Below are 57,671 nucleotides of genomic sequence, written 5' to 3'. Positions count from 1 at the left end.
GAGCAGCGACGCCATGCGCTAGAGGCGCTGAAGTCCGGCGAACTCCGAGCGGTGTTCTCCGTGGATCTCTTTAACGAAGGCGTAGACGTGCCTTCCGTCGACACTCTCCTGCTGTTGCGGCCGACCGATAGCCCGACTGTTTTCCTGCAGCAACTCGGCCGTGGCCTACGTCGCCAGGAAACAAAGTCCGTTTGCACCGTGCTGGACTTCGTTGGCCAACACCGCAAGGAGTTTCAGTTCCACCGCAGGTTTGGCGCGTTGCTGGGCGGCAGCCGAAAGCAACTGGAGAAGCAAATTGAGAGCGGCTTCCCCTTCTTGCCCAGTGGTTGCCATATGCAACTTGACACCGTTGCCACGCAAACGGTGCTCGAGAATATTCGTCAGAGTCTGCCCTCCACGTGGCCTGCAAAGGCGCGCGAGTTGCAGCGCGTGGCAGAGGCCACACCCGACATCACGCTCAAGAGATTTCTCGAGGAATCCGGACTCGAGCTCGAAGACATCTACTCCAACAGCCACTGCTGGTCGGACTTGCTGGAAGCGGGTGGCGTACCAACTCTGCCGAACGGGCCTGAGGAGAACGCGCTGCGGCGTGCGTTGGGGAGATTGCTCCACCTCGACGACGAACAGCGGATTAAGCAGTACCGCACCTTTGCGCAAGCAACGCTGCCACCAAGCATGGGCTCGCTCGATGTTCGCACCCGCCGGCTGTTCCACATGCTGGCAACGGTGCTTACCGAGAGCGTCCGCTTGGATGGCGAGAGCCTCGATGAAGCCGCATCGCTGATCTGGCAGCACCCACAAGTTTTGGTGGAGCTGGACCAGCTGATGGATCTCCTTACCGAACGTATCGATCACGTCCAGGCTCCGCTTTCCACGCACCCCGAAGTGCCCTTGTATGTCCATGCCCGCTATACACGGAGGGAGATTCTTGCCGCTTTCAGTGATGGGGATCGGCTGAAAGTGCCGGAATGGCGCGAAGGCGTGCGTTGGCTTCCGGATGCGTCGGTGGACTTGCTGGCATTCACTCTCGATAAAGCTAGTGGACACTTTTCGCCCACCACGCGATATCGGGACTACGCGATCAGCCGGGAGCTGATCCACTGGGAAAGTCAGTCCGCTACCCGTGCGGAGAGCGACACCGGTCAGCGGTACCAGCAGCATGAGAGCACCGGAAGCATTGCACTTCCATTCGCCCGCCTGACGACGGATGAGCGGGCGTTCTGGCTATTGGGGCCTGCGTCATATGTCTCGCATACAGGCGAGCGCCCGATGGGGATCAAGTGGCGCCTTGCTCACGAGCTGCCGGGCGATCTCTACACACGATTTGCTGCGGCCGTTTCATAGCCCGGCGGCACGATCTGCGGGTTGGCCGCCATCACCCGCAGCGTCTGCCGGACGAACACCTCCGAGCGCGGGCCCATGTAGATGAGGTTGCGGCGCTCCGAAACATCGGACGTGGACGTGGAAGTTGATCTTAGTCTTAACTGGAATCTCGCATTTAGAGCAGTTATGGTCAACACTTCATCTGTGACGACCAACATGATGCGTCGCAGCAATCGCCAAGGGGGCACCGAATGATTCTTCAGTCTTTCCGCGTGCGGAAGTTCCGAAACGTTGTTGACTCTGGCGACATCAAAGTTGATGACGCAGTTACCTGTCTGGTCGGAAAAAATGAAGCGGGTAAATCTGGCCTACTCGAGGCGCTTTATCTGCTTAATCCTGCCTACGAGCAAACGTTTAAGCTTGAAGATCAATATCCGCGCTGGCTTCTAACGAAGGATCGTAAAGCGGGCGACATTCAAGAAACACAACCTATTAACGCTATTTTTGAGCTTAGTTGCGAAGAGTTCGCCGAACTTGAAAATACTTACGGTGGAGGCATTTTAACGTCTCGCACGTTTACCCTCGGACGACAGTACTCCGACCAGTTGACCGTTGACGTATCGCTAAACGAGGAGGCTTACGTCGATTTACAGAAAGCAGCACTCCCCGGCAGCATTAAAGCTCCTCTCGACAAGGTATCGACCTTGGTTGATCTGCATGATGCGGTCTCTAAGCAAGTACAAGAGGATGATGACTCTGAAAATGCAAAAAAGATACTCGGTGACACTTACAAGTCACGAGGGGAACTTTGGGATGCGATTACCGACGATATCATCGCACTAGTCCCGACGTTTTTCCGATTCTCTAGCTATAGCACGCTGCCTGGTCGAATCGACCTACGAAAGATTGGCACTGCAAAAGAAAAACCCGCCGAATCCGATATGCAGACTGCGCGCGCGCTATTGAGCCTAGCTGGAACCGACCTAAAACAAATACAAAGCGATGACTATGACCTGAGGAAGGCGGAACTAGAGGCGGTACAGATAGATTTAACACAGCAAGTATTCGAATATTGGAAGCAAAACCCAAATCTTCGAGTCCACATTGATGTGGACAAGGTAACTGAGAGCAACAACCAAGGCCACACAGCCGTGGCTCGCTTTCTTGACATCAGACTCGAAGATGGTCGAACCGGATACTCGAATAACTTCTGCCAGAGATCGTCCGGTTTTCAGTGGTTCTTTTCATTCTTAGCCGGTTTTAGCGAATTCGAATCAAAGGGAAACACGATAGTTCTCCTTGACGAACCTGCGCTAACTTTGCATGGCAAGGCCCAAGGCGATTTCCTGCGCTTCATTAACGAGCGATTGGCCCCATCGTCGCCTGTGATCTATACGACGCACTCCCCATTCATGGTAGAGGCGGATCAACTACAGCGCACTCGCATAGTCGAGGATCTTGGACCTCCACGTGGGGTAATCGTCAGCGCCGATGTTCTGGCCATCGACCCCGACAGCTTGTTCCCTCTTCAAGCCGCCCTCGGTTACGACATCGCGCAAAGTTTATTCATCGGACCCAATAACCTCATCGTCGAAGGGACTTCTGATTTCATCTATATCACGATCATGTCTTTGCTATGCAAGAAGAACAACAAGACTGAACTGGACAGTCGTTGGAGAATACTGCCCGCCGGGAGTGCATCGAATATTCCAACGTTTGTAAGCTTGATTGGACGTCACTTGGACATTACGGTGCTTGCCGACTCCGACACTCAAGGCCTTCAGCGGATAACCGCAATGGCATCGCAGAACCTTCTCAAAGATACGAGACTAATCTTGGCAAACAGAATCACAGAAACAAAGAACGCGGACATTGAGGACCTGTTTGACCCCAAGGACTATCTTGGTATTTACAATCTGACCTTCGGGTTGAAGACTCAACTAAAAGAACTCCCGCAGGGAGATCGAATCGTCAAGCGAATCGAGGCCAAGAACGGACAATACAACCACGGCCAGGTTGCAGAGACCTTTCTCCGACGCCACCCAGAGTTGAGCCTTTCAGACGTGACAATTGAAAATTTTGCGAAGCTACATTCCGCCATCAACACGACGATGAGCAGCTAGACCAAACAACTCTGGTTCCGCTTTTTGGGGGGGCCGAGTAATACGTGGCTACAACCGTTTGCGGTTATCTTGTGTTAGCACTTGCGCCCTAGGGCATGTTACCCATAAAACAGCTGATCCCGCTTTATAGGTCAAACTACCAGCCGAGATTCTTCCCCATTTCCGCACGCATAAGCCAAGACGTCTCAGCCAACTCCTTGACGCCCGTTGTCAGTTCGCGATGGTTATCCTTACTCATATAGCTGACGAACTCGACATTCAGAGATTCCGAGTAGACCTTAACTATGGAGTCGTGATAATCCTCTCGCGGCAAGGAAAAGTAGTGCTTCCGGCTAAAAGAATTTCTATATCTATAGTCCTCCAAAAGCGACCTTAGGTCTGGATCCTCCAAACCACACCCTAAGAATAGAAAAGTGTGGGTGCTCAATAAAGAATAGAGCATTTCGTAGAACGCCCTGTATTTGTTTCTAGCCTCCGCGTATTGAGTTCGCGTAAATATTAACGCGTTTGGAGCGTCCACTGAACCATGGCTTTTGATTAATATTCGATCACGACTTCGAATAGATTCCGCAATATCCTCATCTCGGAACGTCTTAATCGAAACCGTCCCGTTTCCACGATCTGCTACCAAGCCATCGTATATGACATCCACGTTTGGCGTTATAGCTATACGGAGATCTAAAGACCATATATGTGCATGGATCTCTGCTGGCCGAAATCCCGGGTCTTGGAATTCGGCTCTCATCAAATCAGTGAACTCCTGCCGACCGAGCTTATCTTTAATTACTTCGCATGCCGTTAGCCAATCGTTTCTTTCGATTAGCCCCGTGACTTCTTTAACGATAGTGGAATTGGACCGCCCTATCGCCTTGGCACCAACCTTTAGGAATTGGGCCCAAGTCTTTGGCCTGGACCTGCCGTCAGTTCCCAACGAGTTCATTGAAACACCAGCCCCGAGAAACACGACAGCACGCCTTGCAGCGATGTCTTTAATCAAGGGGGCAGGCCACCTCATAGCCACACCACGTCTTCCAGATTATTTTGCACGTTGTCTGCGATTTCACCTATAACGAGCTTGAACTCCTTCACTTTGTCGAAGTGCGCCCCTACGATACCGTCAGCAGATTTGAGAGCGAAAATGGGTTTCGCAGAAGTCTGAGACATCGGCACTAGACTTTGAAAGTAGGGAATTTCACCGAGCTTGTAGTTTAGAATCGCGCCCTCGTTCAACGGCTTGATAAGACTTCGTTCGATAGCCGGCCCAATCCTTTTGATGATTCTCTCGAAAGATTTAACTGGTTGCTTCTTGCCGCCGACGGTTTTTGCAGTGTATTGCTGAGTAACGTATCCGAGAAATTTTATCCCCCGCTCACCCAATGCAATATCATCTTCCAATGTAAATGGCTCGTCATTTTCTTCTTCATAAACTTCCAAGCCTCGTGTAATACCCTTCATCCAACCCTGTATTGCGACCTGGATATTTTGCAGCCCTCTGAGACTAAAAATATCGGAAGACATTGGCAAGACGAAATAGTCACACGTCAACAACACAGTTCTGTTGATAGCGCCCAAGGACGGCCCTATATCAAAAAAAACGTAGTCATATTTGCGCTTCTGGGCCCAGGCGATAAGGGCACGCAAGAAGAACGTGGTCTTCAACCCTCTTTCCTGACCATTTGTCGCATCAAACCAGTCCTTCGCCAGGAAGTCCTCAGCAAGTGCAAATTTGGGATCCCCGGGAACGAGATCGACGCCGAAGCCGGCACTTCGAACGATGGGGGTCGAGCCAAAACCTTTCGATTTTTTGAGCGACACGATCAGATCATTAATCGTCCCCTCGTCGCTAGAACTTGAGTAGAGCTTCTCCACTTCCTTTTCCGGAAGCATGTACGCCGTCGCATTGCATTGCGGATCTGCGTCGACTACGAGAACTTTTTTTCCACTCTCCAACGCAAAGTACGCGGCAAGATTGCACAACAGGGTGGTCTTACCGACGCCACCCTTGTTATTGAACACGCATAATGAGTGCATTCTGTTCGTTGCCCTTTATTGTGCTAGCGAATGACGATCCGAACCTCGGCTTTAATCAGGAACTTCACATGTTTCTCCTGTATTCCCCACCCACGTCATACAACGCATGGCTGATCTGCCCCAGGCTGTGCGTCTTCACCGCCTCCATCAGCGCGGCGAAGACGTTCTGGCGGTCGCGGGCGGTTTTCTGGAGGTAGGCGAGGCCGGCGTCGCGGTCGGAGGTTCCGATCGCGACTGACGTCGCTCCTACAGGGGCGGACGGGGTCAGGGCGTTGCGGAGCTGCTGGTAGTTGGCGACGTTGTCGATCTGCTGGCCCTTCTCTTCCTCGGTCGAGCGGATCAGTTCGATCTCGGTGACGATGTCGCCGGCGTGCTCCTTCGGCAGGAAGGTGTTGACGCCGACCAGCGGCAGGCTGCCGTCGTGCTTTTTGTGCTCGTAGTACAGGCTCTCTTCCTGGATCTTGCCGCGCTGGTACATGGTGTCCATGGCGCCGAGCACGCCGCCGCGCTCGCTGATGGCCTCGAACTCCTTGTAGACGGCTTCCTCGACGATGTCGGTGAGCTTGTCGACGATGAAGCTGCCCTGCCAGGGGTTCTCGCAGAAGTTCAGCCCCAGCTCCTTGTTGATGATCATCTGGATGGCGACGGCGCGGCGCACCGACTCTTCGGTCGGGGTGGTGATGGCTTCGTCGTAGGCGTTGGTGTGCAGGCTGTTGCAGTTGTCGAACAGCGCGTACAGGGCCTGCAGCGTGGTGCGGATGTCGTTGAACTGGATCTCCTGCGCGTGCAGGGAGCGGCCGCTGGTCTGGATGTGGTACTTCATCATCTGGCTGCGGGCGCTGGCGCCGTAGCGCTCGCGCATGGCGCGGGCCCAGATGCGGCGGGCGACGCGGCCGATGACGGTGTACTCGGGGTCCATGCCGTTGCTGAAGAAGAACGACAGGTTGGGCGCGAAGTCGTCGATCTTCATCCCGCGCGCGAGGTAGTACTCGACGATGGTGAAGCCGTTGCTCAGCGTGAAGGCGAGCTGGCTGATCGGGTTCGCCCCGGCCTCGGCGATGTGGTAGCCGGAGATCGACACCGAGTAGAAGTTGCGCACCCCAAAGTCGACGAAGTACTGCTGGATGTCGCCCATCATCCGCAGGGCGAACTCGGTGCTGAAGATGCAGGTGTTCTGGGCCTGGTCCTCTTTGAGGATGTCGGCCTGCACGGTGCCGCGCACGGTCTTGAGGGTGTAGGCCTTGATGCGCTCGTAAGTCTCGGCGTCGACCACCTGGTCGCCGGTGACGCCGAGCAGGCCTAGGCCGAGGCCGTCGTTGGTCTCGGGCAGCATGCCGCCGTACTGCGGGCGTTGCTTGCCTTCGAAGAGTTTTTCGATCTTGTCGTGGGCGGCGTCCCAGCGGGCCTGGTCCTCGCGCAGGTACTTCTCGACCTGCTGGTCGATGGCGGTGTTCATGAACATCGCCAGGATCATCGGCGCGGGGCCGTTGATGGTCATCGACACCGAGGTGGTCGGCGCGCACAGGTCGAAGCCGGAGTACAGCTTCTTCATGTCGTCCAGCGTGGGGATGTTGACGCCGGAGTTGCCGATCTTGCCGTAGATGTCCGGGCGCGGCGCCGGGTCCTCGCCATACAGGGTGACGGAGTCGAACGCGGTGGACAGGCGCGCGGCGGGCTGGCCGACGCTGAGGTAGTGGAAGCGGCGGTTGGTGCGCTCCGGGGTGCCCTCGCCGGCGAACATGCGGATCGGGTCCTCGCCGGTGCGGCGGTACGGGTAGACGCCGCCGGTGTAGGGGTAGGCGCCGGGGAGGTTTTCCTTTTGCAGGAAGGTGAGCAGTTCGCCCCAGGATTTGTAGGTGGGGGCGGCGATCTTGGGGATCTGCTGGTGCGACAGGGACTCGCGGTAGTTGTCGACGCGGATGGTCTTGTCGCGGACCTGGTATTCGTTGACGTCGTCGGTGATGGATTTGAGGCGGGATGGCCAGTCGCGGAGGAGCTTCAGCGCCTCGGAGGAGAGCGATTGGACGGCGTCGTTGTAGCGCTGGCGGAGGGTTAGCAGGGTGCGGTCGGGCGTGTGGGCGGGCGAGTGAGCGGCGTCCGATGCAGGGTCGCGGCTTCCCTCCGTTGTAGGAGCGACGTTAGTCGCGATTTCCTCGGGGGTACCGGAATGTGTGGCGTTCGCGACTGACGTCGCTCCTACAGGGGGCGATGTTCGGCCGCTGGAGGTTGCCGGCCGCTGCAGGTCTTCGGCCTGGTAAAGGTCGAGCTGCTTGGGCAGTTTGGGGTCTTCAAGGTCGTGCAGGGACTGCCAGTAGCTTTGCGCGCGGTCGGCGGTCTCGGCCTGCGTCTCGATCTGGCGGTTGATCCCCCTGCCCTGCTCGGCAATCTCGGCCAGGTAACGCACGCGACTGCCGGGGATCAGTACGGTCGCGCGCGGCTCCTTCAGCGTGGTGTCGATGTCGGGCGACCATTTGTCCGCCGGCAGCTCCAGCTTCTCGCGCATCAGGCGGCACAGGTTGGCGAACATCCAGCTGATGCCGGGGTCGTTGAACTGGCTGGCGATGGTCGGGTAAACCGGCACATCCTCGTCCTTGGTCTGGAAGGCGACGCGGTTGCGCTTCCACTGTTTGCGGATGTCGCGCAGCGCATCTTCTGCGCCGCGCTTGTCGTACTTGTTGAGCACCACGAGTTCGGCGAAGTCGAGCATGTCGATCTTCTCCAGCTGGCTCGGGGCGCCGAAGTCGCTGGTCATGACGTACATCGGGAAGTCGACCAGGTCGACGATCTCCGAGTCGCTCTGGCCAATACCCGCGGTCTCGACGATGACGAGGTCGTAGCCCAGTCCCTTGAGGAAGCCGATCGAGTCCTTCAGCACCGCGTTGGTGGCGGCGTGCTGGCGGCGGGTCGCCATCGAGCGCATGTAGACGCGCTCGCTGCGCAGGGAGTTCATGCGGATGCGGTCGCCGAGCAGCGCGCCACCGGTGCGGCGACGGGTCGGGTCGACCGAGATCACCGCGATGCGCATCTCCGGGAAGTTGGCGAGGAAGCGGTTGAGCAGTTCGTCGGTGACGCTCGACTTGCCGGCGCCGCCGGTGCCGGTGATGCCGATGACCGGGGTCTTGCCGCCGGCCAGTTGCCATTCTTTTCGCAGCTTCGACAACTCGTGCTCGTCGAAATGGCCTTCCTCGATCGCGCTGAGCATTTTTCCGATGGCGATCTCGTCGGTGATCGCGGGCGCGGTGTTGTCGGCTTCGCCTTCGATGCGGCCTTCGCTGGCGCGGCGCACCACGTCCTCGATCATCGCCACCAGCCCCATGTGCATGCCGTCGTTGGGGTGGTAGATGCGCTCGACGCCGTAGGCCTGCAGCTCGCGGATCTCCTCGGGGGTGATGGTGCCGCCGCCGCCGGCGAAGACCTTGATGTGGCCGGCGTCGCGCTCCTTGAGCATGTCGACCATGTACTTGAGGTACTCGACGTGGCCGCCCTGGTAGCTCGACAGCGCGATGCCGTCGGCGTCCTCCTGCAGCGCGGCGCGGACGACGTCCTCGACGCTGCGGTTGTGGCCCAGGTGCACGACCTCGACGCCCTGCCCCTGGATCAGCCGCCGCATGATGTTGATCGCGGCGTCGTGGCCGTCGAACAGGCTGGCGGCGGTGACGAAACGCAGCGGGTGGGCGCTGGCGGTGTCGACGCTGGTGGCGGTGTCGGAAAGGTTGCTGGCGGGGGTGCTCATGGCGCACTCGACTGCTGAAAACGGGATTCCGTCGATTGTAGCGCGGGGCGACTTTGCGCCCTTGGCCCGCTTGTCATGGGCGCAACGTTTGTCTACGGGATGATTCCCGTCTACTCCGACCCCCACGGCTCCGGTCCCCGCGTCGACCGCATCGCCACGCTGCGATCCGCGGCGGCCGACGATGCGCCCAGCCCGCTGTTCGAGCTGGCCGGCGCGCTGCTGGCCGAAGGCAAGGTCGAGGAGTCGCTGTTACTGCATGCGCGCTCGGCGCTGGCCGGCCACGACGGCGCGCAGGTCGAGTACGGGCGGATGCTGCTGTTCGGGATCGGCTGTGACCCCGACCCGCAACTGGCGCTGGGCTGGCTGGCCCAGGCCGAGAGCCAGCACCACCCGGTGGCGAGTTACTGGCTGGCGTGGGTGGCGATGGGCAGCGTGCTGCTTCCGCGCGACGAGCGCATGAACCAGCGGCTGCGGGTGGCGGTGAACCACGACTATCCGCCGGCCTTGCGGGCGGCCGCGCTGCATTACGGGCGGCGGCCGGGCGCGGCCGACCAGGCGGCCTGCATCCACCTGCTGGAACGCGCGGCCCGGCGCGGTGACCTGGTGGCGGCGTTGCTGCTGGCCGAGCGCCTGCAACGCGGCGAAGGCTGCGCGGTGCAACCGCAGGCCGCCGCAAGCTGGCGCGCGTGGCTGCGCGAGCGGCAGGTGGAGCCGTTGCCGCAGACGGTGGCGCCGGCACCATGGTTCGACGGGGCGTCGCCGGGGCATGGCGAGCCGGCGCCACTCGCCTTGGAGGACGCCTTGAACACGCCGTCCCCGCGCCTGCTCAGCACGGAGCCGCGGGTGGCGCAGGTCGACGCCGTGCTGTCATCGGACGAATGCCGGCTGCTGATCGCGATGGCGATGTTGAACGCCCCCGGCGGCGGCGCGGTGGTGCCGGCGCTGCGGATCGACCCGGCGCAGGAGGACCTGGCGCTGCGGGTGTTGCAACTGCGGCTGGCGCGGTCGGCGCAGGCCGAGTTGGCGCATGCCGAGGCGATCGAGGTCGAGCGTCGCATCCCCGGCTCGCCCGACTGGCGCCACCGCGACTACCTCGCCCCGGACGACCTGGCGCGCGACCGCCCCGACGCCGGCAACCGTCGCCGCACCCTGTGCGTCTGCCTGCACGCGCCGGAAGCCGGCGGTGGCCACGAATTCCCGTTCGGCCTGGTCGAAACCCGGGCCATCGCCGGCAGCGCGGTGGTGGTCGACAACCTGATGGCCGACGGCCGGCCGGACCCGTACTCGATGCATGCCGGCATCGCGGTCGAACGCGGCGAGCAATGGCAGGCGACGCTGCGCCTGCGCGAACGCCGGTACCGTCCGTTTTGAGACCGGAGTCGCAGGCTTGCGCGCCCCTGACCATACGTAGCCGTACTGGATGATTGCATTAGACTACCGCCCCTGCAGCCACCGCTACGACCCGGCTGCACAGGCGAATCCAACAGATTCAAGTACTTACCAACCACAGTTGGCGTAAAGCGCGATGCGCAATTCCACGCCGACGCGGAGCACCCGATGATTTTCGAGACCCTGGACACCTTCGGCCACGAGCAGGTCGTGTTCTGCCACAACAAGGACGCGGGCCTGAAGGCCATCATCGCGATCCACAACACCGTGCTGGGCCCGGCCCTGGGCGGTACGCGCATGTGGCCGTACAAGACCGAGCAGGACGCGCTGAACGACGTGCTCCGCCTCAGCCGCGGCATGACCTACAAGAACGCCGTGGCCGGCTTGGACATCGGCGGCGGCAAGGCCGTGATCATCGGCGATCCCGCGACCGACAAGTCCGAGGCGCTGTTCCGTGCGTTCGGCCAGTTCGTGCAGTCGCTGGGCGGCCGCTACATCACCGCCGAGGACGTTGGCATCGACGTCAACGACATGGAATACGTGTACCGCGAGACCGAGTTCGTGACCGGCGTGCACCAGGTCCACGGCGGCTCGGGCGACCCGTCGCCGTTCACCGCCTACGGTGCGCTGCAGGGCCTGATGGCCTCGCTCAACAAGCGCTTCGGCGACGAGGAAGTCGGCAAGTACAGCTACGCCGTGCAGGGCCTGGGCCACGTCGGCATGGAGTACGTGAAGCTGCTGAAGGAACGCGGCGCGAAGATCTTCGTGACCGACATCAACCAGGGCCTGGTCGACAAGGCCGTGTCCGAGTACGGCGCCGAGGCCGTGGGCCTGGACGAGATCTACGACGTCGACGCCGACGTGTACTCGCCGTGCGCGCTGGGCGGCACCGTCAACGAGCAGACCCTGCCGCGCCTGAAGTGCAAGGTCATCTGCGGCTCGGCCAACAACCAGCTGGCCAACAACGCGATCGGCGACGAAGTGCAGAAGACCGGCATTCTGTACGCGCCGGACTACGCGGTGAACGCCGGCGGCGTGATGAACGTCGCGCTGGAGATCACCGGCTACAACCGCGAGCGCGCGATGCGCATGATGCGGACCATCTACCACAACCTGACCCGCATCTTCGAAATCGCCGAGCGCGACGGCATCCCGACCTACCGGGCCGCCGACCGCATGGCCGAGGAGCGGATCGACGTGATGGGCAAGCTCAAGCTGCCGCTGGGTCGTACCACCCCGCGCTTCCAGGGCCGTATCCGCGGCGGCGCGTAAGCCGCTGGTGTTGTGACCATGACGACGGGGCCTATGTGCCCCGTCGTTGTTTGTGAAACCCGTTGTGAAGCCGGCCGCCCGGATGGCGGCCATCCAGTGACGAACCAGGAGTAGTCATGCGCCCCTTCCCCCTTGGTGACGAGCTCGACGCCCTGCGCGACGCCGTGCGCCGGTTCGCCGAAGCCGAGATCGCCCCGCGCGCCACCTCGATCGACGAGGACAACGCGTTCCCGCAGGACCTGTGGCCGAAACTCGGCGAGATCGGCCTGCTCGGCCTGACCGTGCCGGGCGAGTACGGCGGCAGCGAGATGGGCTACCTCGCCCACCTGGTGGCGATGGAGGAGATCTCGCGCGCGTCCGGCTCGGTCGGGCTGAGCTACGGCGCGCACTCCAACCTGTGCGTCAACAACCTCTATGCGAACGGCAACGAGGCCCAGCGCAGCAAGTACCTGCCGAAGCTGTGCAGCGGCGAGTGGAAGGGCGCGCTGGCGATGAGCGAGCCGGGTGCGGGCTCGGACGTGGTCGGCTCGATGTCTTGCCGCGCCGAGTTGAAGGGTGACGTGTGGGTCGCCAACGGCAACAAGATGTGGATCACCAACGGCCCCGAGGCCGACGTGCTGATCGTCTACATGCGCACCGCCGGCAAGGACGCGGGCAGCAAGTGCATGACCGCCTTCATCGTCGAGAAGGGCATGAAGGGCTTCAGCACCGCGCAGAAGCTCGACAAGCTGGGCATGCGCGGCTCCAACACCTGCGAGCTGGTATTCCAGGACTGCGAGATCCCGGCGGAGAACGTGCTCGGCGAGGTCAACCACGGCGTCAAGGTGCTGATGTCCGGCCTCAACACCGAGCGGCTGGTGCTGACCGGTGGACCGCTGGGGCTGATGCAGGCGGCGCTCGACATCACCCTGCCCTACGTGCGTGAGCGCAGGCAGTTCGACCAGGCGATCGGCACGTTCGGGATCATGCAGGCCAAGATCGCCGACATGTATACCGCGCTGCAGTCGTCGCGGGCGTTCGCCTACCAGGTGGCGCGCGACTATGACGCCGGCCACAAGAGCCGGGTCGATGCGGCGTCGTGCCTGCTGCATGCGTCGGAAGCGGCGGTGCAGGTCGCGCTGGAAGCGATCCAGAGCCTGGGCGGCAACGGCTATATCAACGAGTTCCCGACCGGGCGGATCCTGCGCGACGCGAAGTTGTATGCGATTGGTGCAGGGACCAACGAGATCCGCCGGATGCTGATCGGGCGGGAGCTGTTTGACGGGCGTAGCTGAGGCTGGCGGCCCGTGCATAGGCACCGGGGCATCGCGCGTATGTAGGAGCGACGTAAGTCGCGAACGCGCTGTACTCCGGAATCGCCGTGCAATCGCGACTTACGTCGCTCCTACGGCGGAACGGCGACGAGTCGGCGCACGGTGCAGGACGAGTCGGCACATGGTGCAGAGCAAGTCGGCACACGATGCAAAAAAAAACGCCGCGGATATCCGCGGCGTTTTTCTTTTTCATCGGTTGTCGCTGTTTCAGCCGCCAGGCTTAGAACCCCACAGACCAGTTCGCGAACGCCCTGGTATAACTGCGGCCGTTCTCATGGCGGCTGTCCAGCTCGAAGCCCAGCTTCCCACCGACCGGCAGCCACGCGTGCACGCCGAAGCCGAACACCGTGGCCTCCTCGCCCAGCCCAGCGCCGGTGATCGGTGACCACGCATCCAGCCCGGTGAAGCGCGCATCGATCGAAGCACCCGACTGCGACAGCGTGCGTTGCCACTCCAAACGCCCCTGCAAGGACAGCGGCACACTCCCGACGCTCCAGTCGTGCCTCAGGCGGGCACCGACCAGCGCTTGCGTTGCCTCCAGCACTGAACCATCTGTCGTCAATCCAAAGCCGGCCGCTCCTTGCTCGGCGAAGGCACCGCGCTCCAGACGCAGGGCTTGGGTGCCCAGGTACGGAGTCAGCGTGCCGCGGCCGACATCGAAGCGGTGGCCCGCCTGCACTCCCAGCGTGGTGTAGCGGTTTTCGTAGTCGGACTGCACGTCGAAGCGCTGATTGCCCAGCAGTACGTCACGCTGCATCCAGCGGTCCATCTGCCCCCGAGCCACCCGACCCATCACGTAGTGGGCGTCGCGCTTCCAAGCGCCATACAGCTGACCCTCGACCTGGCGGTTGCGCTCGCGGTCGCCACGCACTGCATGGCTGGCGTAACCGTTGGTCTGGCCGAACGCCGCGCCCAGGGTCACGTCCGGGCTGAGGCGGTAGTCCTGGCCGATCATCCAGCCTTGGGTGTCCAGGCGTGTGGTCGACCACATCGACTGCTGCCCGCCGAGACGATCGGCCCATGTGCCCTGTGGCCGGCCATGGTCGAGCGAATCCAGCCGCGCCTCCAGCGAATGCCGGCTGTCATCCAGCGCCATCATCGTGAACGCCGCGTCAGCCGCGTGCTGCTCGCCGGAGAGACTGGCCAAAGTTGCATCAAGCGCTTCATTCGAGCTGGTCCGCTGCAGCGTTCCGGCGGCGGACAGGAAGCCGTCCAGCGATTCCGTCGCTCTTGCTTTCGAAGGCCCAGCGAGCAGTTCGTCAAGGTAACGGAAAGTTTCTTCCACCCGGCGCGCAGCGCCCAAACTGCTGGACGTGTAGGACATTCCCTCGACAGACCCTGCGTCGACCGGTTCCAAGTCCACCCAAACACGATCTGGACCATAGCCAATTCTTGCTTCGAGCAAGGCTGAGGATGAGACAACAAATGATGAAAAGTTACCGAAGACACCTCCATCCGCGATTAACACTTCAGTGTGGAGTCGCGGCGTATAACCCTCAGCAGTACCGTACAAATACAATTGCCCATCCAGATGTGCTTCTCCACGGACATGAAGAGGCTCAGTTCCGAGAAGTGTCATGAAGCTTCCCTGACTACTTTGGCGATAACCCCCTTCAAAAGCAGTGTTTTCAGCCGCACGACTGTAAAGAATACCGTCGTTTATTACATTCCCCTTGAATATCGCAGGATACTCAGCATCATCCGCGGTGTTTATTGCCATCAAACCCTGTATTTCCACATCACCTAGAAAAGTCACTTCCCATGCATACAGATACGACGTACTGTCTATGTGGACGTCGGCAACAAAGCTGCCATTGAGTGTCATGGTCATTCCGCGGACTATGTTCAACCCTCCGGTAAAGGTGTTCTCCCCTCTTATCCAAAGGACCGGGTCATCTATCAAATCGATGACATTGCCGCTTCCATCTACGGTCAAACCGCCTTCGCCGCTGATTCCGTTGAGCCAGCTGCTGTTGTATTGCGGCAACGGATTGACGGTCACGTCCCCCCAGTCAAGGCGTGAAAGTCCGCGTAATGCGCGGTCGACATTCAACAGCCCGTGGCCAAATACGGGATCAACACCCGGGGCTCCAAGGTCGGTAGCACTTCCAAACAACGCCTGCCTAACGAGGTCGTTGTCAAAGTAAGGATAGCGCTCCCAGATTGCTGCCGCGGTACCCGATACGAGCGGAGCGGCATACCCCGTGCCGCTGACCGCATGGAAAGTGGGATTGAACGTTCCGTCATCCTGTCCAGTCACCACCACATCCCCCGGGGCGACGAGGCAATAGGCCATCGCAATACCGCACGCGTTGGAATAGTCAGCTAGTTCAGTAGGGTTGAACGTATCCAGAGCCGCGACGACCACCCAGCCATGCTCGAGCGCCGAACCCTCCGTGCTGATGCTCGGAAGCGAGGCAATACGAGAAGGCTGATTCGAAGCATCGTCTCCCGCTGCAAATACCACCAACCCACCGTGCGCTCCCACGAAAGGGTGGTATGCATTTAATAGAGAGATGGACTCGTCTTCACTCCACTCGAGACCGCCCCACGAATTGTTGAGTATCTTTGCACCTGCAGCCGCCAAATCATGATTCGCGGTCGCGATTGCATTGACGCTAACCCCGCTAGCTTGTCCTGCCACGCCGGCATCCGGAAGCAATCTGGCAGAAAGAATTTCTGCACCCCGGGCGATGCCGCCTAGCCATCGGCGAGGCCATTCACCAAGCGAACTACCGGCCGCCAACTGCGCGACTGACGTGCCGTGTCCAGCCCGATCGTCCACGCTGAGATCATTCGAAGCGCCGTCAACGTAACTCAGATTAGCGGTGACGCGGTCGGAGAACGCCGGGTGATCACTCCGCACTCCCGTGTCGACAATACCTATTTTTATACCGCTACCATTGTCAATCGATAATACGCCATCCCTTGCATTCGTGAGGACCAAATGACTTTCCATATTTGCCGGTAGTGGCTCCGGCTCCGGTTCCGGCTCCGGTTCCGGTTCCGGTTCCGGCTCCGGTTCCGGCTCCGGTTCCGGCTCCGGTTCGGGCTCCGGTTCGGGCTCCGGTTCGGGCTCCGGCTCCGGCTCCGGCTCCGGCTCGGGCTCGGGCTCCGGTTCGGGTTCGGGAGAGCCGGAGTCCGGCGGCACTTCGGCCGGTGGAGGATCCGCCTGAACACCGCCACCACTTCCACCACCACCACAAGCGACCAGCAGTTGCAAGAGCGCCGCACTCAGTAGTCCCGCATACGTCAGACGCATGCGCCTCCCGTTTTCCGCATTCATTCCCTTTCCCCCGAAAGTTCCTGCTGATCCCGCAGGCGATCAGTCCACACTAGAACCCGATCGACCAATTCGCGAACGCCCCGGTATAGCTGCGACCATTCTCATGGCGGCTGTCCAGCTCGAAGCCCAGCTGTCCGCCGACCGGCAGCCATGCGTGCACGCCAAACCCGAACACCGTGGCCTGCTCGCCCAGCCCGGCACCCGTGATCGGCGACCACGCATCCAGCCCGGTGAAGCGCGCATCGATCGAAGCACCCGACTGCGACAGCGTGCGTTGCCATTCCATCCGGCCCTGCAGGCTGATGCGGGTCGCGCCGACCGACCACTGCCGCTCCAGTCGTGCGCCGGCCAGGGCCTGGGTCGCGTCGAGGCGGGAGTCGTGGGTGCTCAGGCCGAAGCCGGCCGCGCCCTGTTCCGAGAACCCGTCGCGATCGAGCTGCAGCGACTGCGTGCCGACATACGGCGTCAACGTGGCATCAGCGATCTTGAAACGGTGCCCGGCCTGCAGGCCGACCGTGGCGTAACGGTTGTCGTATTGCGCGTCGACCCCGAAACGCTCGCTGCCGAGAAGGATGTCGCGCTGCATCCAGCGGTCCATCCGGCCCATCGCGACGCGGCCCATCAGGTAGTTGCCGCCATTGCTCCAGGCCGCGTAGCCCTGTGCCTCCAGCTGGCGGTTGCGCTCGCGGTCGCCACGCAGGTCATGCGCCGCGATGCCGTCGGTCTGGCCGAACGCCGCGCCGACCGTCAGTTGCGGGCCGAAACGATAGTCCTGCCCGAGCATCCAGCCGTTGGCGTCGAGTCGGGTGTTCGACCACATGGAGCGCTGACCATCCAGCCGGTCGGCCCACGCACCCGCGAGCGCGCCCGTGCCGAGATCGTCCAGTCGCGACTCCAGTGCGTGCCGGCTGCCCTCGATCGCCATCATCGCGAACGCGGTGTCGGCGCCGTGCAGTTCGCCCGACAGGCTGGCAAGCGAACGTTCGGCCGCTGCCGCGGTCGGCGTGCCTTGCAGCGCGCCGGCGCCACGGACGAAGGCATCGCCCGCGCCCGTGCCGGCGAACGCGGTGCCGGTGTCGATCCGGCGGAACGCGTTCTCCACCCGCACCGCACTGCCGACCGCCGCGCTGCTGAGCGCCATCGACTGCGCCGCGGCGCTGACGTCGAGCCGGGTGATATCGAGCCAGACCTGCGAAGGCTGGTAGTCGATCGATCCTTCAAGGAACACGCCATCGGCCGCCGCGAGTTCGTCGAACACACCGCTGACGCCGCCATCGGCATTGATGATCAGCTCGCGCGACTCGTACACGTAACCCGGCGCGACGCCGGTGATGGTCAACCAGCCGTCGAGACTGGCCTGGCCGTCCACCTGCAGGTGCGAGCCGAGTTCGACGTCGAAGAAGGACGTGGTACCGAGGGTGAGGTCGCCGCCGATCTGGTGCTCGACACCCGAGGCGTCGCCACCACCAATCGCGAAGATGCCCTCGTTCTGCAGGTTGCCTGCGACCGAGGTCGCGTCCAGGTACAAGCCGCCATTCACTCCGACAACCGCGTTTCCGGGCAGGCCGTGATTGGATACGAGCAGCGACCCGCCATCGACCTGGGTATGGCCGCGATAGCTGTTCTCGCCCGTCAGGTGCAGCAGGCCATCGTCGCCGCGCAGGGTGATGCCGCCGTCGCCGGAAATGTCGTTCGACCAGACCGAGACGCCACTGTCGAAATCGGCGAACACCTGGCCCCAGTCGAGCCGTCCCGGCCCCTGCACCGCCTTGCCGACATTGAGCAAGCCGTGGCCGAAGACGGCGTCGACACCCGCATCGCCGAGGTCGGTCGCGGTGCCCAGCAGTGTCTGCCGGACCAGATCGTTGTTGAAATACGGGAACGCCTCCCACACCAGCGCCGCGGCGCCAGAGACCTGTGGCGCGGCGAACGAGGTGCCGCCCCAACTCCAGTAGGTGGGATCGCTCGGCGCGTCATCGGTGCCGGTCACCACAACGTCGCCGGGCGCGACCAGGCAGTAATCCATCGCGATGCCGCAGGCGTTGGAGTACTCGGCCAGTTGCGACGGGTTGGCGGTGTCGAGCGCAGCCACTGACAGCCAGCCGACCGCGAGGTCGGAGGCGGGCGTCGCCCCCAGCGGACCGGGCTGGCTCGGCAGCGCCGCCATGTCGGTCGGGTCGGCCGACGACTCGTTGCCGGTGGCGAACACCACCAGCCCATCGTTGTCATGGATGAAAGCGCGGTATTCCTCGGCGATCGCGTCGGTCGCGTTGGCGTCGGTCCAGTACAGGCCGCCCCACGAGTTGTTCATGATGCGCGCGCCGCTGTCGATCAGGTCCTGGTGGATCGGCTCCAGCCCGAGTGCGCCATCGACCTCGTTGCCCTCGCCGGAACCGTCGTCTTCCGGGGGCTCGTCGGCGATGATCCGCGCCGAGACGATCTCCGCGCCCGGTGCTACGCCCCCCGGCCATGCGCCGAATGCGGTGCCCGCGGCAACCTGCGCGACGGCGGTGCCATGGCCGACCACGTCATCCACGTCGAGGTTGTTGGTATTGGGGTCCAGGTACACGAAGCTGGCCGTAACGCGCGGCGACAGCGCCGGATGGCTGCGATTGACGCCGCTATCGATCACGCCGATGCGCACGCCCTCGCCGGTGAATCCGGCGTCATGCGCGGCGCCGGTATTGGTCAGCTCGAAATGTTCGCTGAAGGCCGGATCCGGGTCGTACACCACCGGAGGCTCGGGCGCACTCGGCGGCGGGTCGACCGGCCGGATGTTCGAGCTGCTCCCACCGCCTCCGCCACAGGCCGCCAGCATTACCAGCCCCGCGCTTCCCATGGCGAGACGACACGCGCTTGCCAGCGCATTGCGATGCAATTTCATGAAGTGCCCCTGATGTCGTTGGCTGGCGCACCGCTCGCCTCTTGCGAACTCCATGCATCCCAGCCATCACAGTTTTAGCCGATCACACCGCTTGCCACAATCGACGGACTGCCCTGTCCGCACCCATGCGGGACCCATTTTTGTGAACGGGGGCGTGGCCTGCGCGGTTTGCGGCACTGCAACAAGCCGCCGCATAATCGGGGTATCCCGGCTGCGGCCGGTTCCCCACAAGGAGTCCGCCATGAGCGACGTCGTCATCGTCGGTGCCAAGCGCACCGCCATCGGTTCATTCCTCGGCCAGTTCACCGGCGTTCCCACGCCGGCGCTGGGCACCGCCGCGATCACCGGCGCGCTCGGGCACGCCGGGCTCGCCGCCGACCAGGTCGAGGAGGTCATCCTGGGCTGCGTGCTTCCCGCCGGCCTCGGCCAGGCGCCCGCGCGCCAAGCCGCGCTTGGCGCGGGACTGCCGGCCTCGGCCGGCTGCACCACCATCAACAAGGTCTGCGGTTCGGGCATGAAGGCGATCATGCTCGGCCACGACCTGATCAAGGCCGGTTCGGCCAGGGTCGTCGTCGCCGGTGGCATGGAATCGATGACCAACGCGCCGCACCTGCTCAACGGCTCGCGCACCGGCGTGCGTTTCGGCAGCGCCGAGTTCCTCGACCACATGGCCCACGACGGCCTGACCAATCCGTACGACGGCAAGGCGATGGGCGTGTTCGGCGACATGGCGTGCGACAAGTACGCGTTCGACCGCGCCGCGCTCGATGCGTTTTCCGAGGAGAGCGTCAAGCGCGCGCAGAAGGCGCAGGCCGACGGCTTGTTCAAGGACGAGATCGCGCCGGTCACGGTCAAGACCCGCAAGGGCGAGGTCGTGGTCGATACCGATGAAGAGCCGGGCAAGATCGATACCGCGAAGATCCCGAACCTGCGCCCCGCATTCGGCAAGGAAGGCGTGCTGACCGCCGCCTCTTCATCGAAGATTTCCGACGGCGCCGCCGCGGCCGTGTTGATGTCGGCCGACGACGCGAAGGCGCGCGGCCTGACGCCGCTGGCGCGCATCGTCGCCCACGCCAGCCACGCGCAGGCGCCGGAATGGTTCACCACCGCGCCGGTGCAGGCGGTTTCAAACGTGCTGGAGAAGGCGGGCTGGAAGGTCGAGGACGTCGATCTGTTCGAAATCAACGAGGCGTTCGCCTGCGTGGCGATGGCGCCGATCAAGGACCTCGGCATTCCGCATGAAAAAATCAACGTGCATGGCGGTGCCGTCGCGTTGGGCCATCCGATCGGCGCGAGTGGGGCACGCTTGCTGGTGACGTTGCTCCACGCCTTGCGTGCGCGGGGCGCAAAGCGTGGTGTCGCATCGCTTTGCATCGGCGGCGGCGAAGCCACCGCAATCGCCGTGGAATTGCTTTGACGGGCGCTTTTATCACAGCCCCCGGCAAAATGATGTGCATGCCGGATTTAGCCGCAGGGGTTAACGCGTCGTTAACCAAAAAAATACGCGCGGCCGCTTGACAGGCGTCACCGGCTTGTCATCATGTTATCGGCGCGCAATTGCGCGTTGTCCAACTAATCGACGAGGAATGAACCATGACTTTCAACAAGGCGCTGCTCGCCCTGGCTATGGGCTTTGCCCTGGTTGCCTGCTCGAACCAGCAGCAGGCTGAAGACGCCGCCGCCGAAGCCTCCGAGGCTGCTGGCGAGGCTTCCGAAGCCGCTGCCAACGCTGCCGCCACCGGCGACGCGATGGCCACCGACGCGGCCCAGGCTGCTGCCGACACCGCCGCTGCCGCTGCTGACGCCGCTGCGACCTCGGCTGACGCCGCTGCCGGTGCGACCGACATGACCGCCGCCGACGACGCTGCCGACGCTGCCGAGAATGCAGCCGACGCCGCCGAGCAGGCGCAGGACGCGGCTGAAGAAGCCGCTGCCGGTTCGGACGCGGAGACCAACAACGACGGCCAGTAATCCGGCCCGAGTTACTGGTATGAAAGCCGCCGGCATTTTGCCGGCGGCTTTTTTGTTGCGTCTTCACATTGCTTTACGGGCAAGGCGTTAATAGTTTCGCCGCCGGCAGCACCGGCGCCTTTAACGCAGTTCCACTGCCGACATCAGGAGTAAGCCATGAACAACAAGCTTTCGATCCTTCTCGCCGCCAGCGCCTTCGCCCTGGCCGCCTGCAACTCCCCGACCGCCGACCAGGAAGCCAGCGAAGCCGCCACCCAGGCCGAGATCGCCGGCGACCAGGCCGCCGCCGCCGCGGAATCCGCCGGTGACGCCGCCGCCGCCGGCACCGAAGCCGCTGCAGCTGCAACCGCCGCTGCTGCCGGATCGGCCGCCGCCGCCGTCGACGCCGCCGCCGATCCGGTCCAGGAAGCGTACGAGGAAGGCAAGGCGAACGCGGCCGGCGCGATCGGCGAGGCAGCCGACGACGTGTCGGCGTCGATGGCCGACGAGCAGGCCGAAGCCGAGGCCACTGCCGAAGCCGAGGTCCAGGACTGATCATTCGATCAATCCGGTAGTTCGACGGGGCCCGCGCAATGCGGGCCCCGTTTTTTTCCGGTCACCTCCGGTCGCGTAGCGGGCCACGTTACCGCTGCGGTTATCCTGTGTCGTCCCCACATGGCCGTGACCGCATGCCCGCACTGAGTTCAGCCCTCGATCCGCGCTCGCAGGATTTCCAGGACACCGTCGCCTACCACCGCGCACTGGTCGACGAGCTGGACGCGCGGCTGGCGCGTGCCGTTGCCGGCGGCGGTGACAAGGCGCGCGACAAGCACGTCGCGCGCGGCAAGCTGCTGGTGCGCGACCGCATCACCGCCCTGCTCGACGCCGGTTCGCCGTTCCTCGAAATCGCGCCGCTGGCCGCCGAAGGGATGTACGACGATGCGGCTCCGGCGGCCGGCATGGTCTGCGGCATCGGCCGGGTCCAGGGCCAGGAAGTCGTGGTGGTCGCCAACGATGCGACGGTCAAGGGCGGCACCTACTTCCCGATGACGGTCAAGAAGCATCTGCGCGCGCAGGAGATCGCCCGCGAGAACCACCTGCCCTGCGTCTACCTGGTCGACTCCGGCGGCGCGTTCCTGCCGCTGCAGGACGAGGTGTTCCCGGACAAGGAGCACTTCGGCCGGATCTTCTACAACCAGGCGCGGATGTCGGCCGAGAACATCCCGCAGATCGCCGTGGTCATGGGCAGCTGCACCGCCGGCGGCGCCTACGTGCCGGCAATGAGCGACGAGAGCATCATCGTCAAGGAACAGGGCACGATCTTTCTCGGTGGCCCGCCACTGGTGAAGGCCGCGACCGGCGAGGTGGTCGACGCCGAGACCCTCGGTGGCGCCGATGTGCACACCTCGATCTCCGGCGTCGCCGACCATTTCGCCGAGGACGACCGCCACGCATTGCAGATCGCCCGCGGCATCGTCGGCACGCTCAACCGCAAGAAGACCCTGCCGGTCGCGACACAGCCGGCGCGCGAGCCGCTGTTCGGCGCCGAGGAGCTGTACGGCATCGTGCCGAAGGACACCCGTCGCCCGTTCGACATCCGCGAAGTCATCGCCCGCATCGTCGACGGCAGCGAGTTCCAGGAGTTCAAGGCGCGCTACGGCAAGACCCTGGTCACCGGCTTCGCCCACCTGCACGGCTACCCGGTCGGGATCATCGCCAACAACGGCATCCTGTTCGCCGAGTCCGCGCTCAAGGGCGCGCATTTCATCGAGCTGTGCAACCAGCGCGGCATCCCGCTGGTGTTCCTGCAGAACATCACCGGCTTCATGGTCGGCAAGAAGTACGAGCAGGCCGGCATCGCCAAGGACGGGGCCAAGATGGTGACCGCGGTGGCGTGCTCGCACGTACCGAAGTTCACCGTGGTCATCGGCGGCAGCTTCGGCGCCGGCAACTACGCGATGTGCGGCCGCGCGTACGGCGCGCGCTTCCTGTGGATGTGGCCGAACGCGCGGATCAGCGTGATGGGCGGCGAGCAGGCGGCCAGCGTGCTGGCGACGGTCAAGCGCGACGGCATCGAGGCGCGTGGCGGCGTGTGGACGCCGGACGATGAGGACGCCTTCAAGGCGCCGATCCGCGAGCAGTACGAGAGCCAGGGCAACCCGTACTACGCCACCGCACGGCTGTGGGACGACGGCATCATCGACCCGGCCGACACACGCCGTGTGCTCGGATTGGGATTGTCGGCCAGCCTCAACGCTCCGATCGAAGACCGCACGCGCTTCGGAGTGTTCCGGATGTAGCCGGGCCCGGGGCAACGCACACGGGAGACCGCGCATGAGGAAACTGCTCGACCGGGTTACTCCGGTCACCTTCTTCGGTTCGGCGATCATCGCCATCTGCCTGATCCTGTATGCGAGCCTGTCGCCGGACAGGGCGGCCGCAACCTTCAGCGCAGCCAACGCCTGGATCATCACCGAGGCCGGCTGGTTCTACCTGCTCGCGGTCGGCATCTTCGTGGTGTTCCTGCTCGCGCTGGCGCTGAGTCCGTTGGGGCGGATCAGGCTCGGCCCCGACGAATCGACCCCCGACTACGGCTACGGCACCTGGATCGCGATGCTGTTCAGTGCCGGCATGGGCATCGGCATCGTGTTCTACGGCGTGGCCGAGCCGATCACCCACTTCTCGTTCCCGCCCGACGCCGCGCCCCTCTCGGCGCAGGCCGCGCGCGACGCGATGGAAGTGACCTTTTTCCACTGGGGCGTGCACGCCTGGGCGATCTACGCGGTGGTGGGGCTGGCGCTGGCCTACTTCGGCTACCGTCGCAACCAGCCGCTGCTGCTGCGCTCGGCGTTCCATCCGATCCTCGGCGAACGCATCCACGGCTGGATCGGCGACGTGATCGACATCTTCGCGGTGGTCGGCACGCTCGCCGGCCTTGCCACGTCGCTCGGCCTTGGCGTGTCGCAACTCAACGCCAGCATGAACTACCTGTTCGGCCTGCCGCAGAACCTGGCGACCGAGCTGTTGCTGATCGGCATCGTGACCATCCTCGCCACCATCACCGTCGCCACCGGCGTCGACAACGGCATCCGCCGGCTCAGCGAGATGATCATCCTGGTGTCGTGCCTGCTGATGCTGCTGATCCTCGCGCTGGGGCCGACCACCTTCCTGCTGCAGGCGCTGGTGGAGAACATCGGCCTCTACCTCGACGCGTTCGTATCGCGCACGTTCCATATCTACGCCTACGAGCCGACCGACTGGGTCGGCACCTGGACGCTGTTCTACTGGGGCTGGTGGATCTCGTGGTCGCCGTTCGTGGGCATGTTCATCGCGCGCATCTCGCGCGGCCGGAGCATCCGCGAGTTCCTGTTCGGCGTGCTGTTCGCGCCGGCCGGCTTCAGCTTCATCTGGTTCACGATCTTCGGCAACACCGCGATCTGGCTGGACCTCAACGTCGCCGACGGAGCAATCGCCACCACCGTGGCCGACAACATGCCGATCGCGCTGTTCACCGTGTTCGATTACCTGCCCTGGGCGACGGCGCTGTCGTGGATCACCGGGCTGCTGGTGGCGGTGTATTTCATCACCGCATCCGACGCCGGCGCACTGGTCATCGCCATGATCACCTCGCGTGGTGACGAGGAACCGGCCCTGTGGCTGCGGATAGGCTGGGCGCTGACCTGCGGTGCCGTCGCGGGGGGCCTGCTACTGGCCGGCGGGCTGGCAGCGGTACAGATGGCCGCGGTGATCGCGGCGCTGCCACTGGCGGTGATCATGCTGCTGATGTGCTACTGCATCACCAAGGCACTGCGTGAGGAACACGGCATGAGCCTCAGCCAGCAACTGCCGTCGGCGCCGCCGGTGCCGGGCGCGGGCGGTTCATGGCGCCGCCGGCTGGCCGCGATCGTCAGCCATCCCGGCAAGCAGCAGGTACAGGCATTCCTCCAGGGCACGGTCGCCCCTGCTTTCGCGACGGTGGTGAAGGAGCTGGGCGAGCGCGACATCTCCGCGGAATTCCAACAGGTCGACCAGGGCGTGGTGCTGACCGTCCACCATGGCGGCACCGCCGCGGACTTCGTCTATTCGGTGCAGCCGGTCGCCCACCCCATCCCGGCGTTCGCCCTGGCTGATGTAGCGCGACGCGAGGGCGAGCGAAACCGCTACTGTCGCGCCGAGGTCTTCCTCAACCAGGGTGGCCGGGGCTACGACATCTACGGGTACGAGGCGGAGCAGGTGATCGCCGACGTGATCACCCACTACAACCGGTTCCGCCATTACCTCTACGCTTCCGCGCCCACGTGATCGCGGCACCGCGCAGCTGTGACCGTCCTCACCGATGAATGCGGGTTTGCTGTCGGCAGGCTGAAGCGATCGCCGCAATGTGGGACGGCGCAATGAAGGGCGCGTGAAGCGGGTGTAAGTTCGGGGTTCCCCCGAACCCCGGACCCATCAATGGCCATCTGGAAAGAAACCACCCCGTCCAAGTCCTCCCCCGCCCCGTCTCCGGCGTCGACACCCGAGCCCGCCCAGTTCGACCCGTCGCCGGTCCGCGACATCAGCCCGGCCACGCCGGCCTCGACTCCAAGCCCCACCCCCGCGCCGGCATCGACTCCGCAGCGCGCGGGCGACACGCAGTTGAAGGAGTCGCTGATCGCGGCCGACCTGACCATCGAGGGCAAGATCGAGGGCACCGGCCACGTCCGCATCGCCGGCAAGTTCAATGGCGACGTCAACGTGCAGGGCAACCTGACCATCGAGACCGGCGCCAAGCTGACCGGCGGCGTGCGCGCGCAGACGGTCATCATCGCCGGCGAGCTGGAAGGCAACATCGAATCGGCCCAGAAGGTCGAGGTGCTGGCCTCGGGCGCGCTGATCGGCGACGTCAAGGCGGGTTCGCTGACGGTCGCCGCGGGTTCGCGGATGCGTGGCCAAGTCGAGTTCGGCTGGGGCGACAAGCATTCCGGCGGCAAGTCCGGCGGCGGCAAGACGGGCACCGACGACGCCGCATGAGCGCCGCCCCGCGTCCCGGCACGCCGGGTGCGACCCGGACCTGTCCGCACTGCAAGACGACGATCCTGGAAAGCTCCAGCGTCTGCCCGCAGTGTCGCGGCCATCTGCGCTTCGACAGCGACGCCAACGCGGTTGCGGCGGTGAAGTTCTCGCCGCTGCAGGTCGAGGGCACCATCCCGGCCCCGGCCGACGGTGCCTGCGAGTATTCGATGGTGTTGTCGATCCGCGACGGTCGCGGTCGCGAGATCAACCGCCAGGTGGTCGGCGTGGGTGCGATGCACCCCGGCGACGAACGCACCTTCAGCCTGGTGGTGGAGGCGACCGAGGTGCCGGGCCATAAGGCCCGGCGCAAACACTAGTCGGTCGGTCCGCAACCGTTGCAGGCACCGCAATCGCCGCCGGCACTCTGTGTCGGTGGCGCAATCGTGCGACCCAGCCGTTGCATCCAGCGCGGCTTGCCTTCACGCACCATCGGTATCGCAAACATCAGCCGCAGCTTCCGTACCGCCGCCGGGAACTGCCGACGCGCGACGTACGCCGCGCTGAGCACCACTGCCAGCGCGATCACCGTGTACTGGACGAGCAGGCTGGCGTCCATGCTCATCCCGCTCCCAGCAACACCGCGACCTGGTAGGTCACCAGCGACGCGAGGTAAGCCAGTCCGAACAGATAGCCGGTGGCGATGCCGACCTGCTTCCACGAGTTGGTCTCGCGCTTGATCGTGGCCAGGGTCGAGATGCACATCGGCGCGTAGATGAACCACACCAGCAGCGACAGCGCAGTCGCCAGCGACCAGGTGTCGGAGATGACCGGCGTCAGCGCCGCGGTCGCCGCATCGTCATTGGCCGCCGACAGCGCGTACACCGTCGCCAGCGACGACACCGCCACCTCGCGCGCGGCCAGGCCCGGGATCAGGGCGATGCAGATCTGCCAGTTGAAGCCCAGCGGCGCGAAGATCGCGGTCATCGCGTGGCCGATCCGGCCGGCGAAGCTGTAGTCGATCGCCGGCTGCACCGCATCGGCCGGCGCGGCCGGGAACGACAGCAGGAACCACAGCAGGATGGTCAGCGCGAGGATGATGCCACCGACCCGGCGCAGGAAGATCCAGGCGCGTTCCCACAGGCCGATCAGCACGTCGCGCGGGTGCGGGATGCGGTACGACGGCAGCTCCAGCATCAACGGGTGCTCGCTCTTGTCGCGGCGCCACTTCTTCATCACCCACGACACGCCGAGCGCGCTGAGGATGCCGGCGACGTACAGCCCGAACAGCACCAGCCCCTGCAGGTTGAAGATGCCGACCTGCTGCTGCGGGATGAACGCGCCGATCAGCAACGCATACACCGGCAGGCGCGCCGAGCAGGTCATCAGCGGCGCGACCAGGATCGTCGCGAGGCGGTCGCGCGGGTCCTGGATCGAGCGGGTCGCCATGATCCCGGGGATCGCGCAGGCGAAGCTCGACAGCAGCGGGATGAACGAGCGGCCCGACAGGCCGGCCTTCGACATCATCCGGTCGAGCAGGAACGCCGCGCGCGGCAGGTAGCCGGACTCCTCCAGCGCGATGATGAAGGCGAACAGGATCAGGATCTGCGGCAGGAAGATGATCACCCCGCCGAGGCCGGCGATGATGCCGTCGACCAGCAGGCTGTTGAGCGGGCCTTCGGGCAGGGTCGCGCCGACGAACTCGCCGAGCGCCACGGTGCCGGCGTCGATCGCGTCCATGATCGGCGTCGCCCAGGCGTAGACCGCCTGGAAGATCAGGAACATCACCACCGCCAGCGACAGCAGGCCGATCGCGGGGTTCAGCAGCCAGCGGTCGAGGGTGTCGTCGATCGCTGCGGTGCGGCGTGGCATCGTCACCGCCAGCGACAGCAGGCGGCGGGTCTCGGCGTGCAATGCGTCGGGGTCGACCATGGCCGCGGCGGACATGTGCTCGCGCGGCTCGTGGATGGCGCCGGCAACGCCGTCGAGCTTCGCCACCAGCGCCTCGGCGCCGTCGCGACGGATCGCCACCGTCGGCACCACCGGCACGCCCAGTTCGCGCTCCAGCGCGGCCAGGTCGACGTCGATGCCGCGGCGCTTGGCCGCGTCCATCATGTTGACCGCCAGCACCATCGGCTTGCCGAGCTCGCGCACTTCCAGCGCGAAGCGCAGGTGCAGGCGCAGGTTGGTGGCATCGACCACGCAGACGATCACGTCCGGCGCCGGCTCGCCCGGGTAGAAGCCGCGGCACAGGTCGCGGGTCACCGCCTCGTCGAGACTGGCGGCATCGAGGCTGTAGGCACCCGGCAGGTCCAGCACCGCGTAGTTGCGGCCGGACGGTGCGTTGAACCGCCCCTCCTTGCGCTCGACGGTGACACCGGCGTAGTTGGCGACCTTCTGGCGGCTGCCGGTCAGCAGGTTGAACAACGCGGTCTTGCCGCAGTTCGGGCTGCCGACGAGGGCCAGGCGAAGACTGTCGGCGGCGCTCATGCGGCCTGCTCCACTTCGCGACTTACGCGAACGCGCGCGGCCTCGGCCCGGCGCAGCGCGAACCGGGTGAATCCGATCTGCACCAGCAGCGGTTCGGCCGAGAACGGACCGGCCGCCATCACTTCGACCCGCTCGCCGGCGACGAAGCCCAGCTCGCGCAGGCGGCGTGCGATGGCGTCGTTCGGCGACAGGTCCTCGACCGTCTCGACCGTGGCCGCGGTGCGCCGCGGCAATTCCGTCAGCTTCAAGGCAACGTCCGTACAAATGGGAATTGTTCTCATTCTACCATCGCCAATGGCCGCGGGCGTATGCCGGAAATGGCCAATGCGCCAGCGTCTATCATTGGGGCAGCCAAGGAACCGGACGCCACCATGAGCCATCCATTGCTGAACCTGCGCGAGGGCCCGGTCGCCCGCCTGCGCATGAACCGACCCGAGGTGCACAACGCCTTCGACGCCGAACTGATCGCGGCCCTGACCGGCGCGCTGGAGGCGGTCGGTCGCGACCCCGAAGTCCGGGTGGTCGTGCTCGAGGGCGAAGGCGCCTCGTTCTCGGCCGGCGCCGACCTCAACTGGATGCGCGGCATGGCCGCCGCCACCGAGGACGAAAATCGCATCGACTCGCTCGCCCTCGCCCGCCTGATGCGTGCACTGAACGAATTGCCGAAGCCGACCATCGCCAAGGTCCACGGTGCCGCCTTCGGTGGTGGCGTCGGACTGGTGGCCTGCTGCGACATCGCGATCGGCTCGCAGGACGCCAGGTTCGGCCTGACCGAGAGCAAACTCGGCCTGCTGCCGGCGGTGATCTCGCCGTACGTGATCGAGGCGATCGGCGCCCGCCAGGCGCGCCGCTGGTTCGCCTCGGCGGAGATCTTCGATGCCGGACAGGCCTGCGCGATGGGCCTGCTGCACGACGCGGTCCACCCGACCACGCTCGACACCGCGGTGCAGCGCCAGGTCGACCTGCTGCTCAAGGCCGGTCCGCTGGCCTCGGCGCAGGCCAAGTCGCTGGTCCGCCAGGTCGCGTCGCACAGCGACGGCGCCCGCCACGATGCCGACAACGCCGCCCTGATCGCGCGCCTGCGGGTGTCGCCGGAGGGCCAGGAAGGCCTGTCGGCGTTCCTCGACAAGCGCAAGCCCGCCTGGTGCGGTTGAACAATAAGGAAGTGACCACGTGTTCGAAAAGATCCTGATTGCCAACCGCGGCGAAATCGCCTGCCGGGTCATCCGCACCTGCCGCGAGCTCGGCATCCGCACCGTCGCGGTCTACTCCGAGGCCGACGCCGACGCCCAGCACGTGCGCCAGGCCGACGAGGCGCACTGCATCGGCGGCCCGCAGCCGGCCGACAGCTACCTGCGCGGCGACGCGATCATCGAGGTCGCGCGCCAGACCGGCGCGCAGGCGATCCACCCGGGCTACGGCTTCCTGTCGGAAAACGCCGACTTCGCCGATGCAGTCGAAGCCGCGGGCATCGCCTTCATCGGCCCGAAAGCGGCGTCGATGCGCAAGATGGGCTCGAAGGCCGGCGCCAAGGAACTGATGCAGGCCGCCGGCGTGCCGGTGGTGCCGGGCTACACCGGCGCGGAGCAGGATCCCACGCACCTGCACGCCGAAGCCGACAAGGTCGGCTATCCGCTGATGATCAAGGCCGCGCACGGCGGCGGCGGCAAGGGCATGCGGATCGTGCGCGACAGCGGCGGGTTCCTCGCCAACCTGGAATCGTGCCAGCGCGAGGCGAAGAACGCGTTCGGCCGCGACCGGGTGTTGCTGGAGCGCTACGTCGAGAAGCCCCGCCACATCGAGATCCAGGTGTTCGGCGACAGCCACGGCAACGCGATCCACCTCAACGAGCGCGAGTGCTCGGCGCAGCGCCGTTACCAGAAGGTGCTGGAGGAATCGCCCTCGCAGTTCCTGACCCCGCAGATGCGCGAGGCGATGGGCGCCGCGGCGGTGCAGGCCGCGCGCGCGATCGACTACGTCAACGCCGGCACGGTCGAGTTCATCGTCGGCCAGGACGGCCAGTTCTACTTCATGGAGATCAACACCCGCCTGCAGGTCGAACACCCGGTGACCGAGTGCGTGACCGGGCTCGACCTGGTCGCGTGGCAGTTGCAGGTTGCCGCGGGCGATGCGTTGCCACTGGCGCAGGAGCAGGTCCGCAGCCACGGCCACGCGATCGAGGTGCGGCTGTACGCGGAAGACCCCGAGGCCGGCTTCCTGCCCGGCTCCGGCAAGCTCGAGCGCCTGCGCCTGCCGACCGCGGACGAGCATGTGCGGATCGATTCGGGCGTAGTCGAAGGCGACACCGTGACGATCTTCTACGACCCGATGATCGCCAAACTCATCGTCCACGACATCGACCGGCCGCGCGCCCTCGCCCGCCTGCGCGCGGCGCTGGCGCAGTGCGAGGTCAGCGGACCGAAGTCGAACATCGAATTCCTCGAACGGCTGGCCCGGCACCCGGCCGTGGTCGACGCCAGCATCGACACCGGCTACCTCGACCGCCACCTCGACGAATTCGTGCCGGCGGCCGAAGCCAACATCGACACCGACCTGCTGCTGGCCGCCACCGTGACCCGGTTGCTGGCGCAGGAACACGACACCCGCGCGCGCGCCGCCAACTCGGGCGACCCTACTTCGCCGTGGGCGATCGCCGACGGCTGGCGGCTCGGCCACGGCAGCCGCCGCAGCCTCGCCTTCGGCCATCGCGACCAGCGCATCGAAGTGCATGCGCGCGGCAGCAATGGCGACTATCAGGTGGAACTGGGCGACACCAGCCACGACGGCGGCACGTACCAGATCAGCGGCGCGCGCCTGCACGACGGCCACCTGAGCCTGCGGATCGGTGCCCGCGCCCGCGGCTTCACCGTGCTCGACCGCGACCGCAACCTGCTGGTCCACGACGGTGAACGCCGCCTGCGCCTGCAACCGCTGGCGATGTACCGTCACGAGGAAGGCGCGTCCGGCACCGGCGCCGACAACGTGGTCGCACCGATGCCGGGCCGGGTGGTGGTGGTCCGCGCCACCGCCGGCGACACCGTCGAGGCCGGCCAGGAGGTCATGGTGATCGAGGCGATGAAGATGGAGCTCAGCCTCAAGGCGCCGCGCGCCGGCACCGTCGCCGAGGTTCGCGCGGCCGCCGGCGACTTCGTCGAGGCCGATGCCGTGCTGGTGGCGCTGGAGGACCAGGCATGAAGCTGCTTGCACGATTCGTTTCCGCCCTGGCCACCGGACTGTTGCTGGCCGGATGCACGCCCGGCGTGGAGGCGGAAATCGACGACGCCTGCGGAGAAATCCCGTTCGCTGCCGCGCTGCCTTCGCTGGAAGCAATCGGAAGCCGGCCACTGCTGTGGAAACAGTGCGGAGTCGTCGAGGTGAGCGCGCGCTACGGCCAGGAAGACCCCGAAACCGGCGACGGCGACCATTGCACCATCAATATCAACGACACGCGATTCCAGACGCCCGACGGCGCCGCCTCCGTTGGCGCGGATGACGCTTTTGAACACGGAAAGTCATTGATGCTGGGTTTCTCGAAGATGAACGTCGAGATGCTGGTGGGAGCGCGGAAGGGCTATCTCGAAGAACCCGTGCTGCTCAACGCGCGTGGCGGCCCCTCCACGCTGCCCGTGGTCGGACAACTCTCCAACGGCGATACATACGCGATACCGGTGCCGGCCAAACAGGAAGAGCCGGGCAGCGAAAGCCTGCTGGCCGTCATCAACGACCGCTACGCACTGACCATCCAGTGCACCGAGCCGGTCCTCGACCATGACCAGGCCGATGCGATGTACCGTCCGTACATCAACGCGCTCCAGCTGGGCAACCTGCCATGAAATCCGGTGTCCGCATCGTCGAGGTCGGCCCCCGCGACGGCCTGCAGAACGAGAAGGCCCTCGTCGCCACCGCCGACAAGATCGAACTGATCGACCGGCTCTCGGCCACGGGCCTGCAGAGCATCGAGGCGACCAGCTTCGTCAGTCCGAAGTGGGTGCCGCAACTGGCCGATGCCGCCGAAGTGTTCGCCGGCATCACCCGGAAACCCGGCATCCACTACCCCGTCCTTGTGCCCAACGAGAAGGGCTACGAGCGCGCGCGCGAAGTCGGTGTCGAGGAGATCGCGGTGTTCACCGCCGCCTCCGAAGCATTCAACCAGAAGAACATCAACGCCTCGATCGACGAGTCGCTGGCCCGCTTCGCGCCGGTGCTGGCGCGTGCGCAGTCGGACGGCGTGCGGGTCCGTGGCTACGTCTCCACCGTGCTCGGTTGCCCGTACCAGGGCGAGGTGCCGCTGGCCGATGTGGTCCGGGTTGCACGTGAACTGCATGCAATGGGCTGTTACGAGATTTCACTGGGCGACACCATCGGCGTCGGCACGCCCGGCAAGGCGCGCGCGATGCTGAAGGCGGTCGCCGCCGAGGTGCCCATGCCGGCGCTGGCGGTGCACTTCCACGACACCTACGGCCAGGCGCTGTCGAACATCCTCGCCTGCCTGGAGGAAGGCGTGGCGGTGGTCGACTCGGCCGTCTCCGGCGTCGGCGGTTGCCCGTATGCAAAGGGCGCCAGCGGCAACGGCGCCAGCGAGGATGTTGTCTACATGCTGCACGGGCTCGGCATCGAGACCGGCATCGACCTCGATCGCCTCGCCGACACCGGCCGCTGGCTTGCGTCGCTGCTGGGACGCGAGACCGGCAGCAAGGTCGGCAAGGCGCTGGCCGTGTAGATGAACGCCGAGCCGCCCGACCAGCGCCCGCCCCCGCCCCTCGACGAGGTGGATGCGGCGGCGACGCTGGCGGCGCTCGACCGGGCGTGCGACGCCGCCGCCCTGCCACCACACCAGGCCACCCTGCTGCACCAGGCGCGCGACGCGCTGCGCCGGGCGCTGCGCGACGAAGCCTCCGCACGCCAGCGCTACCAGACACTGTTCGACGCCGTGCCCGACCCGGTCAGCATCATCGCTTGGGACGGCACCGTGCTCGACCTCAACAAGGCCGGCATCGCCGCCTACCACCGGCCACGCGGGGAGATCGTCGGCCGGCCGATCGAGGTGCTGAATCCCGACCTGCCCTCCGGCCACATGGGGCCGGTGCGCGACGCCCTGGCGCGCGGCGAGAGCTACGTGATCCAGGTCACCAACATGCGCGCCGACGGCAGTCGGTTCCCGGTCGAGGTGCATTCGGCCAATTTCGAGTACGGCGGCCAGCGCAGCCTGGTCGCGGTCGCGCGCGACCTCAGCGCGCGTACCGATGCCGAAGCCCGGTTCCGGGTGCTGACCGAAATGGTCGACAAGGGCGTCGTGGTCCGTGATGCCGATGGCCGCACCACCTACGCCAACGCCGCCGCGATGCGGCTGATGGATTCGCCACGGCGCCAGGGCTTCGAAGACCTGATCCGGGATGGCCACTGGCTGCTGGTCGGCGAGGACGGCCGCATCCTCACCGAAGAGGCGCTGCCGTCAAGCGAGGCGCTGCGCACCGGCAAGCCGGTCGGCCCACGGGTGATCGGCTTCTTCAACCAGCGCCTGCGGCAGTTGAGCTGGCTGTCGGTGAGTTCGGTGCCGCAGTTCGCCGCCGGCGCCGACCGCGCGCACCAGGTACTGTCGATGTTCAGCGACATCACCGACCTCAAGCGCGACAGCGCGATGTTCGAGCGGGCCCAGGCCCTGGCCCATATCGGCGGATGGCAGTGGGATACCGGCCAGGACCAGGTCTACCTGACCGCCGAGGCCCGCCGCATCATCGGCCGCACGCGACCGCCCGATACCATCGACGGGCTGCTGGACTGCTTCGTCGACAACGACCGCGACCGCTTCCGGCTTGCCCTCGACCACGCGATGGCGACCGGGAAGGCGATCGAGCTGGAGTTGCGCGGCGTCCGCGGCGACGGCCGGCCGTTCTGGGCTCGGGTGATCGGCGAGGCCGAGGCCGGCGGTCCGCTCAATGCGCGCCTGACCGGCACCCTGCAGGACGTCACCGAGCGCATGCAGGCCGAGGAAACCCTGCGCACCCAGGCGCGTACCGATCCGCTGACCGGCCTGCTGAACCGCGACGCGTTGCGCTTCGAGATCGAGCGCCGCCTCGCCGACCCGGCGCAGGCCCGGCTGGCGGTGCTGTACATCGACCTGGACCGGTTCAAGATCGTCAACGACGTGCTTGGTCACGCGGCCGGCGACCGCCTGCTGGCCTCGGCGTCGCGGCGGATCCAGCACGCGGTCGGCATCGAGGGCGCGATCGGCCGGTTCGGTGGCGACGAGTTCCTGGTGGTGTGCGCGACGGCGGATGATCCCGCCCGCCCGGCGCGGCTGGCCGAAGCCATCCTCGCCATCTTCGGCGACAGCTTCCGGCTCGACGGCGAGGAGTTCTCGATCACCGCCAGCATCGGCATCGCCCGGGCGCCCGACGACAGCACGCGCTCGCAGCAGCTGATCCAGAGCGCCGATGTCGCGATGTACGACAGCAAGCGCCGCGGCCGCAACAGCTGGCAGGGATTCACCGCGGAACTGGCGGCCCAGCAGAACGAGCGGCTGCAGTTGGAGACACAACTGCGCCGCGCCGTCAGCAACGAGGAACTGCACCTGGTCTACCAGCCGCAGGTCGACCTCGCCAGCGGCCGGCTGGTCGCCGCCGAGGCGCTGGTGCGCTGGCACAACCGTACGCTCGGCGACATGGCGCCGGGGCAGTTCATCGGCCATGCCGAAACCACCGGCGACATCGTCGGGATCGGCGACTGGGTGCTCACCGAGGCCTGCCACCAGCTGCGCGACTGGCGCGAATCCGGGCTGCCGCTGGAACGCGTCGCGGTCAACGTCTCCTATCGCCAGTTCCTTGGCGAGAACCTGGCCGGGCACGTACGCGCCGCGCTCGCCGAGTCCGGCCTGCCCGGCAGCGCGCTGGAACTGGAGTTCACCGAGCGGGTGCTGATCGAGGACGAACCCGACACGCTGCGCACGTTCGCCGAGCTGCGCGAACTCGGCGTGGTGCTGTCGATCGACGATTTCGGCGAAGGCTACAGCGCGCTCAACTACCTGCGCCGGCTGCCGATCCACGGGCTCAAGCTGAGCCAGCTGTTCGTGCAGGGCGTGCCGGGCAACGCGTCGGATGTCGCGGTCTGCCAGGCCGTCACCGGGATCGCCCGCAGCCTGGGCCTGGGGCTGGTCGCGGAAGGCATTGAAACCGTCGCCCAGCGGGATTTCCTGATGGGGCTCGGGGTCGGCATCGGCCAGGGGTTCCTGTTCGCGCCCGGGCTGACGCCGGTCGAGATGCAGCACAGGTACCTGCCGTCCGCGGTGATCCGTGGCCGCGCGACATAGCCTGCGGCGACCGCAAGCCCACGCCGATCCGGCCGGTCGCTTAGAATCGCGGGTTTCCGCCCGCAGGACTCCCTCATGCAGCTTTCCGATACCCGCGCCATCATCACCGGCGGCGTTTCCGGCCTCGGCCTCGCGGTCGCGCGGCACCTGGTCAAGCACGGCGGCAAGGTCGCGCTGTTCGATGTCAACGACGACAAGGGCGCTGCCGCGGTCGCCGAGCTGGGCGATGGCAACGCGCGTTTCTACAAGACCGATGTGTCCGACGAGGCAGCAGTCGCGGCCAACGTCGCCGCTGCGCGCGAGTTCCTCGGCGGGCTCAACGTCGCGGTCAACTGCGCCGGCATCCTCGGCGCCGGTCGCGTGCTCGGCCGCGAAGGCTCGATGCCGTTGTCGCAGTTCCAGACCACGGTGATGGTCAACCTGGTCGGCAGCTTCAACGTCGCCAAGGCCGCCGCCGAGGTGATGCAGCACAACGAGGCCGGCGTCGACGGCGAGCGCGGCGTGATCGTCAGCACCGCGTCGGTCGCCGCCTACGAAGGCCAGATCGGCCAGGCCGCGTACTCGGCATCGAAGGGCGGCGTGGTTGGCATGACCCTGCCGATGGCGCGCGAACTGGCGCGCTTCGGCATCCGCGTGATGACGATCGCGCCGGGCGTGTTCTGGACCCCGATGGTCGACGGCATGCCCGAGAACGTGCAGCAGTCGCTGGCGGCGACCATCCCGTTCCCGTCGCGGCTCGGCCAGCCGGAGGAGTTCGCCGACCTGGTCGCCTACATCCTTGGCAATACCTATCTCAATGGCGAGACGATCCGCCTGGATGGTGCGACGCGGCTGGCACCCAAGTAACCCGTCGCCCCGTGTAGGAGCGACGTAAGTCGCGATCTCGAGGACAACCGGTTTCGCCGTGCGGTCGCGACTTACGTCGCTCCTACAGGGAACCGGGGTGTCCACCAGCTTCCCCAACGCATCCGGAAATCGCATGAAAGCTTTCGACGTCAAGAAAGGCAACGTGGTCGAGCACAACAACACCGTCTACCAGGTGCGTGGCATCGAGCGCAGCTCGCCGCAGGGCCGCGGTGGCAACGTCAAGTTCCGCTTCACCCTGTACTCGGTGCCGGGCGGCAACAAGTTCGACCTCAGCCTCGGTGGCGATGACGAACTGAAGGAAGTCGAGTTGAGCCGCCGCCAGGCGACCTACTCCTACAAGGACGGCGATTCCTTCGTGTTCCTCGACGACGAGGACTACACCCCGTACACGCTCGATGCCGACGTGGTTGGCGACGACGCTGGCTACATCGTCGACGAGCTGACCGGCTGCTACGTGCAGATCATCGACGACCAGCCGGTGGCGCTGCAGCTGCCGGCAAGCGTCGCGATCGAGGTGGTCGAGACCCCGCCGGAGCTCAAGGGCGGCACCGCGACCAAGCGGCCGAAGCCGGCACGCTTGTCGACCGGGCTGGAGATCATGGTCCCGGAGTACATCGGCAATGGCGAGCGGGTGCTGGTGAGCACGCTCACCGGCGAGTTCGCCGGCCGCGCCGACTGACGGTCACGGCAGGCGCAATCCGTCGCCTGCTTCGTGCAGGTTGCGCAGGCGGTCGCCCAGCAACGTGACGTTGGCCTGGGCACCGTCGAGCCGTGCGCGCATGGCCGGATCCAGCAGTTCGCGCACCTCGGCGGTGAGTTGTTCACCGAGGCGCTGCAGGCCCGCGCGCCGGCGCGCGCCTTCGGCGGCCAGCCACCGCAGCTCTTCGTCCTGCGGCAGGCCGTAACCGGCCTGCCCGTCCAGCAATTCGGCCGGGCGACTCAGGAAGCCGCTCTGTTCCAGCACCTGCTGCAATTGTTCGTCGGCATCGGCGAATCGCGGGTCGCGCGCATCCCTGTCGAGGTAGCGTCGCTTCAGGTCCTCGCGTGCCAGCAGGACTTCGCGCCGGTAGGCGGCCTGTTCCAGCAGCAAAAGCGCGGCGCTGGTCCGCAGGCCGGCCTTGCCCAGCCAGGGTCCCCGGGCATCGGGAGACGCGTCCAACCAGCCCTCGACGGTGGTCGGTGGCAACGCCAGCTCGCCGCGGGCCACGTCGTACATCGCCTGGAACCGCTCGCGCAGCGAATCGAATCGGTAGCCCAGCCGCAGCGCCTCGCGCCGGTCGTCGAGCACCGAGGTGTCGGCGATGCCCTGCTCGCGCAACCGCCGCATCAAACCGGTCGGGGTGATGCTGTCGAGCCGCGCACCGGCCAGCCGCGGCACGCCGTCATGCAGCAGCTTGAAGGTCTCCACCGCGCAATTGTTGGTCAGGAAGTAGTAGCGGCCGTCGTAGCTCCAGTGCAGTTTCGCGGCGCGCTCCAGCAGGCCGGCGACCTCGTCGCGCTCCAGCCGCAGCGGCACCGAGCGCAGGCCGCGCAACTGGTCCTTGGTGTACTCCTCGACCACCTGCGACAGCGGCAGCACGAACAGGCGCGACGGGTACGAACCGGTCAGTCCACGCCAACTGGACAGCTGCACATCGTCGACGAACGCGCGGAACGACAGCACCAGGTGGTGTTGCAGGTCGAGCCGGCAGTCCGGCCCGCGCGGGCGCCCGGGTGCACACACGACCAGTCGCAGCATCCCGTGGCCCCAGCGGCTCATCAGCTGGTCGTTGCCTTCGGCCAGCAGGTAGTCGACCTGGTAGACCCGCCCGGGATCGAGGATGCCGACGACATCAGCGCCGGGATCGTCCGAGGTATCGAGGAAGGGGTAGCCGGCGACGCACTCATCCTGCGGCGGCGACCAGTCGAAGTACGCGCTGAACCAGCGATGCAACGCGGGCCGGCGGCAGGCGTAGGCCGGGTCGAGCAGGAAGTACTCCATGTTGACCGCGACGAACTCCTCCGGGTCGGTGAGCTCATAGGGGTCGGGGCTGCGGTCGACGAAGCGGTTGTCCATGAGCCGCGAGCGGCGATGCACCTTGACCTGCCAGCCGGCGAGGTCAAGCAGCCGCGGGTCGTCCGACAGCCGCCGGTCGCGATCAAGATAATGGGTCAGCTCGTGCAGCACCGTCGCCAGCAGTTCGCGGCGCTGGCTGCGGTGCGGGCGGTCGCTGCGCAACGTGGCGGCGCTGCCGTCGGCCAGCGCCGGCAGCAGCCGGCGGTTGAGCAACAGGTCGGTGCGCTCGGCGCGCCCGTAGGATTCATGCGGAAGCGCGTCGCTCCAGCGGACCGGCACCGCGCGGCCCAGGCGGGTCATGAATTGCGGCGGAAGCCGCGTCAGCGCGTCGTCGAGCAGGCGCTGGCTGGCGTCGACCTGGGCGGTATCCAATCCCCGCGTGTCGAGCCGGAGCCGCAGCCCCGGCGGAGGCTCAGACGGCGGGCTGCTGGCACCTGACGGCGTGTCCCGCTGGGGCGAGGCGTGGGCCGGCAACCCGGCAACCACCAGCGCACCGGACAACGCCAGTACGACTCCCGGCCAGCCAGGGCCCACGTACCGGCGGCCGGGTTTCACGACGCCACGGGATCAGATGGCGAGGATCGCCTGCGCCAGTTCGTCATCGCTGGCCTGGCGGGCGGCGGGCAGCAACTCGCGGATATGCATGAAGGCGGCCTCCAGGTGCACCCCGCGGATCGCGCCGGCGCTTGCGACGTAGCTGGCGGCGTCGTCGCGCGCGGCCAGCACGATCTTGTCGCTGCTGAACGAGCCGCTGGTGCCGGAGGTGCCATCGGAAATGGCCTTGACCGAGCCGCTCAGCGAATCGGAGATCGTGTAGAAGGTCGACGCCGAAGCGGTCATCGAGAGGCCGAGCAGCAGCGTGGCGGTGAGCAGGCGGATCGCGGGCTGGCGGGGGTGTTTCATCGGAAGGGTCCTGTCACGGGTGGAAGCACGGGTCGCGCGCCGGGATGGAACGGCCGGCACAGCCTACCGTCGCCGGGCGTCAATCGCATGTCCGGACCGTGCAAATGCGACGCGCTGACGGAAACGGTTCAGTCGCGCCGGCTCAGCGATCCAGCAATTTGCCCGGATTCATGATGCCGTTGGGATCGAGTACGCGGGCGATCCCGCGCATGATCGCGATCTCCGCCGCGCTGCGGGTGCCCTCGAGGCAGGCCTTCTTGACCAGCCCGATGCCATGCTCGGCGGAAATGCTGCCGCCGTGGCGCGCCAGCGTGTCCGACAGCAGCCGGGTGACCGATTCGCACTGGTCGACGAAGTCGGCAGCGTCGTACCCCTCCGGCTTGAGCACGTTGATGTGCAGGTTGCCGTCGCCGACGTGGCCGAACCACACCACCTCGAACTGCGGGTACTCGCGGGCAAGCAGCGCCTGGGCCTCGGCCAGGAACGCCGGCATCGCCGACACTCGCACCGAGACATCGTTCTTGTAGGGCGTATGCCGCGCCAGGCTCTCGGTGATGCCTTCGCGCAGGCGCCACAGTTGCGCGGCCTGCGCGTCGCTCTGGCTGATCACGCCGTCGCTGACCAGCCCGGCGTCCAGGCAGTGTTCGAACGCCTCCAATGCGGCCGCATCCCCGCCCGGGTCGCCCGCGGCGAACTCGGCCACCACGTAATACGGATGGACCTCGTCGAACGGCGCCTGCGCCCCGTGCGCGAGCACGTGCCGCAGCGCACAGTCGGTGAAGAACTCGAACGCCTGCAGCTGCAGCCGCTCGCGGAAGGCTGCGAACACCTGCATCAACACCTCGAACGACGGCAGCGCGAGCAGCATCACGTTGGTCGGCGGCGCGGGGTCGGTCAGCCGCAGGATCGCCTCGACCACGATGCCGAGGGTGCCCTCCGAACCGATCATCAGGTGGCGCAGGTCGTAGCCGCTGGAGTTCTTCAGCAGGCCGCGGTTGAGCTCCAGCAGGTCGCCGGCACCGGTGACGACGGTCAGTCCGGCGATCCACTCGCGGGTGTTGCCATGGCGGATCACCCGGATGCCGCCGGCGTTGGTCGCGATGTTGCCGCCGATCGTGCAGGAGCCGCGCGCGGCGAAGTCGACCGGGTACTGCAACCCATGCTCGCGCGCCGCGTCCTGCACCGCCTGCAGCGCGATGCCGGCCTGCACCGTGAGGCTGCGGTCGACCGGGTCGAAATCGAGCACGCGATTCATGCGTTCCAGGCTCACCACCAGTTCGCCGTTGGCCGCGACCGCACCACCGGACAGGCCGGTGCGCCCACCGGACGGCACGATCGCGATTCCATGCTCGTTGGCCCAGCGCACCAGCGCCTGCACCTCGCCGATGCTGGCCGGCAAGGCGATCGCCAGCGGCGCCGGGGTCCAGCGCCGGGTCCAGTCGCGGCCGTAGTGCTCCAGCTCGGCGGGCTCGGTGGTGAGCCGCAGTCCCGGGGCGGTAGCAAGCAGGGCATCGAAGCGCGGGTCGGTCATCGGCGGAGTGTCGCGAGGGGAAGCGCGAGCGTGCCAGCCGCGCAGGCCGCGCGTCCAGTGGTGCGGCGCAGCAAACCGCTCGGATTTCTGCGATATTCGTCGTTCCCGATTGCCTCGCCGACCACCACCTGCCGTGACCAAGAAGACGTCCTACCCCAAGAGCGACATCCGCGTGCTGCTGCTGGAAGGCGTCAGCCAGAACGCGGTCGACACCTTCCGCGAGGCCGGCTATTCGCAGATCGAGATCCACGACAAGTCGCTGCCGGAGGACGAACTCCGCGAGAGGATCGCCGCCGCCCACATCGTCGGCATCCGCTCGCGCACGCAACTCACCGCGGACGTGCTCGCCGACGCGCGGCGGCTGATCGCGATCGGCTGCTTCTGCATCGGCACCAGCCAGGTCGACCTCGACGCCGCCGAACGGCTCGGCATCCCGGTGTTCAACGCGCCCTATTCCAACACCCGCAGCGTCGCCGAGCTGGTGGTCGCCGAGGCGATCATGCTGATGCGCGGCATCCCGCAGAAGAGCGCGCAATGCCATCGCGGCGGCTGGTCCAAGTCCGCCGCGGGCAGCCACGAGGTCCGTGGCAAGACCATCGGCATCGTCGGCTACGGCCACATCGGCACCCAGGTCGGGCTGATCGCCGAGGCCCTCGGCATGCAGGTGCTGTTCCACGACATCGAGGCCAAGCTGTCGCTCGGCAACGCGCGCGCCGCCGCGGGGCTGGACGACCTGCTGGCGCGCAGCGACGTGGTGACCCTGCACGTGCCGGAAACCCCGGCCACGCGCGACATGATCGGCACCGCGCAGATCACGGCGATGCGTCGCGGCGCGCACCTGATCAACGCCTCGCGCGGCAAGGTGGTCGACATCGACGCGCTCGCCGGGGCATTGCGGTCAGGGCAGCTCGGCGGCTCGGCGGTGGACGTGTTCCCGGTCGAACCGAAGGCCAACGGCGACCGGTTCGAGTCGCCGCTGGTCGGCCTCGACAACGTGATCCTGACCCCGCACATCGGCGGCAGCACGCTGGAGGCGCAGGACAACATCGGGCTGGAAGTCGCGGCCAAGCTGGTGCGATACAGCGACAACGGCTCGACCCTGTCGGCGGTCAACTTCCCCGAAGTCACCCTGCCCGGGCACGAGGGCAGCCTGCGGTTACTGCACATCCATCGCAACGTGCCGGGTGTGCTGTCGCGGGTCAACGAGATCTTCTCGCAGGCCGGGGTCAACATCGACGGCCAGTTCCTGCGCACCCACCCCGAGGTGGGTTACGTGGTGATCGACGTCGCCGCGACCGACGCACAGGCGGCGCAGTTGAAGGAGCAGCTCGCGGCGATCCCTGGCACGCTGCGGACGCGAACCCTGGTCTGAGCCGCTACGCCCGCTGCAGCCACTTGCGCGCCATCCGGCGCAATGACGGGTCGGCATCGGCGTCCGCGGCGATCGCATCGATGTCGCGCCAGGCCAGGTCGAGGGACTCGGCGCTGACCACGAAATCCTCGTTGGCGCCGGTCCGCACCACGTAGCGCGCGTCGTAGTGCCAGTGGCCGGGCACGTCGCCACGCTCGGGGATCCAGTGGCGGTCGAGGTCGAACAGGCCGCCTTCCAGCGTGAGTCCATCGAGCCCCGACTCCTCTTCCGCTTCGCGCAGTGCGACCCGCGCGAGGTCGACGTCGCCATCGGCATGGCCACCCAGTTGCAGCCAGCGGTCGAGCTTGCGGTGGTGGGTCAGCAGCACCCGACGTCCCGAGCGATCGACCAGCCAGCTCGAACCGGTCAGGTGCCCAGCGAGACGCTCGCGCATGAACGGGTTGCCGGCCGGAGTCCCGTCCCGCGCGGCGAGCAACTGCTCGAACACGGCGACGACCCCGGCCTCATCGGGCCAGCGGTGTCGATAGTCGACCAAGGCGGCTTCCACGGCTTGGCCGGCGGAATTCGGATCTGCGTACATACGTAAAGGTACGTTCGATTTCTGGCGGAAGGGCACGATTATCCGCGTGTCATCGCGCGATTGTGATCCCCGTTGTGGCGCTTGCCGCTCGTTTCTCCGCTGGGGTATTGTCGGGCGTTGCTTCACGCACCGTACACGGCCAGCTGCCGCTCGCCGCCAACTCAATTGGGGATCCGGATGCTCAAGAACCTGTTAGCCACCAAGCCGATCGCACCGGCGGGACACGTCGATGCGGGCGAGCCGTTCGAGGGCAGCCTGGAGGGCGAACCCACACTCCAGCGCACCCTCACCGGAACCCAGCTGATCATGCTCGGCATCGGCGCGGTGATCGGCGCCGGCATCTTCGTGCTGACCGGCCAGGCCGCGGCGGAATACGCCGGCCCGGCGGTGATGCTCAGCTTCATCCTCGCCGGAATCGCCTGCGCCTTCGCCGGCCTGTGCTACGCCGAGTTCGCGGCGATGCTGCCGGTCTCGGGCAGCGCCTATTCGTACTCCTACGCAACCCTCGGCGAGGGCGTCGCCTGGTTCATCGGCTGGTGCCTGGTGCTCGAGTACCTGTTCGCATCCTCGACGGTCGCGGTCGGCTGGTCGGGCTACCTCAACGCGTTCCTGAGCAATTTCGACCTGGCCCTGCCTACGGCATTGGCCAGCGCGCCGTTCGCCTACGACAACGGCACGTTCACCCACACCGGCGGCATCGTGAACCTGCCGGCGGTGCTGATCATCGCCGCGGTCAGCGCGGTCGGCTACGTCGGCATCACCCAGTCGGCGTTCGTCAACTCGATCATCGTCGCGATCAAGGTCTCGGTGATCGTGCTGTTCATCGCCTTCGGCATCCAGTACATCGATCCGGGCAACTGGCAGCCGTTCATCCCGGAGAACGAGGGTGGCAACACCTACGGCGTGGCCGGCGTGCTGCGCGCGGCATCGGTGGTGTTCTTCGCCTACATCGGCTTCGACGCGGTCTCCACCGCGGCCGGCGAGGCGAAGAATCCGCAGAAGGACATGCCGGTCGGCATCCTCGGTTCGCTGGCGGTCTGCACCGTGCTGTACATCGTCATGTGCGCGGTGCTGACCGGCATGATGGACTTCCGCCTGCTCGGCACGCCCGAGCCGGTATCGACCGCGCTCAACAACTACCCGGCACTGGGCTGGCTGCAGACGCTGGTCGAGCTGGCCGCGATCGCCGGCCTGTCGTCGGTGATCCTGGTGATGCTGATGGCGCAGCCGCGCATCTTCTACAGCATGTCGCGCGACGGCCTGATGCCGAAGCTGTTCGGCAAGGTGCACCGCAAGTACCACACCCCGTACATCGGTACCGTCATCGTCGGCATCATCGCCGCGGCGCTGGCCGGCCTGATGCCGCTGGGGCTGCTGGGCGACATCGTGTCGATGGGCACCCTGCTCGCCTTCGCCACGGTCTGCGCCGGCGTGCTGGTCCTGCGCTTCACCAAGCCCGACCTGCCGCGCCCGTTCCGGGTGCCGCTGGCGATCGTGATCTGCCCGCTCGGATTCGTCGCCTGCCTGTACCTGTTCTCGCTGCCGTTCGCCGAGCACTGGCACCTGCTGGTGGGCTGGATCGTCATCGGCGCGCTGATCTACGGGCTCTACGGCTACCGCCACAGCAAGCTGCGCAACGGGTAACCCGCCCCGATGAGTTCACGCAAGATCGGCCCGGTGCTGGCCACCTTCGTGGTGGCCAACAACATGATCGGCTCGGGGTTCTTCCTGCTGCCGGCCAGCCTCGCCACTTCCGGCGCGGTCACGGTCTTCAGCTGGGTGATCGGTACCGCGCTGGCGCTGATGCTGGGCGGGGCGTTCGCGCGGCTGGCGCGCGACTATCCCAACCTGCAGTCGGCCGATGACTACGTGCGGCCGTCGCTGGGTCGCGATGCGAGCTTCCTGGCCTCGTCGCTGTACTGGTTCTCGTCCTGGATCGGCAACAACGCGATCGCGGTGGCGGCCTTCGGCTACCTGGTCATGCTGCTGCCGCTGGATGGCGGCAACCCGATGGTGCAGGTCGGCGGCCAGATCGCACTGATCTGGCTGATGTTCGCGATCAACCTGCTGGGCCCGAAACCGGTCGCGAAGTTCCAGTCGTTCTGCGTGGTATTCGGGTTGTTGCCGGTGGCGGTGGTGTTGCTGTTCGGCTGGGGGCACTTCGACCCCGATATCTACGACGCGGCCTGGAACGTCTCGGGCGAGTCCGACGGCTCGGTGGTCTTCGGCTCGCTCGGCGCGATTTTCTGGGCGTTCGTCGGGCTGGAAACCGGCGCGATGATTGCCGGGCTGGTGCGCGACCCGGATCGTGACGTGCCGATCGCAACCCTCGGCGGCGTGCTCATCGCGGGCATCGTCTACGTCGTCTCCTCGGTGCTGGTGATGGGCATCGTGCCCGCGCGCGAGCTGGCCGAATCCAGCGCGCCGTTCGCGCTGGTCGCGGCCGAGATCTTCGGCCCGTGGGCCGCCATCGCGATTGCCGCCGCCGCGGCGCTCAAGGCCACCGGCACCCTCGGCGGCTGGATGCTGGTGACCGGCGAAACCGGCGCACAGGCGGCGCAGCGCGGCTTCCTGCCGGCGGTGTTCGGTCGCCTCAACCGGCGCGGTGCGGCCGGCTGGGGCCTGCTGATCGTGGCGTCGGCGATGAGCGTCATCGCGGTCCTGACCCTGTCGCCCAACGTGTCCGGACAGTTCGGGACGATCATCGGCATCGTGGTCAACCTGGTCGTTCTCGCCTATGCCGCCGCCGGCCTGAGCCTGGTGGTCGGTACCCGCGAACGCCGTGCGAGCACCAGCGACCGCCTGCTCGGGATCGGCGCCCTGGTCGCCTGCGCCCTGCTGCTGGGGTCGACCTCCGTCGACATGCTGCTCGGCCTGGTCGCGGCGATGCTGGTGGCGTGGGTGCTGTTCCGCCTGCTCGGCCGCAGGGACACTGCCCGGGCAGCCTGAACGGGCTCGCCCCGCATTGGCGGGGCGCGATCCCGTTCCAGAGACCCGCCGCGTTGCTAAACTCGCGGCATGAGCCCGTCCCTGCCCTACGACCCGCAACAGCTGAAGCAACGCGCCGGCGAGATCATCGTCAACGTGCGCGAACTGGCCGCCGCCGGCTGGACCCCCGCGACCAGCAGCAATTTCTCGCTGCGGCTGGATGACCGCCATGTCGCGATCACCGTGTCCGGCGGCGACAAGGGCCGCCTGACCGAAGCCGACATCATGGTGGTCGACCTCGACGGCCAGCCGGTCGCCACCGAACAACGTCCTTCAGCCGAGACACTGCTGCACACCCAGCTCTACAAGCGCTTCGCCGAGACCGGTTGCGTGCTGCACACGCACTCGATGAACCAGACCGTGGCCTCGCGGCTGTATTCCGGCACCGGCCACGTGCACCTGGAAGGGTACGAACTGCTCAAGGCCTTCGCCGGCAACACCACCCACGAGACCATGATCGAGCTGCCGGTGCTGCCCAACAGCCAGGACATGCACACGCTCGCCGCCCAGGTCGATGCGCTGCTCGACCGGCAATGCATGTGGGGCTACCTGATCGACGGCCACGGCCTCTACGCCTGGGGCCGCGACATGGCCGAGGCGCGACGCCACCTGGAAGCATTCGAGTTCCTGCTCGGTTGCGAACTGGAACTGAGGAGGTTGCACCAGTGAGTCGCCTGCGGATCTTTGCCGACAACGAGCCGGGGGCCGCGCTGCTGTCGACCCGCGACCATGCCGCGATGGCGGCGGAACTGGCGACGATCGGCGTCGGTTTCGAGCAGTGGCAAGCCAGCGCGCCCGTTGCGCCGGGCGACAGTCCCGAAACGATCCTCGCCGCGTACCGCGACGACATCGACCGGCTGGTGACCGAACGCGGCTTCAAGAGCGTCGACGTGGTCAGCATCGCACCGGACAACCCCGACCGCGAGGCGATGCGCGCGAAGTTCCTCGACGAGCATTTCCACAAGGAAGACGAGGTCCGCTTCTTCGTCGCCGGCTCGGGGCTGTTCACCCTGCACGTGGGCGACCGGGTCTACGAGATCCTGTGCGAACAGGGCGACCTGGTCGCGGTGCCCGACGGCACCACCCACTGGTTCGACATGGGTCCGGAACCGAGCTTCGTCGCGATCCGCTTCTTCACCGAGCCCGACGGCTGGGTCGGCCATTTCACCGGTACCGATATCGCCGGGCGGTTCCCGCGCTACGAAAAGACGCCAGCGCATTGATTTTGCCTGTGCAGGAGCGACGTAAGTCCGATTGCACGGCGACTCCGCATATCGACGCGACCCGCACATCGGTGCAATCGCGACTTACGTCGCTCCTACAGAAGCTTCCAGCAATGCCCCAGGCCATCCTCACCGACATCGAAGGCACCACCAGCAGCATCTCGTTCGTCAAGGACGTGCTGTTCCCGTATGCGCGCCGCGCCCTGCCCGGCTTTGTCCGCGCGCACGCCAACGACCCGGCGGTACGCAAGTGGCTGGATGCGGTCGCGGCCGAGAACGGCGCCATGTGCCGCGACGAGATGGTCGTCGAGGTGCTGCAGGGCTGGATCGACCAGGACCGCAAGCACACCGCGCTGAAGGCGCTGCAGGGGATGATCTGGGCGGCCGGCTACGACAGCGCGGACTTCACCGCCCACATCTACCCGGACGCCGCGCCCGCGTTGCAGGGTTGGCACGACGCCGGGTTGCCGCTGTACGTGTACTCCTCCGGCAGCGTGCCGGCGCAACGGCTGTTCTTCGGGCACAGCGATGCCGGCGACCTGACGGCGCTGTTCAGTGGCTGGTTCGATACCGAGGTGGGCGGCAAGCGCGAGGCCGAAAGCTACCGCCGGATCGCGGCGTCGGTCGACGTGCCGCCGGGAGAAATCCTGTTCCTGTCCGACGTGGTCGAGGAACTCGACGCCGCGCGCGAGGCCGGGCTCGATACCGTGCTGGTCGACCGTTTGGACGACTATCCGCAGCCACGCAGCGGTGACGACGCCAACGGCCACCGCCGGGTCGAATCGTTCGCGGATATCCCGGTCACGGCCTGAGCCTGCCGGAACCGCGTAGCCGCGCCTACTCTGGAGCTTCGGCGAGCCGATAGGCCGTCGAAGCGCGCTGCTCGCCCTGCCAGCGATCGAACGCGCGCACCTCGATCCGGTGCTCGCCCACCTCGAGGTCGGTCGGCAGGGCGCCGCGCCACAGGTGTGTCGAAGGCTCCGCTTCAGGGGCGCGGTCGTAACCGCGCAGGGTCGTGGCCGCATCATCGCGGACGTTTTCGGTGAGCAGCCGCGGATCGGGACGCGACGTGCGACGCATTGGTTGCCATTCGCCGTCGTCGATGCGGTATTCGACGCGGGTGTCGTCCATGCCCATGAACACGTTGGCGTACACGCCGGCCGCCGGATACGCGCCGCGGCGCAACACGTTGGGCGCATGCAGGGCCATCGCCTGGGTGACCGAAGGATCATCGCCCTGTCGCGATGGCGCTGGCCGGGTCCCGTCGTCGTCGGGCAGTCCCGCCGGATGCCAGGCGAGCTGGTACTCACCCTGGCCGGCCACCGTCAGCGTGGCGTAGCCATTCGGGGTGCCGTCGGCCATGGTCGTGTCGGGAATGCCGTCGGCGCCCTTCACACCCGACCAGAATGCACCGCACGCCGCACCGACGTTGTATTCGTGCAACGGTTGCGCGCCGTGCCAGCCGGTCGCGGTGTCGTGGAATACATGCTGCTGGGTGTGATTGTGGGCGCTGAGCAGCAGGACGTGGGGGAAGTCGTCGAGCAACGCGAACAGGCGCTCGCGGTCGGCATCCCGGAAGGTGTCGCGGCCGTCCGGCTCGAACAGCGGGATATGCACCGCGACCACCAGCAGCCGGTCTTTCGGCAGCGTCGGCAGGTAGGCTTCGAGGAAGCCGAACTGGTCGTCGCGCAGGCCGCCGGTGTAGGCCGGTTTCTGGCCCGGCCGGTAGACCACGTCGTCGAGCACGATGAACGTGGCCTGCCGCTCTTCCCAGGCGAACGTGTCGGGACCGAAGGTGTTGCGGAAGGTCAGCAGCGAATCGGCATCGCTGCCGGCATCGAAGTCCAGGTCATGGTTGCCCGGCGCATGCAACCACGACGTCCCCAGACTCGCGGTGATCTCGTTCAGCGCTGGATACAGCGAGAGATCGTCGTTGACGACGTCGCCCAGGGTCAGCCCGAGGTCCGCCGGTGCGCCTTCCGAGATGTAGCGGTCCACCGTACCGTCGGCCGACACGACGCCTTCCCGCGACAGCTGGTCGGCCAACACCGAGTCGACGATGTCGCGCTTGTAATAGCCCACGTCGACCATCGACTTGACCTGCGGATCGGCGAACACCGCGACCCGCAGCCGGCTCCCGTCACGGAGGATATTCGCCCGGTCGATCCGGGCCAGCGGGAAGTCCTTGCACACTGCCGGCTGCACCGGAATGCCGCCGTACTCCAGGTCCGGCCCTGGCATCGTGCGGATGTTGCGCCAGTAGTCCGGAAGCCCGTTGCTCCTGCGTCCGGCCTCGTAGCCGGGCGGCTTGATCATGAAGATGCTGCGGCCATCGACGACCGGCAACTCGTAGCGTCCTTCGGCATCGGTGGCGACGATGCGGACGCCATCGGAAACCTTGACGTCCGCGATGCCGTGCTCGCCGGGATCGCGCACGCCGTCGTAATCATGGTCCTCGAACACGATACCGCCGTTGCAGGGCGACGCGGCGACTGCCGGCCCCACGGCCAGGAAAACGAGCAGCACGGCTGCGGGCAACAGGCGCGAACACCGCATGGAAACGACTCCGTTGACTGGAGCATCAAGCGTAACAGCGCAGGTCAGGTACCGGCCTGGCGATCGCGCTGCCGCAGCACCTCCGTCGCATCGCTCAGCGACAGCCCGCGGGCACGCAGCAATACCAGCAGGTGGTACAGCAGGTCGGCTGCCTCTCCGGCCAGCGCGTCGTCGTCCTGCGCCACCGCCGCGAGTGCCGTCTCGACACCCTCTTCGCCGACCTTCTGCGCGATGGCGCGTATGCCCGCGTCGAACAGCCGGGTGGTGTAGCTGTCTGGCGGCCGGCAGCGCTCACGATTGGCAACCAGTCCATCCAGTTCGACGAGCACGTCCGCTGGCGACAGCGCGAAGCAACTGGTCCGGCCCAGGTGGCAGGTCGGGCCGCGGGGGCGCGCGGTGACCAGCAGGCTGTCGGCATCGCAGTCGGGCTCGACTGCGACCAAAGCCAGCGTGTTGCCGGAGGTCTCGCCCTTGACCCAGAGCCGCTGGCGGCTGCGGCTGTGGAAGGTCACCAGGCCGGTCGCCAGTGTGGCATCCAGCGCCGCGCGGTCCATGTAGCCGAGCATCAGCACACGCAGGGTGTCGGCATCCTGCACGATCGCCGGCAACAGCCCGGCCTGCTTGTCCCAGGCCAGCGACTCGACCCATGCCGGCGCCGTGCGGATTTCATGCGGCATCACGCACCTCGATGTCTCGCGCTCGCAGGTGGCGCTTCAATGCCGGGATCGCGATGCGTCCCGAGTGGAACACGCTGGCCGCCAATGCGCCATCGACGCCGGCCTCGCGAAACACGCAGGCGAAATGATCGACCGTGCCAGCGCCGCCGGAAGCGACCAGCGGCACATCGCAGACTTCGCGGACCGCGCGCAGCTGTTCGATGTCGTAGCCCTCGCGCACGCCGTCACTGCCCATGCAGTTGAGGACGACCTCCCCCGTGCCGAGCCGTTGCACCTCGGCCACCCAGTCGAGCGTGCGGCGGGGCAAGGCGCGGGAGCGATCCGGATCGCCGGTGAACTGGTGCACGCGCCATTCGCCATCGGCACCGCGCAGGCTGTCGATGCCCACCACCACGCACTGGCTGCCGAATGCTTCCGCCAGCTCGGAGACCAGTGCCGGCCGCTGCAATGCCGGGGTGTTGACCGATATCTTGTCGGCGCCCGCATGCAGCACCGTGCGCGCCTGGTCGACCGTGCGGATGCCGCCGGCGACACAGAATGGAATGTCGATGACACGCGCGACCTGCTCGACCCAGCCGCGGTCGACGCTGCGGTCCTGCGGACTGGCGGTGATGTCGTAGAACACCAGTTCGTCCGCCCCTTCGTCGCGGTAGCGCAGCGCCAGCGCGACGATGTCGCCCATGTCGACGTGGTCGCGGAAGCGCACGCCCTTGACCACGCGGCCGTCGCGCACGTCGAGGCAGGGAATGATCCGGCGGCTCAGCATCGGCGTTCCTCCGCCAGCGCCGCCGCCAGCGGGAATCGGCCATCCAGCAGGCCCTTGCCGAGGACCGCGCCTGCACAACCCATCGCGCGGGCCGCCGTGATATCCGCAACGTCGCGGATTCCGCCGGATGCCTGCAATTGCACGCCGGGCGCAACGGCACGGACTTGCCTGTAGAGATCGAGGTTCGGCCCCGACAGCATGCCGTCGCGCCCGATGTCGGTGCACAGCAGGTGCGCCAGTCCGGCTTCGGCATAGCGCGCAAGCAGCGACGCGAGATCGACATCGTTGTCCTTCGTCCACCCCACCGTCGGCAGGCACCAGCGGCCGCCATCGGCCTGGCGCGCGTCCAGCGCCACGGTGATCGACTCGACGCCGAAGCGCTCCAGCCAGCCGGTCACGATGTCCGGATCACGGACCGCCAGCGAGCCGACGACGACCCGGTCGGCGCCGCTTTCGAGCAACGCGGCCACGTCCGCCGCGCTGCGCACGCCACCACCGGTCTGGACCCGCAGTCCGGTTTCGGCCCTGATCGCGGCAAGCAGCGGCCCGAGCGTGTAGCCACCCGACCGCGCCGCATCCAGATCGACGAGGTGCAGCCAGCGTGCACCCGCGGCAGCGTATCGGCGCGCGATCGCCAGCGGCGTATCCGGATAGCGGGTCTCCTGCGCGTAGTCGCCCTGCCGCAACCGCACCACCCGGCCGTCGCGCACGTCGATCGCCGGATACACCCGGAACGCCGCCGGGCCGATTGAAGATGCGAACACGGTATTCATGCGATCGATTCCGACAGGAAGTTTTCGAGCAGGCGTGCCCCGACCGCCGCGGAGCGTTCCGGATGGAACTGGGCGCCGGCGTAGTTGCCGCGGCGCACCACGGCCGAGAACACGCCACCGTGGTCGCAACTGGCACGCGTCGCGTCGTTCACGGGTGCCGCATAGCTGTGGACGAAGTACGCCGGCGAGCCCTCCGCGATGCCGCGCAACAACGGCTCGGGCGGTTCCGTTCCGGGCGGTTCCAGCCGCAAGCGGTTCCACCCCATGTGTGGCACCCGCACCGGCGGCGCAGCGGCAACCAGCCTGGATATCCGCCCCGGCAACACCCCCAGGCACTCGACATCGCCCTCGTCGGAGGCGTCATACAACAGCTGCATGCCAAGGCAGATGCCGAGCATCGGCTGGCGCAAATCGCGCAGCAACGCCACCAGGCCCAGCTCGCGGAGCCGCGCCATGGCCGGACCGGCCGCGCCGACGCCGGGCAGGATGACGCGATCGGCCGCTGCGATCTCCGCGGTGTCGCCACTGACCCGCACCCGCGCACCAAGCCGTTCCAGCGCGTAGCGGACCGAGCCCAGGTTCGCACCGCCCGCGTCGACCAGCACCACGGCGGTCATGCCACCACCCCGCTCACAGCCGGCCCTTGGTGCTTGGCAGCTCGCGGCCCTCGCGACGCAGCGCCTGCCGCAGCGCACGCGCGACGACCTTGAAGCAGGCTTCGACCTTGTGGTGGTCGTTGTCGCCGTGCACCCGCAGGTTGAGATTGAGGCCGGCGCCGTCGCAGAGCGACTGGAAGAAATGCCGCACCAGTTCGGTCGGCAGGTCGCCGACACGCTCGCGCCGGAACTCCCCTTCGAACACCAGGCACGGCCGCCCGGAGAAATCCAGCGCGGCGCTTGCGAGTGCCTCGTCCATCGGCAGGGTGAAGCCGTAGCGACCGATGCCGCGCTTGTCACCGAGCGCCTCGCGCAGGGCCTGGCCCAGCGCCAGTGCGCTGTCCTCGACGGTGTGGTGCTCGTCGACGTGCAGGTCGCCGTCGCAGCGCAGCACCAGCGCGAAACCACCGTGCTTGCCGAGCTGCTCGAGCATGTGGTCGAAGAAACCAAGCCCGGTCGACACCACCGGTTCGGCGACACGGTCCAGGTCGACCTCGGCCACGATCCGGGTCTCGCGCGTGTCCCGCACGACCCGGGCAATGCGCGGTGCATCGACCAGCGCATGGGCGATCCCGCTCCAGTCCCATTCCCCACCGAACTCCGCCGTCCGCAACTGGAATGCGCGGATGCCGAGGTTGGCGGCAAAACCGGTGTCGGTCTCGCGGTCGCCGACCATCGCCGAGCGCGACCAGTCGATGTCGCGGTCCTTCAGGTAATCGAGCGCCATCCCGATGCCGGGCTTGCGCGTGGGCGCGTTGTCGGCCGGCAGGCTGGTGTCGATCAGCACGTCCCGGAACGCGATGCCCTGGCTTTCCAGCACCTGCATCATCAACCGGTGCGGGCCATCGAAAGCGGCCTGCGGAAACGCGTCGCTGCCCAGTCCGTCCTGGTTGGTCACCATCACGAACTGGTAGCCGGCGTCGCGCAATCGCAGCATCGCCGGTATCACCCCGGCCACGAAGCGCAGTTTTTCGTAACGGTCGAGCTGGAAGTCTTCGGGCTCTTCGACCAGCGTCCCGTCACGGTCGACGAACAGGATCGGCGTGCTCATGCCGCACCCGCGCCGACAGTGGCAGGCAGCCTCGCGAGCGCCCGGATCACGTCCGCGTTCTGCACCGGACTGCCCACGGTGATGCGCAACGCATCCTCCAGGCCCGGCACGGCGGCCAGTGCGCGAACGACGATGCCGGCCGCGAGCAGGCGGGCAAACGCTGCATCCGGATCGAAGAAACGCACCAGCAGGAAATTCCCGTGCGACGGGTAGACCTGCCGCACCCAGGGCGATGCCGCGAGCGCCGCGGCGAGGCGTCCGCGCTCGGCGACCACCGTGGCAATGCGGCTGCTGGTGGCTTCGCGGGCGTGCGGTTCCACTGCCTGTCCGGCCAGCGCCACGCACGGTTCCGGCAACGGATACGGCGCCTGGCAACGCCGCAGTTGCAGGATCAGGTCCGGGTCGGCAACCACGCAGCCAATCCGCGCCGCCGCCAGCGCATGCGCCTTGGACAAGGTGCGCAGCACGGCGATGTTGCGCTGGCGCGGGATCAACGTGACCGCGGATGGCTGGCGCGCGTATTCCAGATAGGCCTCGTCGACCACGACCACCGCCTGTTCCTGCAAACGCTGCGCGAGCGCCTCGATGGACGCCAACCGCAGGAGGTTGCCGCAGGGGTTGCCGGGTGAACACAGGAACACCAGTTTCGCGGCCGTGTCTTGGGCAGCGCGCGCGACCGCGTCCAGATCACAGGTAAAACCGTCCACCCCGTCCGTCAGCGGTACTTCAACCACCGCCGTGCCATGCAGCCGCGCACTTACCGCGTACATGCCAAAGGTCGGCGGCGTCGTCACTACCGCATCGGCGCCGGGCCGGCAGAGCGCGCGCACGAGCAGGTCGATGCCCTCGTCACTGCCGCGTCCGACCAGCAGTTGCGCGGGCGTGCACCCGTAGAGTTCCGCCAGCGCTTCCAGAAGTACCGTCGGCTGCGGGTCGGGATACCGGCGCAGCCGTGCGGCGCCGTCGGCCCGGTTCGGCCATGGCGACTCGTTGGCGTTCAACCAGGTGGCGCTCGAAAGATCCTGTCCGCCAAGGCGCACGCTGCGTGCCGAAGCGTAGCCGGTGAAGTCGTGCAGATCGGGGCGAACTAGGTCCAGCGGCGACGTACTCATGCGATCGCCTCCAGCCGCAGGGACACCGCACGTCGATGCGCTTCCAGGCCTTCGGTCACGGCCAGCTCGATCGCGCAGGGGCCGATGGCCCGCAGTCCATCCGGATCCACTTCCTGCACGGTGATCGCAGTCTGGAAGCTGGAAACCGCAAGGCCACTGCACCAGCGCGCCGCACCGCCGGTGGGCAACACGTGGTTGGTGCCGCTGCAGTAATCCCCCAGTGCTTCGGGAGCCCAGTCGCCCAGGAATACCGAGCCGGCGGCCTGCACGCGCGGCAGCCAGGATCGCGGATCCCGCAGGGCCAGGATGAGGTGCTCGGGCGCGTAGTCGTTGCTGATCTCGAATGCCTGCGCCAGCGTGTCGACCCGCAGCAAGCGGGAGGCCGCGAGCGCGCGACGGGCGATGTCCGCACGTGGCAGGCCTGCGACCTGGCTGTCGAGTTCCAGCCGGACCCGCGCGAGCAGGCCCGCGTCGTCGCTCAGCAGCAGCACCTGCGAGTCCGGCCCATGCTCGGCCTGCGACAGCAGGTCGGCAGTGACGAACGCGGGGTTGGCGCCGCCATCGGCGATCACCAGCACCTCCGACGGCCCGGCCGGCATGTCGATGGCCGCGCCACCATCGGCCATCGCGACCTGTCGCTTGGCCTCGGTGACGTACCCGTTGCCCGGGCCGAACAGCTTGTCGCATTTGGGTACGCTTGCCGTACCGAAGGCCATCGCCGCGATCGCCTGCACGCCACCGAGCTTGAAAACACGTTGCACACCGCAACGCGCGGCGGCCGCCAGCACTGCCGGATCCGCGCTGCCGTCGGCACGCGGCGGGGTGCAGAGGACGACATCGCGGCAGCCGGCGAGCCGGGCCGGAATTCCCAGCATCAGCGCGGTCGAGGGCAGCGGCGCCGAGCCGGCCGGCACGTACAGCCCCACCCGGCGGATGGGGCGCAGCATGCGTTCGCAGCGCACTCCCGGTGCCGTGTCGATCGCGAAACCGGACGCCATGCCGGCACGGTGGAATTGCTCGATGCGGGTTGCGGCATCGTCGATCGCAGCAAGCAGTTCCTGCGACACGCTGGCCTTCGCCGCCTCCAGCGCCGATTGCCGCACCTCGAAATCATCCAGCTCCACGCCGTCGAAGCGCCGGCCCAGCGCACGCAGCGCGTCATCGCCGGTTGCACGGACCTGTTCGATCAACGACGCGACCGCGGTGGTGGTTCCGGTCGCCGCGACCTGCGCGGGTCGACGCAGCGCGAGGTGGCGTTGCGACGCATCGAGTTCGCTCCAGGCCAGCACTTCCATGCGGGCGCCCGTCCCCTGCCCTGCCGGGGTCATGCCAGCATGCCCTCGACCGGCAACACCATGAGCCCGCGCGCACCGGCGCTCTTGAGGTCTTCAAGCCGCTGCCAGGTCACCGCGCCGTGGCAGAGCGCCTGCAGCGCGAGCTGGTCCACGCCGTCGATCCGCATCACCGTCGGCGCTTCCGCGTCGGGCAGCAACGGCAGCAGCGACGGCAACCTGTCGCGGCTGGCCTGGAACAGCAGCAGCTTGCTGTGGCGGACCCGCAATGCGCCATCGAGCCGGCGGCACAACAACTCGGCCAGCTCCGCGCGGACGCCGTCGAAACCCTCGACCGGCCCGGCCAGCACCGCCTCGCTCTCGAACAGGGTCGCCACCGGCACCAGCTGGTTGGCGGCGAGGGTCGCGCCGCTGGACACCAGGTCGCAGACCGCATCGGCCTGGCCCAGCCGCGGTGCGATCTCGACCGATCCGGACAGGAGTACCACCTCGGCGTCGACCCCCTGCGCGGCCAGCCACTGCGACAGCAGCGCGGGATAGCTGGTGGCGATGCGCTTGCCGGCGAGTTGCTGCGGCCCCTTCCAGTCCCAGCCTTCGGGCACCGCCAGTGCCAGCCGGCAACCGCCGAAGCCGAGCGCACGCCACTCGCGGAACACGGGCCGACGACCGCTGGCAACACGTACGCCATCCGCTTCGGACAGCACGTTCCGGCCGACCACGCCAAGGTCGCAGACGCCGTCCGCGATCAACGCGGGGATGTCGTCGTCGCGTACCAGCAGCAGGTCGACGGGCAGGGTCTCGCCATAACAGAACAGGCGGTCGCGGCTTTCGCGCCAGCCCAGGCCACAGGAGGCGAGCAGGCTCCGGGCGGGCTCGGCCAGGCGGCCGGACTTCTGGATCGCGATGCGCAGGCGATCGCGCGCGGCGGGTTTCGTGGGGTTCATCGCGGTCGTCCCTGGCATCCCGTCCACACCGCTCATCCCGCACGCCCACGGCTGCGCCGTACCGCGAGGTCGTAGCCGCCGGCGCCACGGTCGAGTGTCCGGGCGACACGGCCGATGGTGGTCACGCTGACCTGGGTGCGCTCGTGGATCTCCCGGTAGGGGATGCCTTCCTGCAACAGCGGCACCACGCGCCAACGGTCCGTCATCGATTCCAGCTCCGCCGGAGTGCAGAGAT

General features: G+C 66.5%; 47 protein-coding genes (2 of these 47 only partly in view). 25 read left to right on the top strand and 22 right to left on the bottom strand.

What is annotated here, in order from left to right; genetic code table 11:
• Together ACT9AS_RS07145 and ACT9AS_RS07140 are read left to right on the top strand one after the other, a co-directional pair.
• Positions 1–1,344, top strand: the 3' end of a protein-coding gene (locus ACT9AS_RS07145) for a DUF3427 domain-containing protein (RefSeq protein WP_445099422.1). Its footprint begins 1,746 nt before the window's first position; 1,344 of the gene's 3,090 nt are visible here — the last part of the coding sequence; the start codon falls outside the window, past its left edge; its stop codon occupies positions 1,342–1,344.
• A 230-nt stretch (positions 1,345–1,574) separates the two neighbouring features.
• Entirely contained in the window at positions 1,575–3,446 is a 1,872-nt protein-coding gene (locus ACT9AS_RS07140; RefSeq protein ID WP_445099421.1) for an AAA family ATPase, read from the top strand.
• A gap of 136 nt (positions 3,447–3,582) precedes the next feature.
• Here ACT9AS_RS07140 and ACT9AS_RS07135 read toward each other — a convergent pair whose 3' ends face one another.
• From ACT9AS_RS07135 to ACT9AS_RS07125, 3 genes are all read right to left on the bottom strand, one after another.
• The gene (locus ACT9AS_RS07135; RefSeq protein WP_445099420.1) at positions 3,583–4,443 is read right to left on the bottom strand and encodes an SIR2 family protein; all 861 of its coding nucleotides are present in this window, start codon (positions 4,441–4,443) and stop codon (positions 3,583–3,585) included.
• Positions 4,444–4,457: 14 nt separating this feature from the next.
• Entirely contained in the window at positions 4,458–5,462 is a 1,005-nt protein-coding gene (locus ACT9AS_RS07130; RefSeq protein WP_445099419.1) for an AAA family ATPase, read from the bottom strand.
• A gap of 79 nt (positions 5,463–5,541) precedes the next feature.
• Entirely contained in the window at positions 5,542–9,210 is a 3,669-nt protein-coding gene (locus ACT9AS_RS07125) for a methylmalonyl-CoA mutase family protein (protein WP_445099418.1), read from the bottom strand.
• A gap of 75 nt (positions 9,211–9,285) precedes the next feature.
• Between ACT9AS_RS07125 and ACT9AS_RS07120 the strand changes: the two genes are divergently transcribed.
• The 3 genes from ACT9AS_RS07120 (at position 9,286) to ACT9AS_RS07110 (ending at position 13,145) form a co-directional block, all read left to right on the top strand.
• Positions 9,286–10,581: a 2OG-Fe(II) oxygenase gene (locus ACT9AS_RS07120; RefSeq protein WP_445099417.1), complete on the top strand. Its 1,296-nt coding sequence runs from the start codon at positions 9,286–9,288 to the stop codon at positions 10,579–10,581.
• A gap of 186 nt (positions 10,582–10,767) precedes the next feature.
• Complete coding sequence (locus ACT9AS_RS07115; protein WP_445099416.1) at positions 10,768–11,871, top strand: Glu/Leu/Phe/Val dehydrogenase dimerization domain-containing protein; 1,104 nt, start codon at positions 10,768–10,770, stop codon at positions 11,869–11,871.
• Positions 11,872–11,987: 116 nt separating this feature from the next.
• Positions 11,988–13,145: an acyl-CoA dehydrogenase family protein gene (locus ACT9AS_RS07110; RefSeq protein ID WP_445099415.1), complete on the top strand. Its 1,158-nt coding sequence runs from the start codon at positions 11,988–11,990 to the stop codon at positions 13,143–13,145.
• A 259-nt stretch (positions 13,146–13,404) separates the two neighbouring features.
• Here ACT9AS_RS07110 and ACT9AS_RS07105 read toward each other — a convergent pair whose 3' ends face one another.
• Together ACT9AS_RS07105 and ACT9AS_RS07100 are read right to left on the bottom strand one after the other, a co-directional pair.
• Entirely contained in the window at positions 13,405–16,446 is a 3,042-nt protein-coding gene (locus ACT9AS_RS07105; RefSeq protein ID WP_445099414.1) for a S8 family serine peptidase, read from the bottom strand.
• 73 nt (positions 16,447–16,519) lie between these two features.
• Positions 16,520–19,354, bottom strand: a complete 2,835-nt coding sequence (locus ACT9AS_RS07100; protein WP_445099413.1) for a S8 family serine peptidase — start codon at positions 19,352–19,354, stop codon at positions 16,520–16,522.
• A 241-nt stretch (positions 19,355–19,595) separates the two neighbouring features.
• Between ACT9AS_RS07100 and ACT9AS_RS07095 the strand changes: the two genes are divergently transcribed.
• The 7 genes from ACT9AS_RS07095 to ACT9AS_RS07065 all read left to right on the top strand — a co-directional run bounded on the left by ACT9AS_RS07095 (position 19,596) and on the right by ACT9AS_RS07065 (position 26,673).
• Positions 19,596–20,771, top strand: coding sequence for an acetyl-CoA C-acyltransferase (locus tag ACT9AS_RS07095; protein WP_445099412.1), 1,176 nt, complete (start codon positions 19,596–19,598; stop codon positions 20,769–20,771).
• Between the two features lie 176 nt (positions 20,772–20,947).
• Positions 20,948–21,325, top strand: a complete 378-nt coding sequence (locus ACT9AS_RS07090) for a hypothetical protein (protein WP_445099411.1) — start codon at positions 20,948–20,950, stop codon at positions 21,323–21,325.
• A 156-nt stretch (positions 21,326–21,481) separates the two neighbouring features.
• The gene (locus tag ACT9AS_RS07085; protein WP_445099410.1) at positions 21,482–21,859 is read left to right on the top strand and encodes a hypothetical protein; all 378 of its coding nucleotides are present in this window, start codon (positions 21,482–21,484) and stop codon (positions 21,857–21,859) included.
• Positions 21,860–21,993: 134 nt separating this feature from the next.
• Complete coding sequence (locus ACT9AS_RS07080; RefSeq protein WP_445099409.1) at positions 21,994–23,604, top strand: carboxyl transferase domain-containing protein; 1,611 nt, start codon at positions 21,994–21,996, stop codon at positions 23,602–23,604.
• A 34-nt stretch (positions 23,605–23,638) separates the two neighbouring features.
• Positions 23,639–25,606: a BCCT family transporter gene (locus ACT9AS_RS07075; RefSeq protein WP_445099408.1), complete on the top strand. Its 1,968-nt coding sequence runs from the start codon at positions 23,639–23,641 to the stop codon at positions 25,604–25,606.
• A 150-nt stretch (positions 25,607–25,756) separates the two neighbouring features.
• Positions 25,757–26,314: a polymer-forming cytoskeletal protein gene (locus tag ACT9AS_RS07070; RefSeq protein ID WP_445099407.1), complete on the top strand. Its 558-nt coding sequence runs from the start codon at positions 25,757–25,759 to the stop codon at positions 26,312–26,314.
• Positions 26,311–26,673: a hypothetical protein gene (locus ACT9AS_RS07065; RefSeq protein WP_445099406.1), complete on the top strand. Its 363-nt coding sequence runs from the start codon at positions 26,311–26,313 to the stop codon at positions 26,671–26,673. The genes ACT9AS_RS07070 and ACT9AS_RS07065 overlap by 4 nt, the downstream gene beginning before the upstream one ends.
• Here ACT9AS_RS07065 and ACT9AS_RS07060 read toward each other — a convergent pair.
• Genes ACT9AS_RS07060 through ACT9AS_RS07050 form a run of 3 tightly spaced genes read right to left on the bottom strand, consistent with a single transcriptional unit; the run spans position 26,670 to position 29,031 of the window.
• Positions 26,670–26,912, bottom strand: a complete 243-nt coding sequence (locus ACT9AS_RS07060; RefSeq protein ID WP_445099405.1) for a DUF6587 family protein — start codon at positions 26,910–26,912, stop codon at positions 26,670–26,672. The genes ACT9AS_RS07065 and ACT9AS_RS07060 overlap by 4 nt on opposite strands.
• A gap of 2 nt (positions 26,913–26,914) precedes the next feature.
• On the bottom strand, positions 26,915–28,783 hold the full coding sequence (gene feoB / locus ACT9AS_RS07055; protein WP_445099404.1) for a ferrous iron transport protein B: 1,869 nt from the start codon (positions 28,781–28,783) through the stop codon (positions 26,915–26,917).
• Entirely contained in the window at positions 28,780–29,031 is a 252-nt protein-coding gene (locus ACT9AS_RS07050; protein WP_445099403.1) for a FeoA domain-containing protein, read from the bottom strand. Before ACT9AS_RS07050 ends, feoB begins: the two co-directional genes overlap by 4 nt.
• A 123-nt stretch (positions 29,032–29,154) precedes the next feature.
• Here ACT9AS_RS07050 and ACT9AS_RS07045 point away from each other — a divergent pair, with 123 nt between their 5' ends.
• The 7 genes from ACT9AS_RS07045 (at position 29,155) to efpL (ending at position 37,635) form a co-directional block, all read left to right on the top strand.
• A complete protein-coding gene (locus tag ACT9AS_RS07045) occupies positions 29,155–29,937 on the top strand; it encodes an enoyl-CoA hydratase-related protein (protein ID WP_445099402.1) in 783 nt (260 codons plus the stop codon).
• Positions 29,938–29,956: 19 nt separating this feature from the next.
• Positions 29,957–31,978: an acetyl-CoA carboxylase biotin carboxylase subunit gene (locus ACT9AS_RS07040; RefSeq protein WP_445099401.1), complete on the top strand. Its 2,022-nt coding sequence runs from the start codon at positions 29,957–29,959 to the stop codon at positions 31,976–31,978.
• Positions 31,975–32,616, top strand: coding sequence for a hypothetical protein (locus ACT9AS_RS07035; protein WP_445099400.1), 642 nt, complete (start codon positions 31,975–31,977; stop codon positions 32,614–32,616). Before ACT9AS_RS07040 ends, ACT9AS_RS07035 begins: the two co-directional genes overlap by 4 nt.
• Entirely contained in the window at positions 32,613–33,503 is an 891-nt protein-coding gene (locus ACT9AS_RS07030) for a hydroxymethylglutaryl-CoA lyase (RefSeq protein WP_445099399.1), read from the top strand. Before ACT9AS_RS07035 ends, ACT9AS_RS07030 begins: the two co-directional genes overlap by 4 nt.
• Positions 33,504–36,089: an EAL domain-containing protein gene (locus ACT9AS_RS07025; RefSeq protein ID WP_445099398.1), complete on the top strand. Its 2,586-nt coding sequence runs from the start codon at positions 33,504–33,506 to the stop codon at positions 36,087–36,089.
• Positions 36,090–36,164: 75 nt separating this feature from the next.
• Positions 36,165–36,935, top strand: a complete 771-nt coding sequence (locus ACT9AS_RS07020) for an SDR family NAD(P)-dependent oxidoreductase (protein ID WP_445099397.1) — start codon at positions 36,165–36,167, stop codon at positions 36,933–36,935.
• Between the two features lie 133 nt (positions 36,936–37,068).
• Entirely contained in the window at positions 37,069–37,635 is a 567-nt protein-coding gene (efpL, locus tag ACT9AS_RS07015) for an elongation factor P-like protein EfpL (RefSeq protein ID WP_445099396.1), read from the top strand.
• 3 nt (positions 37,636–37,638) lie between these two features.
• Here the strand turns inward: efpL and ACT9AS_RS07010 are convergent, their stop codons facing one another.
• The 3 genes from ACT9AS_RS07010 to ACT9AS_RS07000 all read right to left on the bottom strand — a co-directional run bounded on the left by ACT9AS_RS07010 (position 37,639) and on the right by ACT9AS_RS07000 (position 41,446).
• A complete protein-coding gene (locus ACT9AS_RS07010) occupies positions 37,639–39,498 on the bottom strand; it encodes a zinc-dependent peptidase (protein WP_445099790.1) in 1,860 nt (619 codons plus the stop codon).
• A gap of 81 nt (positions 39,499–39,579) precedes the next feature.
• On the bottom strand, positions 39,580–39,915 hold the full coding sequence (locus ACT9AS_RS07005; RefSeq protein WP_445099395.1) for a DUF2388 domain-containing protein: 336 nt from the start codon (positions 39,913–39,915) through the stop codon (positions 39,580–39,582).
• 142 nt (positions 39,916–40,057) lie between these two features.
• A complete protein-coding gene (locus ACT9AS_RS07000) occupies positions 40,058–41,446 on the bottom strand; it encodes an FAD-linked oxidase C-terminal domain-containing protein (protein WP_445099394.1) in 1,389 nt (462 codons plus the stop codon).
• A 133-nt stretch (positions 41,447–41,579) separates the two neighbouring features.
• On the opposite strand from ACT9AS_RS07000, the gene serA reads away from it, so the two are divergent.
• On the top strand, positions 41,580–42,818 hold the full coding sequence (serA, locus tag ACT9AS_RS06995) for a phosphoglycerate dehydrogenase (protein ID WP_445099393.1): 1,239 nt from the start codon (positions 41,580–41,582) through the stop codon (positions 42,816–42,818).
• A gap of 4 nt (positions 42,819–42,822) precedes the next feature.
• On the opposite strand, the gene ACT9AS_RS06990 is transcribed toward serA, so the two are convergent.
• Positions 42,823–43,398 carry an NUDIX domain-containing protein gene (locus ACT9AS_RS06990; RefSeq protein ID WP_445099392.1) on the bottom strand — a complete coding sequence of 192 codons (576 nt, stop codon included), beginning with the start codon at positions 43,396–43,398 and terminating at the stop codon, positions 42,823–42,825.
• 177 nt (positions 43,399–43,575) lie between these two features.
• On the opposite strand from ACT9AS_RS06990, the gene ACT9AS_RS06985 reads away from it, so the two are divergent.
• The 5 genes from ACT9AS_RS06985 to mtnC all read left to right on the top strand — a co-directional run bounded on the left by ACT9AS_RS06985 (position 43,576) and on the right by mtnC (position 48,421).
• The gene (locus tag ACT9AS_RS06985) at positions 43,576–45,042 is read left to right on the top strand and encodes an amino acid permease (protein ID WP_445099391.1); all 1,467 of its coding nucleotides are present in this window, start codon (positions 43,576–43,578) and stop codon (positions 45,040–45,042) included.
• A 9-nt stretch (positions 45,043–45,051) separates the two neighbouring features.
• Complete coding sequence (locus tag ACT9AS_RS06980; RefSeq protein WP_445099390.1) at positions 45,052–46,347, top strand: amino acid permease; 1,296 nt, start codon at positions 45,052–45,054, stop codon at positions 46,345–46,347.
• 69 nt (positions 46,348–46,416) lie between these two features.
• Positions 46,417–47,055, top strand: a complete 639-nt coding sequence (locus tag ACT9AS_RS06975) for a methylthioribulose 1-phosphate dehydratase (RefSeq protein ID WP_445099389.1) — start codon at positions 46,417–46,419, stop codon at positions 47,053–47,055.
• A complete protein-coding gene (locus ACT9AS_RS06970; protein WP_445099388.1) occupies positions 47,052–47,609 on the top strand; it encodes a cupin domain-containing protein in 558 nt (185 codons plus the stop codon). Before ACT9AS_RS06975 ends, ACT9AS_RS06970 begins: the two co-directional genes overlap by 4 nt.
• 113 nt (positions 47,610–47,722) lie before the next feature.
• Positions 47,723–48,421: an acireductone synthase gene (gene mtnC / locus ACT9AS_RS06965; RefSeq protein ID WP_445099387.1), complete on the top strand. Its 699-nt coding sequence runs from the start codon at positions 47,723–47,725 to the stop codon at positions 48,419–48,421.
• 25 nt (positions 48,422–48,446) lie between these two features.
• On the opposite strand, the gene ACT9AS_RS06960 is transcribed toward mtnC, so the two are convergent.
• The 10 genes in view from ACT9AS_RS06960 to ACT9AS_RS06915 are tightly spaced (at most 44 nt apart) and all read right to left on the bottom strand, a layout consistent with a single transcriptional unit that may run on beyond the window.
• Positions 48,447–50,165 carry a calcineurin-like phosphoesterase C-terminal domain-containing protein gene (locus ACT9AS_RS06960; RefSeq protein ID WP_445099386.1) on the bottom strand — a complete coding sequence of 573 codons (1,719 nt, stop codon included), beginning with the start codon at positions 50,163–50,165 and terminating at the stop codon, positions 48,447–48,449.
• 44 nt (positions 50,166–50,209) lie between these two features.
• The gene (gene hisIE / locus ACT9AS_RS06955; RefSeq protein ID WP_445099385.1) at positions 50,210–50,842 is read right to left on the bottom strand and encodes a bifunctional phosphoribosyl-AMP cyclohydrolase/phosphoribosyl-ATP diphosphatase HisIE; all 633 of its coding nucleotides are present in this window, start codon (positions 50,840–50,842) and stop codon (positions 50,210–50,212) included.
• Positions 50,832–51,608, bottom strand: a complete 777-nt coding sequence (hisF, locus tag ACT9AS_RS06950) for an imidazole glycerol phosphate synthase subunit HisF (protein WP_445099384.1) — start codon at positions 51,606–51,608, stop codon at positions 50,832–50,834. The genes hisIE and hisF overlap by 11 nt, the downstream gene beginning before the upstream one ends.
• Positions 51,602–52,381, bottom strand: coding sequence for a 1-(5-phosphoribosyl)-5-[(5-phosphoribosylamino)methylideneamino]imidazole-4-carboxamide isomerase (hisA, locus tag ACT9AS_RS06945; RefSeq protein ID WP_445099383.1), 780 nt, complete (start codon positions 52,379–52,381; stop codon positions 51,602–51,604). The genes hisF and hisA overlap by 7 nt, the downstream gene beginning before the upstream one ends.
• Positions 52,378–52,998, bottom strand: a complete 621-nt coding sequence (hisH, locus tag ACT9AS_RS06940; RefSeq protein WP_445099382.1) for an imidazole glycerol phosphate synthase subunit HisH — start codon at positions 52,996–52,998, stop codon at positions 52,378–52,380. The genes hisA and hisH overlap by 4 nt, the downstream gene beginning before the upstream one ends.
• Positions 52,999–53,011: 13 nt before the next feature.
• Positions 53,012–54,088: a bifunctional histidinol-phosphatase/imidazoleglycerol-phosphate dehydratase HisB gene (hisB, locus tag ACT9AS_RS06935; RefSeq protein WP_445099381.1), complete on the bottom strand. Its 1,077-nt coding sequence runs from the start codon at positions 54,086–54,088 to the stop codon at positions 53,012–53,014.
• Entirely contained in the window at positions 54,085–55,200 is a 1,116-nt protein-coding gene (gene hisC, locus ACT9AS_RS06930; RefSeq protein ID WP_445099380.1) for a histidinol-phosphate transaminase, read from the bottom strand. The genes hisB and hisC overlap by 4 nt, the downstream gene beginning before the upstream one ends.
• On the bottom strand, positions 55,197–56,495 hold the full coding sequence (gene hisD, locus ACT9AS_RS06925) for a histidinol dehydrogenase (protein ID WP_445099789.1): 1,299 nt from the start codon (positions 56,493–56,495) through the stop codon (positions 55,197–55,199). The genes hisC and hisD overlap by 4 nt, the downstream gene beginning before the upstream one ends.
• Positions 56,496–56,524: 29 nt before the next feature.
• A complete protein-coding gene (gene hisG, locus ACT9AS_RS06920; protein ID WP_445099379.1) occupies positions 56,525–57,436 on the bottom strand; it encodes an ATP phosphoribosyltransferase in 912 nt (303 codons plus the stop codon).
• A 32-nt stretch (positions 57,437–57,468) separates the two neighbouring features.
• Positions 57,469–57,671 carry the 3' portion of a YerC/YecD family TrpR-related protein gene (locus ACT9AS_RS06915; RefSeq protein WP_445099378.1) on the bottom strand. The gene runs 109 nt beyond the window's last position, so only the last 203 of its 312 coding nucleotides appear in the window; the start codon falls outside the window, past its right edge; its stop codon occupies positions 57,469–57,471.

Source organism: Lysobacter sp. F60174L2 (assembly GCF_052547135.1).
This window is presented reverse-complemented; position numbering and strand designations above follow the sequence as displayed.

Excerpts from the sequence above, each read along its gene's own strand:
- ACT9AS_RS06960 (WP_445099386.1), bottom strand. The coding sequence starts at position 50,165 with ATGCGGTGTTCGCGCCTGTTGCCCGCAGCCGTGCTGCTCGTTTTCCTG.
- ACT9AS_RS07035 (WP_445099400.1), top strand. The coding sequence starts at position 31,975 with ATGAAGCTGCTTGCACGATTCGTTTCCGCCCTGGCCACCGGACTGTTG.
- hisH (WP_445099382.1), bottom strand. The coding sequence starts at position 52,998 with ATGACCGCCGTGGTGCTGGTCGACGCGGGCGGTGCGAACCTGGGCTCG.
- feoB (WP_445099404.1), bottom strand. The coding sequence starts at position 28,783 with ATGAGCGCCGCCGACAGTCTTCGCCTGGCCCTCGTCGGCAGCCCGAAC.
- ACT9AS_RS07060 (WP_445099405.1), bottom strand. The coding sequence starts at position 26,912 with ATGGACGCCAGCCTGCTCGTCCAGTACACGGTGATCGCGCTGGCAGTG.
- ACT9AS_RS07120 (WP_445099417.1), top strand. The coding sequence starts at position 9,286 with ATGGGCGCAACGTTTGTCTACGGGATGATTCCCGTCTACTCCGACCCC.
- hisA (WP_445099383.1), bottom strand. The coding sequence starts at position 52,381 with ATGAATACCGTGTTCGCATCTTCAATCGGCCCGGCGGCGTTCCGGGTG.
- hisIE (WP_445099385.1), bottom strand. The coding sequence starts at position 50,842 with ATGCCGCATGAAATCCGCACGGCGCCGGCATGGGTCGAGTCGCTGGCC.
- ACT9AS_RS07045 (WP_445099402.1), top strand. The coding sequence starts at position 29,155 with ATGAGCCATCCATTGCTGAACCTGCGCGAGGGCCCGGTCGCCCGCCTG.
- ACT9AS_RS07115 (WP_445099416.1), top strand. The coding sequence starts at position 10,768 with ATGATTTTCGAGACCCTGGACACCTTCGGCCACGAGCAGGTCGTGTTC.
- ACT9AS_RS07065 (WP_445099406.1), top strand. The coding sequence starts at position 26,311 with ATGAGCGCCGCCCCGCGTCCCGGCACGCCGGGTGCGACCCGGACCTGT.
- ACT9AS_RS07075 (WP_445099408.1), top strand. The coding sequence starts at position 23,639 with ATGAGGAAACTGCTCGACCGGGTTACTCCGGTCACCTTCTTCGGTTCG.
- ACT9AS_RS07070 (WP_445099407.1), top strand. The coding sequence starts at position 25,757 with ATGGCCATCTGGAAAGAAACCACCCCGTCCAAGTCCTCCCCCGCCCCG.
- ACT9AS_RS06985 (WP_445099391.1), top strand. The coding sequence starts at position 43,576 with ATGCTCAAGAACCTGTTAGCCACCAAGCCGATCGCACCGGCGGGACAC.
- hisG (WP_445099379.1), bottom strand. The coding sequence starts at position 57,436 with ATGAACCCCACGAAACCCGCCGCGCGCGATCGCCTGCGCATCGCGATC.
- hisF (WP_445099384.1), bottom strand. The coding sequence starts at position 51,608 with ATGCTGAGCCGCCGGATCATTCCCTGCCTCGACGTGCGCGACGGCCGC.
- hisC (WP_445099380.1), bottom strand. The coding sequence starts at position 55,200 with ATGAGTACGTCGCCGCTGGACCTAGTTCGCCCCGATCTGCACGACTTC.
- ACT9AS_RS07105 (WP_445099414.1), bottom strand. The coding sequence starts at position 16,446 with ATGCGTCTGACGTATGCGGGACTACTGAGTGCGGCGCTCTTGCAACTG.
- ACT9AS_RS07005 (WP_445099395.1), bottom strand. The coding sequence starts at position 39,915 with ATGAAACACCCCCGCCAGCCCGCGATCCGCCTGCTCACCGCCACGCTG.
- ACT9AS_RS07095 (WP_445099412.1), top strand. The coding sequence starts at position 19,596 with ATGAGCGACGTCGTCATCGTCGGTGCCAAGCGCACCGCCATCGGTTCA.
- ACT9AS_RS07100 (WP_445099413.1), bottom strand. The coding sequence starts at position 19,354 with ATGAAATTGCATCGCAATGCGCTGGCAAGCGCGTGTCGTCTCGCCATG.
- ACT9AS_RS07110 (WP_445099415.1), top strand. The coding sequence starts at position 11,988 with ATGCGCCCCTTCCCCCTTGGTGACGAGCTCGACGCCCTGCGCGACGCC.
- efpL (WP_445099396.1), top strand. The coding sequence starts at position 37,069 with ATGAAAGCTTTCGACGTCAAGAAAGGCAACGTGGTCGAGCACAACAAC.
- ACT9AS_RS07000 (WP_445099394.1), bottom strand. The coding sequence starts at position 41,446 with ATGACCGACCCGCGCTTCGATGCCCTGCTTGCTACCGCCCCGGGACTG.
- ACT9AS_RS07080 (WP_445099409.1), top strand. The coding sequence starts at position 21,994 with ATGCCCGCACTGAGTTCAGCCCTCGATCCGCGCTCGCAGGATTTCCAG.
- mtnC (WP_445099387.1), top strand. The coding sequence starts at position 47,723 with ATGCCCCAGGCCATCCTCACCGACATCGAAGGCACCACCAGCAGCATC.
- hisB (WP_445099381.1), bottom strand. The coding sequence starts at position 54,088 with ATGAGCACGCCGATCCTGTTCGTCGACCGTGACGGGACGCTGGTCGAA.
- ACT9AS_RS07090 (WP_445099411.1), top strand. The coding sequence starts at position 20,948 with ATGACTTTCAACAAGGCGCTGCTCGCCCTGGCTATGGGCTTTGCCCTG.
- ACT9AS_RS07025 (WP_445099398.1), top strand. The coding sequence starts at position 33,504 with ATGAACGCCGAGCCGCCCGACCAGCGCCCGCCCCCGCCCCTCGACGAG.
- ACT9AS_RS07030 (WP_445099399.1), top strand. The coding sequence starts at position 32,613 with ATGAAATCCGGTGTCCGCATCGTCGAGGTCGGCCCCCGCGACGGCCTG.
- hisD (WP_445099789.1), bottom strand. The coding sequence starts at position 56,495 with ATGGAAGTGCTGGCCTGGAGCGAACTCGATGCGTCGCAACGCCACCTC.
- ACT9AS_RS06975 (WP_445099389.1), top strand. The coding sequence starts at position 46,417 with ATGAGCCCGTCCCTGCCCTACGACCCGCAACAGCTGAAGCAACGCGCC.
- ACT9AS_RS06990 (WP_445099392.1), bottom strand. The coding sequence starts at position 43,398 with ATGTACGCAGATCCGAATTCCGCCGGCCAAGCCGTGGAAGCCGCCTTG.
- ACT9AS_RS06980 (WP_445099390.1), top strand. The coding sequence starts at position 45,052 with ATGAGTTCACGCAAGATCGGCCCGGTGCTGGCCACCTTCGTGGTGGCC.
- ACT9AS_RS07020 (WP_445099397.1), top strand. The coding sequence starts at position 36,165 with ATGCAGCTTTCCGATACCCGCGCCATCATCACCGGCGGCGTTTCCGGC.
- ACT9AS_RS07125 (WP_445099418.1), bottom strand. The coding sequence starts at position 9,210 with ATGAGCACCCCCGCCAGCAACCTTTCCGACACCGCCACCAGCGTCGAC.
- ACT9AS_RS07140 (WP_445099421.1), top strand. The coding sequence starts at position 1,575 with ATGATTCTTCAGTCTTTCCGCGTGCGGAAGTTCCGAAACGTTGTTGAC.
- ACT9AS_RS07085 (WP_445099410.1), top strand. The coding sequence starts at position 21,482 with ATGAACAACAAGCTTTCGATCCTTCTCGCCGCCAGCGCCTTCGCCCTG.